Genomic DNA, 40560 nt, shown 5'->3' on the forward strand with positions numbered 1-40560 from the left:
AGGTGGCGCGCGAGTTCCCCCACGCGGTGTTCTTCGCCGGCAAGCTTATCTTCGAGGCCGAGCTGGAGGGATTCATCAGCCGTTTCCTGCACAACCATACCGCGATGGAATTGCAGAACTGGCTCCAGCTCCACGGCCTGAACCTGATGATTCTGCCGGTGCGCGTGCTGCCGCCACCGCCGCAGCCGCCACGCGAGGCAGCTAGGCCCGGCGAGCAGGCTCCTCCCGCCCGCTCGGCGGGATAACCTCGCCGCACCGTATCCGCCGGTCGGGATTCATACAGTCAGGGTTTCGCGAGCGTCTTCGCGCGCGCGTAGTCGGCCGGCGTGTTGATGTTGAAGCAGCTCAGCGCGTCGGGGTCGTGGCGGCGGTATTCGGATTCCTCAACGATTCTCGTGTTGACCGCGCCAGCGAGCGCGCTCAGGCGACTTTCGCCGCCGGCGAGCATCGCGTCCAGCGCTCCGGCGCAACGCGGGCGGTAGGCGGCGTGCAGCGGCTGAAGCCGCCCGCCGACCCGCGGAATCGCCGCGTCGAGGCCATCAGGCTCGTTCAGCAGCGAAACCAGCCACGCCGCGACCTCCGCACGCAGCATCGGCAGGTCGCACGAGCAGCCGAACGCCGCATCGTGGTGCACGGCGCGCAGCCCGCGCGCGAGCGCGCCGGCCGGACCGGCGTATGGCGCCTCATCGCGCACGATCCGGGCGCGCTCGAGCGCCGGCAGCGCGACAGCCTCCGCTTCGGGCGCGGCGACGACGACGATGTCGTCGAAGACGCGGCTGAGCACGGCGACGATGCGCTCGATAAGCGTCCGCCCGCCCAGAGGCAGCAGCGCTTTCGGCTGCCCCATGCGGGAACTTCTTCCCCCCGCAAGAATGACCGCGCTTGCGCCGGTGTGGGCCATGGCCAAAGCCTACCAGTGCGGGGCACAGGCGGCACTATCGCCGCGGTGCGGATGATTTTGCCGCGCGGGCGCGGGCTCGATATTCTTTTGCGCGCGTGCCGCTGAAGAACACACCACTCATCACGCAGTACCTGAGCGTCAAGCAGAAGGTACCCGACGCGATCCTGTTTTTCCGCCTAGGCGACTTCTACGAGATGATGTTTGAGGACGCCGAGGTCGGCGCGCGCGTGCTCGATATCCAGCTCACCTCGCGCTCCAAGGACGGCGTGCCGCTGTGTGGCGTACCCTTCCATTCGGCCGAGCCCTATATCGCCCGGCTGCTCAAGGCGGGCTTAAAGGTCGCGATCTGCGAGCAGACCCAGCCCGAGCCGCGCCCGCGCGGCCGCGCCGCTTCGGTCGCGGCGGCCGCGAGCGAGCCGTTCCAATTGACCGCGCCGCGCGGTCTGATGCCGCGCCAGATCGTGCGCATCATCACCCCGGGCACGGTCGGCGAAGAAACCGTGCTCGCGGCAGACGAAAAGAGCTTCCTGCTGGCGCTCGGCGCGGATGCCGGCGGCTTCGCGCTCGCGGCGGTGGACGTCTCGACCGGCGAGTTCGTGGCGACCCGAATCGCCGGCGTCGCGGGCGTGCGCGAGGAGATCGCCCGAATTGCGCCGCGCGAAATAATCGCGCCCGAGGGAAATCCGGCTCTCCAGACCCTGCTGGAGCGCGCCGAAGCGCCGGTGACGTGGCTTGACGCCGCCGCGCTTGACTCTGCGGCGCCGCGTGAGGCACTCGCACGGCGCTTCGGCGCCGAGGCCGTTGCGGCGCTCGGCGAGGGGCCGGGTGCAGTCGCCGGCGCCGCACTCCAATACCTTGAGGGAACCTTCGGGCGCGAGCTCGCTCATCTGCGCGCACCCCGCCCCTACCGCGCCTCAGAGTACATGCTGGTCGATGAGGTCAGCCGCCGCCATCTCGAGCTGGTGGTGTCCTCCGACGGCACGCGCCGAGGCTCGCTGCTCTCGGTCCTCGACGAGACGCTGACGCCGGTCGGCGCACGCACCCTGCAGAACTGGATCGTTTATCCGCTGCTCGATCTGGAAGCGATCTGCGCGCGTCATGACGCGGTCGAGGAACTGTTCGAAGCCGACCTCGGCGGCGAGGTTTCCGAAGCGTTGCGCCGTATCGGCGACCTCGAGCGGCTGGCCGGGCGGATTGGCAGCCTGCGCGCCTCGCCGCGCGACTGCCTCAGGCTTGCGCAGGCGCTCGAAGCGTGCGCCGCGCTCAAAGACGCGCTCCAACGATGCCGAAGCCCGCTCGTGCGCGGGATTGCCGAACGGATAACCGCGATGCCCGAGCTGGCGAAGCGGATCGATGCGACGCTCGCCGACGAGCCGCCGGTCAACCCGCGCGACGGCAACGTCATCCGCGCCGGCTTCAGCCCCGAGGTCGACGAATTGCGCGCGCTCGCGTCCGACGCGCGCGGCGTGATCGCCCGGATGGAGTCGGCCGAGCGCGCGCGCAGTGGAATCCCCTCGCTCAAGGTCCGCTACAACCAGGTCTTCGGCTACTACATCGAGGTGACCAAACCCAACCTCGACCGCGTGCCCGCCGACTACGAGCGCAAGCAGACCCTGGTTGGCGCCGAGCGGTTCACGACGTCTGCGCTCAAGGAGCTGGAGCGCAAGATCCTCGGCGCCGAGTCGGGGCTCAAAGAGCTGGAGGCGCGGCTGTTCACCACGCTGGTGCGCGACCTCGCGATGGATGCCGGCGCGATCCTCACCAGCGCGGCCGCCGTGGGCGAGTTCGACGCGCTCGCGGCGCTGGCCGCGGCCGCGCGCCGGCACGGTTACGTGCGGCCGCGGATGAACTCGGGACTGGCGCTGGTCGTCCGCGACGGACGCCATCCGGTGCTCGAGTCCACGATGCGCCCGGGCGAGTTCGTGCCCAACGATCTCGCCGCCGATCCCGACGAGCGCCAGCTGCTGTTGATCACTGGCCCCAACATGGCCGGCAAATCGACCTACCTGCGCCAGGTCGCGCTTATCGTGATCATGGCGCAGGTTGGGAGCTTCGTGCCGGCGACCGAAGCGTCGCTGGGCCTGGTCGATCGCGTGCTGACACGGATCGGCGCGCGCGACGATCTGCGCCGCGGCGAGTCCACCTTCATGGTCGAGATGCGCGAGACGGCGCGCCTGCTTGAAGGCCTGGGCGAACGCAGCCTGCTCCTGCTCGACGAGGTCGGCCGCGGCACCAGCACCTTCGACGGGCTCGCGATTGCATGGGCGCTGGCCGAGCACCTGCACGACACAACCCGCGCCAAGGTGCTCTTCGCCACCCATTTCCACGAGCTGACTGACCTTGCGCGCGAACGCCCGCGCGTCAAGAATCTCAGCATGGCGGTGCGGGAGTGGGGCGGCGAGGTGCTTTTTCTGCGGCGCGTGGTAGAGGAGCCGGCGAGCCGCAGTTACGGAATCGAGGTGGCGCGCCTGGCCGGCCTGCCGCAGAGCGTGATTGCCCGCGCGCGCCAGATCCTGGCCAATCTCGAGATAGGTGAGCTCGACGAAAGCGGCCAGCCCCGTCTGGCCCATCGCGCCGACGGCGCCACAGCCGCGGGGCAGTTAGGCCTGTTCACCCCGACCGAACGCCGCGTGCTCGACGACCTCAAAGCAATCGCTGTCGAGCAGCTGACGCCGATCGAGGCGCTCAACACGCTGGCGAGGATGCTTGAGCGGCTCAGGGAGGGCGGCGGTTAGCCGGGGTCCAACGGCCCGCCGAGGCGCGCGGTGGCGGAGGCGATGAGGGCGGAGCGCTCGGCAGTGCGGCGGATTATCGCGGGGGTAGCGACCCTCGTGGTTATCGCTTCCCTGTGTGTGCCCTCCGGCGCCGCCGCCGCGGTAATCGACAAGGCGTGGGCGTCGCAGCGCGGCGCGGTAGTCGAACTTCACTTTGGGTTGCACGGCCGCGGCGTCAAATGGGAACTCAGCACCCACGGCCAGCAGCTCTGGATCGAACTTGCGCATACGCGGCTCGAGCTGCCGGCCCGGCCGGTGTACGGCCACGAAACCGCGCCGGTCGAACTGGTGCGTGCGGTCGACCAGGGTGGGGCGCGCTCGCGGCTCGTGATCCAGGTTTCCGGGCGTACCGACTACGCGGTGGGACTGCTGCACGACCAGCTGCTGGTGCGACTGGCGCCGGCCGGCCAGGTCGCCGACCTGGCCGCGCCAGTGCTGATCCGGCCTGGCCTGCGGCAGCCGCCGCCAGCCGCTGCCGCAGGCCGCGCGCAGCAGGCGGCGACCGCAACCGCCGCCGCGTCGCCGGCCGCCGTAACCGCGGCCCGCGCCGTGGCGACGGGCGGCCGGCCGACGATAGTGCGGCCTGCGCACCCGATGCTCTCCGCGCTCCATCGGCCCGCCCCGCCAGCGGGGCGGGCCGATGCAACCAGCGCTGACGACGCGGCTGTAGCCGGGACGACGGCGCCCAATCGTCATGGGCAGTTCCTCGTCGTGATCGACCCCGGTCACGGAGGTTACGACGCCGGCACCGAAGTCGCCGCACCGCTCCTCGAGAAGGAGCTCGTCCTGCAAATCGCGCGGCGGCTGCAAGGCGAGCTTCAACGGCGCGGCGTGCGCACGATGCTTACTCGGACCGGCGACTACTTCGTGCCGCTTCCCGAACGGACCGCCTTCGCCAACCGCGCGAACGCCGACTTGTTCATCTCGATTCACCTCAATTCGAGCCCGGACCCGGCGACCAGCGGAATCGAAACTTACTACTTGAACAACACCACCGACCGCGCGACGATTCGGCTGGCGCGGATCGAGAACGCGGCCGGCGCAGACGGCTCTGGCGCCCCGGCGGAGGCGGACCTAAACTACATTCTGAGCGATATGCGCCAACAGTATAAGGCCAACGAATCGGTCGCGCTCGCGTCGATGGTCGAGGCGCAGAGCGCGGCCGACCTCGCAGCCGCCCTGGGCCTGCGCGTCAACGCGCTGGGCGCCAAGCGCGGCCCGTTCTACGTGCTGGTGGGCGCGCGGATGCCCGCAGTGCTGGTGGAGTGCGGGTTTCTGTCCAATCGCGCCGAGGCCGCGCGGCTCGCCTCGGCGCAATATCAGCAAATCCTCGCCGCAGCCATCGCTCAGGCGGCCGTCCACTATTTCAACGCCGACGCCGCCGTGGGCAACCTGTGAGCGACCTACCCTCGTCGGCATCGCTGCGGCAGGCGGCGACCGCGGCTCCCTCCGAAGGCGCACCCGCGGCTTTGCCTTCCGCTCCCGCCACCGCTTCGGCGGCCGCGCGCAGCGAGGATTCACTGTACGCGGAATTCGAGGCGGCGCAGCGTCCGGGCACCGGCGCCAGGGCATGGCTCGAGGCGGTACGCGAGGAGCTGGCGGCGCGCCATTTCGCGGGCGCCGGCGGAATCGAAACCGTCCGCGAATACACCGGATGCGTGGACCGGATGATGCGCGCGCTTTACCGATGGGCGGAGCGCGGGTATGCACGGCGCTTCTCCCGCCTCAACCAGCGTCTGGCGGTGGTCGCGCGCGGCGGCTACGGACGAGGTGAGCTCAATCCGCAATCGGACATCGACCTGCTCTTTTTGCATGACTACAAGCCAGGCCCCTTCGTCGAGGTCGTTACCGAGAGCATCCTGCACGCGCTGTGGGACGTCGGACTCACGGTCGGCCACGTGGTACGCAACATCCGCGAAACCGTGCGCGCCGCCAACGAAGATCTCAAGGAGAAGACCGCGATCCTCGACGCGCGCCCGCTCGCGGGCGACGACAAGCTATACGCCGCCCTCGACAAGGCGATGGTCGAGGAGGTGCTCAACCGCAACCAGCACAAATTCTTCGCAGCCAAACTCAAGGAGAGCCGCGAGCGCCACCATCACTACGGCGATTCGATCTATCTGCTCGAGCCGCACGTCAAAGAGGGCGAAGGCGGCCTGCGCGACCTGCATACGGCGCTCTGGCTGGCCAAGGTCAAGTACAAGGTCCACTCGCTGTCCGAGCTGGTGCAGAAGGCGGTGATCAGCGAGTCCGAACTCAACGACGTTCTGCGCGCGCAGGATTTCCTGATGCGCGTGCGCAATTCGCTCCACTTCCTCAGCCGCCGCCATCACGACCAGCTCACCTTCGAGTACCAGGAGCAAATAGCGCCGCTGCTCGGCTTCGGCGCCGACGGGCCAGGCGCGGCGGCGGCCCTGATGCGCACCTACTATGCGCAGGCCGCCGCAATCCATCGCTTCTCCGAGGGGTTGATTGCGCGGGTCACCGAGGACCCTGCCTCCGGTCGGTTCACCCGCCGCCCCGGCGGCCGCCAGATCCGGCCCGGCGTGCTGATCCAGGGCCGCGTGCTCGCAATCGGCGAGAAGGACTTCTTCGTCCGCGCCCCGCTCAATCTGATTACGATCTTCGCCGACTGCCAGGCCCACGGGGTCGAGCTTTCAGGCAGCGCCTACCAGCAGGTGCGCGACAATCTCTACCTGATTGACGACGCCTTCCGCCGCGATCCGCGCACCGGGATGGCGCTGATGGGGATACTGTCGGGACGCCATCGCGTGGCCGAGACGCTCGAAGCAATGCATCGCGCGGGCGTGCTGGGCGCCGTGGTTCCCGAGTTCGGCAATCTCTACGCCCGCGTGCTCCACGACCTCTACCACATCTACACGGTTGACCGGCATTCGCTCGCCGCGGTGCGCGAGCTCGAAAGCCTGCGCGCGGGCGAGTTCAAGGACTCCAACGCGCTGCTCACCGAGGTCGCGCGCGAGGTCACGGCGCTGCCGCTGATCTTTCTTGCGCTGCTCCTGCACGATATCGGCAAGGGCCACGGCCACGACCATCACGAGCGCGGTGCGCTCCTCACCGCCGAAGTTTCGCGCCGCCTCGGACTCGACGGCGAAGAGGTGGACCTGGTGGTGTTCCTCGTGCGCAACCATCTGATGATGTCGCAGGTGGCGCAGAAGGGCGACGTCGAGGACGAGCGCACGGTGGACGAGTTCGCGCGCACGGTCGGCTCGATCGACCGGCTCAAGGCGCTCTACCTGCTGACCTTCGCCGACATGCGGGCGGTGGCGCCCAACGTTTACAACAACTGGCGCGACATGCTGCTGAGCGATCTCTACATGCGCGCGCTGAAGCTGCTCGAACAGGGCAACCGCGAGGCAGTCGATCCGGCGCGCCGGCTCGCACTGGTCAAGAGCGCGGTGCGCGAGCGGCTCGGCGCCGCGGGAGCGCCGCCCGCGGAGCTGGCGGCGTTTTTGGAGCTGATGCCGGAGCGCTATTTCCTGACTGCGCCCGAGAGCGACATCCCGGCGCACTTCGAGCTGATGTGCGCGTTTCGCGAGCGGCCGCTGGTGTGCCGCCATCGCCATTTCCCCGACCTCGAATTCAGCGAATTCATCGTGGTCACTCGCGACCAGCCGGGGCTGTTCTCGAAGATCGCCGGCGTGCTGACCGCCAACAACCTTAATATCCTCTCGGCGCGGATTACCACTCGCACCGACGGCGTCGCACTGGATGTCTTCCGGGTCTCGCACGGCGGCGGCGGGCTTGCGATGGAGGAGGAGCGATGGCTGCGCGTCGAGCGCGACCTCGAAGCGGTGCTGGAGGGCCGGCGCGAGATCGAAACGCTCGTCGCCGAGGCGCAACGCACCCGCGTGGGCGGGCGCAAATTCGTGCGCCGCGTGCCGACCGAGGTCACCATCGACAATCGCAGCTCCGAGCAGTTCACCGTGGTCGACGTCTTCACCCAGGACCGGGTCGGCCTGCTGTTCGCGATCACGCACACGCTGTTCAAGCTCGGGATGGTCATCCATCTGGCGCGCATCTCGACCAACGCCGACCAGGCGCTCGACGTCTTCTACATCAGCGACCGCGAGGGTCGGAAAGTCATTCAGCTGGAGATGCTGCGCCGGCTGCGCGCGGCGCTGATCGAGCATCTCGACGAAGTGCCCGCCGCCTAGGCGCCCGCGCCCGCCTGGGTTGCGACGCCGCTGAGCGAGCGCATCAGCGCGGCGAGCCCGGCGCCGTCGAGGTCCTCGAAACGCGCGATCGCGGCGATGCAGCGCTCGGCCACGGATGCATCGAGCCGCGCGCCAAGGCAGTCGCGCACCTTGGCCAGATGCTCCTCGGTGCCGACCGGCCGCCGCCACGAGCCGCGCGGCGCGTCGCAGCGCGCCTGTAGGCGCTCGCCGCCCGAGCGCTCGACGACAACCTCGACGTGCATCCGGTCGAGGGTCGCGGGAATCTCGGGCGTCTGCACCAGGCGGACCCGGGGCAGCAGCGCCTCGACGTCGGCGTTGAAGCGGCGCGCGTCGGAGAAGCTTGAGATTGAAACCGTGCCATCGAGCAGCGCGACCGCCGTCGTGTACTGGAAGCTGAATTTGCCGTCGAGGCCGGTTTGCGGATACGGCCGGTCAACGTACGGCATCACCGGCGTCCGCACCTCGACCGCGCGCACGGCGGCGACGTCCGCGATGCGCCGATGGAGCGCGGCCGCCGCCTCGATCGCAAAGTGCGTCGCGTACTGACTCGGGAACATTTTGATCGCGTAACCGGGCTCGACGATCCGGAACGGCGGCCCGAAGCGCGCAAGCGCCGCGGGGTCGAACTTGCGGCCGAAAAACGCCTGCGCGTAACCGTCGCGCGCCTCGATCACGTCGGGATTGGCGGTGAAGCCGCGCGCCGCCATCAGCGCCGCATCCAGCCCCATCGCCGCCGCCATCCCGCAATGCGTCGATTTCGCCATCGTGCCCACGTTGGCGAGCAACGTGCCCGCGCGCGACGCCGCCAGCCCCAACGCGTGACGCAGCCGCTCTGCGTCGAGGCGCAGCAAATGCGCCGCAGCGGCCGCGGCCGACATCACGCCGACCACGCCCGGCGGATGGAATACCAGCTCGCGCGGCTCGAACTGCCCGGAGGCGACGCGCAGCCGCCCCTGCACCTCACATCCCTTAACCAGCGCGACTAGCGAGTCGCGGCCGCCCGCGCCGAGCGTCTCGGCCAGCGCTAACACCGCCGGCAGCGTGGTCGAGGTCGCGTGATTGGGCGGACTCCACATCGCCTCGTAGTCGAGCACATGCATCGACGCGCCGTTGAGATACGCGGCGTGAACCGGCGAGCTGCGCAGCGGAAATCCGATCGCACTCGCGCCTCCGGCGCATCCGAGCTCGCGGATGTGCTCGGCCAGAATTGTCGGCGCCCGCTCGCGGCTGCCGGCGACGGCGACCGCGATTCCGTCGAGGACGAGCCGCTTGGCCGCGGCGATCGTCGCGGCGTCGAGCGCGCCGCCGGTGCAGGCGGCGATATTGCGGCAGAAGGTCTCGGTGACGCCCATCGATCCCGCGCACTACGCGGCGGCCAGCGCGCGTCGCACCGGCTCGGGCAGCGCCGCCGCCCGCACGTACACGAACCCCTCCATCAGGCGGCGCGCCGTGCGGTACACCGTCGCGCGCTCGGCGACCCATCGATCGCCCTCGCGCCGCACCGCGGCGCCGACCACGGTGAGTCCTGAGGGCTGCGCGATTCGCACGGGAGCGTCGGGCGAGGCAGCGGCCCGCGCGAGGCGATTCGGCACGGTACCGGCGATACGGGCGGCGACCGCCAGGCACATCGCGCCGGTCAGGGGGACCGCGCGGTGGGGCTGGCCGATCGAGATCATGCGCACCGTGAGATCCGCGTCATCCGCGCCGAGCGCCTCGCCCGAAAGCGTGCGCGCCGCGCGCGCCGGCGCAACCATCGCGACCTTGGGAATGCTTGGGATCCGCGCGGCCTCCTCGGCCGTCCTCGCGATTCCCATCCTAAGGCTCGCGGCGATACGGATCGCTTCCAGCCGGCGCAGCAATTCACGCTCGGCGTCCAGTTCGTCGGGTAGCTCGCGGCCCGACGCGCCGAGCGCCGCCGCCTCTACAAACACGCACGGATTCGCCGCATCGACCATCGAGACTTCGACGCCCCGCGCGCCGTCGATCGCGACGTCAAGCACGTCGGCGGGATTCCCCGTGGGCAGCAGCTTGCCGGTGCCGGCGCCGCCGGGCTCCATGAAGTCCAGGCGCACCGGCGCGCCGCTGCCGGCGACACCAGGCAGGCGGAACTCGCCGTCCACCGCGGCGCGCCCGTCGTCGAGCGGAAAGCGCGCGACGATGAACTTGCGCGTGTTGGTATTGTGAATTCGCACGACGGCCTCGGCACCGCTCGCGGCCACGATTCCCTCGTCCACCGCAAACGGTCCCACCGCCGACGACATGTTGCCGCAGTTGCCGCTGAAATCGACCGCCGCTTCCTTCACCGATACCTGGGCGAAGGTGTAATCGACGTCGGCGCCGGCGCCTGTCGGCGGCCCGATCACACATACTTTGGAAAGCGAGGAGATTCCGCCGCCCATCCCGTCGAGCTGGCGGCCGCTGGGGTCGGGGCTGCCGATCGCGCCGAGAAAGATCGGCGGCCACAGCTCGCGCTCGGCGGGCAGGTCGGCGGCGCGGAACATCAGCGCCTTGCTCGTCCCGCCCCGCATGAAGACCGCACGCAACCTGAGCTGTCTCATCGCGATCCCGTTCCGCGCGCCCTGCGCGCCGCTCAATCCGCCGCCGTGCGCGCTTCGGCGCTCGCGCTGCGGCCCGCGATCCGCCCGAAGACAGCGCCCGACATCAGCCCTGAGCCGCCGGGATAATTGTTATGGAATAAACCGCCGACCATCTCGCCGCACGCGAACAGTCCCGGAATCGGATCCCAGTCGGTGCCAAGGACCTGCGCGCGTTCGTTGACCTTCACGCCGCCGAACGAAAACGTGATCCCGCCGGTCACCGGCCATGCGCGGTACGGCGGGGTGTCGAGCTTCTGCGCCCAGTTCGATTTGGACAGCGCGAGGCCCACCGTATGCATCCCGTCACGCACGCCGGGATTGAAGCTCCCGTGGCCAGCGGCGGCGTTGTACTCTTCGAGCGTGCGCAGCGCGGCCCTGCGGTCGAGGTCGAGCCGCTCGACGAGCCCGGCCAGTGTGTCGGCGACCACCGGCGGACTGGTCGAGTAGCGCGGTTCGAGCAACCCGACGACCTTGTGGTCGAAAATCTGCCACGCGATCGCGCCCGGCTGGTTGAGGATGATCCCGCCGAACTTGGCGTAGGTGTACAGGTTCTGGTCCTCGCCCTCGTCGACGAAGCGCAGGCCAAGCCGGTTGAGCATCACGCCGTACACGTAGGAAAGCCGGTTGGTCTTGTCGGTCAGTTCGCGATCGCCGAAGGGCGGTGCGTCGGCGCTGATCGGCGTCGCGTGGCATCCGCTCCACTGCCCCCACGGCATCGCGCCGATCTCCATCGCCATCCGCAGGCCATCGCCCTGGTTGTGCCGCGTGCCGCGCACGCGCGCGTGATCCCACGGGCGGCCGAGATACTGCGCGCGCCACGCCATGTTGGCCTCGAAGCCGCCGCATCCGAGCACGACCGCGCCGGCGCTGAGCTCGCGGATGCCCTCGGCGCCGCGCATCGCGACGCCGCACACGCGCCCCTTGCGGTCCTGGAGCAGGCGGATGGCGGGCGAGTCGTAGCTCACCTCGACTCCGGCGCGGCGCGCCGCGTTGAACCACATCCGCGACAGCCCCACCCCCTCGTGCGCCGCGCGCACGATCGCGCCCTTGGGCCATTTGATTACGCTGCCGACGCGCACGCCGCTGAGCGACAACGCAAGCTCGAAGCCGATCCCCAGCTCGGCCATCCAGCACACGGTCTCGTAGGAGTTGCGGACAAGGATCCGCGAAAGCTCGGGATCGGTATGGCCCTCGGTGACGCGCTGGAGATCCTCGCCGAATGCCTCGGCCGGATAGGGTTCGACGCCGTCCATGAAACCCGGCACCTCGCGCGCCTTGGGTATCAGGTGCAGGAGGTCGTCGGCGCGGTTGAAGGCGAAGCGGAACAGGCCGCCGCTGAAATGGGTGTTGCCGCCGCGGTCGTGCTCGGGGGCCTTCTCCAGCACCAGCACGCGCGGCGCGCCGGCGCTTTTGGCCGAGACGCTCGCCGCCAGCGCCGCATTGCCCGCCCCGATAACGATCACGTCATAGTCTGGCATGGTATTTCTGCTTGATTCAGCGCCTTCAGAAATTCGATCGGCCGCTCGCCCGGCTTCTTCGCCGATGATTGCACAAAACCCTGACAGCGCGAAAAGCGCGGCGCGCGATATAATGCGCCCCGGCGCGCCTGTGGCGCGCGAAGGGGGATCCCCGATGACGTGGCTGACACGACCCGACCAGCGCCCCGCCGGCGAGCGGCTGGCGGAGTTATGGCAGCGGCCTGGAATCCTGCCAATCCCGGGCGCCCATCACGGGCTCGCCGCGCTCCTCGCGCGGCGGGCCGGCTTCGAGGCGCTCTATCTCTCGGGAGCGGCGCTCAGCGCGAGCATGGGACTCGCCGATCTCGGAATCATCACACTCGAGGAGCTGTGCCTTTACGCACGCACGATTTGCCGCGCGGGCGGCCTTCCGCTGATCGTCGATGCCGACACGGGCTACGGCGGCGCGCTCAACGTGATGCGCGTGGTGCGCGAGCTGGAGGCCGCCGGCGCCGCGGCGGTCCAGATCGAGGACCAGGTCCTGCCCAAGAAATGCGGCCATCTCAACGACAAGCTGCTCGCGTCGCCCGAGGAGGCGGCGGCGCGAATCGCGGCCGCGCGCCGCGCCCGCCGCCATCTGCGTATAATCGCGCGCACTGACGCCGCGGCGTCGGAGGGAATCGACGGCGCGCTCGGCCGCGCGCGGCTCTATCTCGAGGCGGGCGCCGACGCGATCTTTCCCGAGGCGCTCGGCGACGCCGAGTCGTTTCGCCGTTTCGCGCGCGAGATCAAAGCGCCGCTGCTCGCCAATATGACCGAGTTCGGCCGCACGCCGTATTTCACCGCGCGCCAGTTCGAGGAGTTCGGCTTCAAGATGGTTATCTGGCCGGCGTCGTCGCTGCGCGTGGCGGCCAAGGCGATTGCCGAGCTATATGCTGAGCTTAAAGTGAGAGGCACGGCCGAGGCGCTGCTGGATCGGATGCAGACCCGCGCCGAGCTCTACGACGTGATTGGCTATAGCGAGTACGAGAGCCTCGACGCCTCGGTCGCGGCAAGCGTGCTCCCACGGGACCAGCGGGGTCGAAACGATTGACCACGGCACCCGCGCGCGAGCGCGCTATACTCGGCGTATCCTGAGAACGGAGCCGGACGCAGCGGATGTCTTCCTTCTATGACGTGGTCGTGGTCGGCGCGGGCAATGCCGCGCTGTGTGCGGCGCTCGCCGCGCGCGAGGCGGGCGTCAGCGTGCTGATGCTCGAATGCGCACCCGAGGCCGAGCGCGGCGGCAACAGCCGCTTCACCGCAGGCGCGATGCGGGTCGCCTACAACGGCGTCGACGACCTCAGCCGCCTGATGCCCGACCTTAGCGAGGAGGACAAGGCGCGCACCGATTTCGGCGCCTACACGCAGGACCAGTTCTTCGACGATCTCGCGCGCGTCACCCAGTACCGCACCAGCCCCGAGCTGGCCGAACTGCTCGTGCGGCGCAGCTTCGACACGATGATGTGGATGCGCGCCAAGGGCGTACGCTTCCAGCCGATCTACGGGCGTCAGGCCTTCAACGTCGGCGGGCGCTTCAAGTTCTGGGGCGGGCTGACGGTCGAGGCGTGGGGCGGCGGGCCGGGGCTGATCGACGCGCTCCACGCCGCCGCCGCGCGCAACGGGATCGAAGTCTGGTACCGGGCGCGCGCGCTGGAGCTCAAATGCGAGGACAACGTCGTGCGCGGCGTGACGATGCGACGCGAGGGACGGACGATAACCGTCGGCGCACGGGCGGTCGTGCTCGCCTCCGGCGGCTTCGAGGCCAACGCCGAATGGCGCACGCGCTACCTCGGTCCCGGATGGGACCTCGCCAAGGTGCGCGGCACCCGCTTCAACACCGGCGACGGAATCCGCATGGCTCTGGAAGCGGGCGCGATGCCGTGCGGCAACTGGTCGGGATGCCACGCGGTGGGATGGGATCGCAACGCGCCGGAGTTCGGCGACCTGAGCGTCGGCGACGGCTTCCAGAAGCACAGCTATCCGTTCGGAATCATGGTCAACGCACGCGGCCGCCGGTTTGTCGATGAAGGCGCGGACTTCCGCAACTATACCTACGCCAAATACGGGCGGGTGATCCTCGAGCAGCCCAACCAGTTCGCATGGCAGATCTTCGACAGTAAGGTCGCCCATCTGCTGCGTGACGAGTACCGGATAAAGCGCGTCACCAAAGTCAGCGCCGACACGCTGGAGGCGCTGGCGGGCAAGCTGGAGGACGTCGATCCGGCGGGCGTGCTCGAAGAGGTGCGGGCGTACAACGCGGCGGTCGATACTTCGGTCCCGTTCAATCCCAACGTCAAGGACGGCCGGCGCACGCGCGGCCTTGCGATCGACAAGACCAACTGGGCCAACACCCTCGATACGCCGCCCTTCGAGGCCTACGCGGTAACCTGCGGGGTGACGTTCACCTTCGGCGGCCTGCGCGTGGACGCCGACGCGCGCGTCATCAACACGGACGGCGAGCCCATCGGCGGGCTGGCGGCGGCGGGTGAGCTGGTCGGCGGGCTTTTCTATTTCAATTACCCGGGCGGCACCGGCCTGATGTCGGGCGCGGTATTCGGGCGTATCGCGGGAACCACCGCCGCCCGCGCCGCGCTCGCGCGGAGGTAGGTTAACTACCCCGGGGCAGCATTCGGCCTGGTTCCGACCGGGCACATTACTAGGTCACATCGTGGCGCGGACCGCGCGCCCTGGGTCAGCAGTCAGTCGGCGATCGGGTTGGAAGGTCTCGCCGACCCGCTGCAGGGAACGCGCGGGCCCGCACAAACTCTGTGTCGCGCTCTCACCCATCAAGTGGACGAGGAAATCAAGTTGCGCTCTCGCCGCTTCCTTCCTGGGTCGTCTTTGAAGCCGGGGCTTTTCCTGGCGCAGCTCCCCGGGTGCGATTCCGCGCTTTTGCTGCTGCGCCCTTGCCGGCCTTGGATTTCGAAACCGGTTTTGGACTGCGCTTCATGGGAGCTCCCTCTCGGATCAGTAATCCATCGGCGGCGCCGCGGCTGGCGCCTGCTTCTTTTCCGGCTTTTCCGCGACGAGGCACTCGGTAGTGAGCAAGAGACCGGCGACTGACGCGGCGTTTTGAAGGGCACTACGCACGACCTTGGTCGGGTCGATGATTCCGGCCTTCATCAGGTCTTCGAATTCCTCCTTGGCCGCGTTGAATCCATACGCACCCTTGCCGTTTCTGATCTTGTCGATCACCACCGATCCCTCATGGCCCGCATTTGCCGCGATCCAGCGCGCGGGTTCGTCGAGAGCTCGGCGCACGATGTTGATACCGAACTTTTCCTCGTCGCTCGCCCGCAGATTTTCGAGGGCTGACGAGGCGCGAATGAGCGCGACACCGCCGCCTGGCACGACGCCTTCCTCGACCGCGGCGCGGGTCGCATGCAAAGCGTCTTCGACGCGGGCTTTCTTCTCCTTCATCTCGACCTCGGTCGCCGCGCCAACCCGAATCACAGCAACACCGCCGACCATCTTCGCCAGCCGTTCCTGAAGCTTCTCGCGGTCGTAGTCGGAGGTGGTCTCCTCGATCTGCGCGCGGATCTGCTTTATGCGGCCCTCGATGTCGGCCTTCCTGCCCGCGCCGTCAACGATGGTCGTGTTGTCCTTGTCGACCACGATCCGCTTTGCCCGGCCAAGATCCTGCAGAGTCACGTTCTCGAGCTTGACTCCCAACTCCTCCGCGATGCATTTGCCGCCGGTTAGAATGGCGATGTCCTCAAGCATCGCCTTGCGCCGGTCGCCAAAGCCCGGCGCTTTGACCGCAACACATTGCAGCGTTCCGCGGATCTTGTTGACGACAAGCGTCGCCAAGGCCTCGCCTTCGACTTCCTCTGCAACCAGCAGGAGCGGCTTACCGGTCTTCGCGATCGATTCGAGAACCGGCACGAGATCCTTCATCACCGAGATTTTCTTCTCGTGAATCAGGATGTAAGCGTCTTCGAGCCTGGCTTCCATCCGCTCGGGATCGGTCACAAAGTAGGGGGAAAGATAGCCGCGATCGAACTGCATCCCTTCGACAATTTCGAGCTGGGTTTCGAGCCCCTTGGCCTCCTCGACCGTGATCACGCCCTCCTTGCCGACCTTCTCCATCGCCTCGGCGATAATCTCGCCGATGGTCGAGTCGTTGTTGGCCGAGATCGTACCGACCTGCGCAATCTCCTTGCGGTCCTTGGTTTGCTTGGAGAGATTCTTGAGTTCGCCGACCACCGCTTCGACCGCTCGGTCAATGCCGCGCTTGAGCGTCATCGGGTCGTGACCGGCGGCGACCATCTTCATACCCTCGGTATAGATTGCTCGGCTGAGCACCGTGGCTGTCGTAGTCCCGTCGCCGGCGACGTCCGAAGTCTTGGAGGCGACCTCTTTGACCATCTGGGCGCCCATGTTTTCGAACTTATCTTCCAGTTCGATCTCCTTGGCGACTGTGACGCCGTCCTTGGTCACGACCGGCGCGCCGAAACTCTTTTCCAAAACAACGTTCCGTCCCTTAGGGCCAAGCGTCACGGTCACCGCGTCGGCCAGGACGTTGACTCCATGCAAAACCTTCTCACGAGCCTCTTCCGAAAACTTTATGATTTTTGCGGGCATTTTCTTTTGCCTCCCCTATCGAACCATCAGCCTTCGATGACGCCTAGGATGTCGTCTTCGCGCAGGATGAGATGGTCTTCGCCTTCGAGTTTGATCTCGCTGCCGGAATACTTTCCAAACAAGATTTTGTCGCCGGCTTTGACCTCTGGAGCTATAGTTTTTCCGTCTTCCTGCCTTCCCGGACCGACCGCTATCACTTTGCCCTCTTGCGGCTTTTCCTTGGCCGTGTCCGGAATGATAATTCCACCCTTGGTCTTTTCCTCTTCGGCGATTCGCCTGACCAAGACCCGATCGCCGAGCGGCCTGATCCTCATCGTCCCTGTCCTCCTTGGCGCTAGAAAAACAAAAAAGCTGCGACCGGGCTGCCGCAGCTTCCTCCTGGCTTCGCCATGGCCGCTGCCACAGCTAACCCGATCCTTCTGGTCGCATGTAATGTGCACGGCACCATGGCTTGTCAAGGGGTATGTGCGCAAGCGACGCTCGGGCACCGCAGGAATCGAATCTCGCGGTCCGCGATGGCGGACGGGGTGATCTGAGCGCCCGCGCGGTCGCCCGGGTTGGCTTGCCCTTGGCAAGCCGGCCTGATGCAGCCCCGCCCCTTGCGCGAGGTCTGTCGATGATTACCGATAAGGTTTGAGAGCGGCAGAAAGGAGGTTTGCGGAAGGATGAGCGGCCTTTGTGGTTGGTCGCCGACACGAGGCTTGGAGCGGCTGCGCCCCGGAGTACGACGGGTGGGAGCGCACTCTGGGGCGGTTTCCTGCACCCTGCGGAAGGGCGCCGTCCCGATGGGCGTAGCGGGCCTGCTCCACAGTCACAGTCGGTCGGAGCCGGCTCTGCAGGAGCCTGGCGTTCACTCGGACTCCTGCAGCGATAGGCCAAGGCTGAGCGGCTACAGTCCCTGTGCGTGCGGTCGCATGGCCGGCGGCGTATCCGGCTCAACCTCGGTAGCACAAATATGGAACGGCTACTCCGTTCGGAAACTGCAGCTGTAAGCTTTCAGGACAATGTTGAACCAAACTCATCGCCACCTTCGCATCGCACAGGTGGCTCCCCTCTATGAAAGCGTTCCGCCCAAGCTCTATGGTGGAACCGAACGTGTTGTAGCCTATCTTACCGAGGAGCTGATCCGGCGCGGCCACGATGTAACTCTTTTCGCATCAGGTGATTCCACTGCCCCCGCGCCGCTCGAAGCCGTTCATCCCATGGCGCTCAGAACCGGCGGGCTAGTTTCCTGGGGACCAAGCCTGCATCTGCCGATGCTGAGCGAGGTGTTCGATAATGCGCAGCGCTTCGATGTGATCCATTGCCACCTTGACTATTGGACTTTCCCGTTTGGCCGCCTGGTCAGCACGCCGGTTGTAACGACGCTGCATGGCCGCCTCGACATCGCCGAGCTATTCGGTGTCTATCGTTACTATTCGGAAGCGCCCGTCGTTTCGATCAGTGACGCTCAGCGCGAACCGCTTCCGGACCTGAATTGGGTGGGCACGGTATACCACGGCCTACCCGCCGATCAGCTTAGATTCAATCCCCGAGCAGGCAGCTACCTCGCCTTCCTGGGACGGATCGCGCCCGAGAAGGGCCCTGACGTCGCCATCGAAGTCGCGCGGCGCGCGGGAATTCCGCTCAAGATCGCCGCCAAAGTCGATCCTGTGGACCGGGAGTACTTCGAGAGCAGAATCCGGCCACTGCTTCACAGCGAGGGCGTCGAGTTCATTGGCGAAATAGGCGAGCGTGAGAAGAGCGAATTTCTCGGCAACGCGATGGCGCTTTTGTTTCCTGTCGATTGGCCCGAGCCGTTTGGCCTGGTAATGATCGAGGCGTTGGCCTGCGGGACACCGGTGATCGCACGGCCCTTCGGATCGGTTCCGGAGGTGCTGCGCGACGGCGTAACCGGCTTCCTCGCCCTCAGCAAGGAAGACCTGGTACAGGCAGTGCGCCGAATTTCTTGCATCTCGCGACAAAGATGCCGGGCAGAATTCGAAGCTCGCTTCACCGCCGGCGCGATGGCGGCTCACTACGAGCGGATCTATCATGCGCTGATAGCCGAGCATCGGACGCCGGCCCGGGGCGACGGTCGCTCCCGCGCGGGCAAAATCGCCCAGCAGATGGTTGCGCGTGAACGGCTGCCACGTTGGCGACCAGACCTTGAGACAGCCTGACTCCAGGCAGCGGCCGGAGACAATGATCAAGATCGCTTCCGGCTTTTACATCCGGCCACCCTCGAGCATGAAGCGGGAAAGCCTTGCTAGACGGGCCGCACCAAGGTTGTCGGGCGCGTGTCCGGCCGCTGCCTTTGCGCCGCAGTGGACGTGGAGATCGACTTTCCTGCCTTCTGGGCGTGGCACGATCACTCGCCGACAAGCCGTCGCGCGCACGGCGCCGCATATGCAACCTATGTCGGATGCTGGCGCAAGCACGTCCGCATCCTGAGGGGCCAAAGAAGCATCGCGCGCTTCGAGGATGCGAATAAAGAATCCACCCGAAGCTTCTGCTCTCGATGCGGGACGCCGCTATTATACGAGCGCGGGCGCTCTCCGCGCATGGTCAATGTTCCGCGGGCGCTCTTTGAGGGTCGCACCGGCCGCGAACCGCGCTACCACGTGGCGATCGGGGAGCTTCAGGATTGGACCTACACGGGTAAGCGGCTGGTTCCGCTCAAGGGCTACCCTGGTATCGTCTGGGAACGGCCGAAATTGCGCCGCCGCCAGCGCCCGCGGGACCTGGACGACTCCCAGGTTCCGGCGGCGCATCCTGCCCGCGCATAAACCAGCACCATGCCTGATAGCGGCACCGGCCTCATGCGATTAGCGCCTGCGCACCCTCCCATATCCGGCGCACCAGGTCGCCTGCCGGAATCGCCTGTGCCAGTGCCGCCGACTGACCGGCCCATGCCTGCATGCGCTGTAGGTCGCCGCTTTGCTGCGCGGCCGAGCGCATCGCGGCCGTGAGCCCGCGCTGCACAGGATACGGTGCGGGTGCAGGCGCGCTGGCAGCCGTCGCCGCACGGACGTAGTCCGTGACGATGCTGCGCCCGACGCGGCCGCTGAACACCCTGCTCACCACCGTATCCTCGGGCGCCGTGCGGGCGAGCGCGGCGGCCCACGCGGGGTTGATTCTCGCCTCGGGACATCGCAGAAATCCGGTCCCGATTTGCACCGCGCTTGCGCCGAGCACGAAGGCCGCCGCCGCTGCGCGCGCGTCCGCAATTCCACCGGTGGCGACCACGGGGAGCCGGACCGCGTCCACCACCGCGGGCAGCAAAGCAAACAACCCGACCATCTGGCGCTCCGCGTTTGCGCCGTCGAAGCATCCGCGATGTCCGCCCGCCTCCATCCCTTGGGCCACAACAACGTCGGCGCCTGCGCGCTCCGCCGCCCTGGCCTCCGCCACCGTGGAAATGTTGGCGAACCACGCGCCGCCGCGCTTCTTGAGCTCGGTGACGAACTCCGGCGGGAAGAGACCCATCACCGACGATACGATGGGCGCTCGGGCGTCCAGCAGCGCGCGGCACTGTGCGGCGAAGTCCGGCGGCCTCGCGTCGCCGGCCTCGGGCGGCACCGTCGGTCCCCATTGCGCGAGGAACGCGCGCACGCGCGCCTCATGCGCGGCGTCGCGCATCGGCGGCGGATCCGGAATCCACAGGTTGAGCTGAAAGGTGCCTGTCGTGTGAGCGCGCACCTCCTCGGCCCAAGCAAGTATCTCGCTCGGCGGCATCAGGAGCGCGCCGCACGCGCCGAGCCCGCCCGCCTCGGCGACCGCGATCGATAGTGGCGGCGCGCTCGCGCCCGCCATCGGCGCGAGCAGGATCGGCACGCGCAATCCGAAACGACGGCAAAACATCTCCGCTCGGGCAAATAGAGAGCTCATTCGTCAGTCCTCCCCTGATGCGGGCTCGCAGCCCGCGTCGCGCATCCGTGGCTCATTCAGCAGTTTGAACGAAACCGACGCTATCGGCGATGCTCGAACGGCAGGAGTTCCGCGCCGACCTCTACTAACGGCTCGAGGTCTTCTCGATCCGCGTGCGCGAGCGCGGCGACGACATTGCGGCGCTGGTTAGCTATTTCGCACTCCATTTTGCGCGCCGGATGGGCAAGCGGATCGAGGCGATTCCGGCCGAAGCGCTCGACGCGATGCGCCCTCATCGATGGCCGGGCAACGTTCGCGAGCTCGCCGCCTCGGGGGTGAAACGCACGACGTTGCAGTCGCGGATGCAACGCCTCGGAATCCGCAAGCCCGATTGAGGCCGGTTGCGCTAGTTGCCGCCGAAGGCCCAGGTCTTGATCAGATGGTGCGCGATCGCGATCGGCGGCGGCACGCGCACGCCGTCGATTACCTTCCCTTCGATAAGCGCGCGCGCCGCCGCGCGTTCGAGCCAGCGCACCTCGGCAAGCTCGCTGTCGTCCGCTTTCGCCTCGCGGCTTTCCACCCTCGCGAAGCATCCGATCATCAGCGAGGACGGGAACGGCCATGGCTGCGTGGCGTAATAGGTTACCTCGCGCGCCCTGACGGAGGCTTCTTCGAACAGCTCGCGCCGCACGGCCTCCTCGACCGTCTCGCCGGGTTCCATAAAGCCCGCCAGCGCCGAGAACATCCCGGGCGGAAAATGCCTGCTCCTGCCGACCAGACATGCGCCGTCGTGCGTGGCGAGCATGATCACCACCGGATCGACGCGCGGAAAATGTTCGGCGTTGCACTTGCCGCACAATCGCCGGTAGCCCGCATCCATGAGTCGGGTCGGCGTGCCGCAGTTGGGGCAAAAGCCGTGGCGCTGATGCCAATCGATCAGTGCCTTGGCCTGCGCGATGATCGCCGCCTCCCTGCTTGAGACCATCTGCGCCGCGGCCCGCGCCTCGCGGAAATATCCACTTCCGGCAGCCTGCTCCGTCTTAGCGGCGTCCGCCGTTTCCGACACGTCCAGCGCGAACACCGCCCTGTCGCCGTCGAGGCCAAGGAAGATGCACGTGGCGTCCGAGGGCGCGAGCGAATCGACAGCCGCGGGAGGGAGCAGGCCGAGCCGGGGCGTGGCGTCGGCGCCGCCCGATTCGACCAGGAGCGGCTCCAGCCGCCGGAGCGGAAGGATGAGTGAAGCGGGATCACGCCGCCTTGATTCGATCCACTTCTGGTCGGTGCGCTTCTCGCTCGCACGATTCAGCGGGTTGCCTGTAAATGGAATCATCAGCCCTCTCAAAGCCATCAAACCATCGTCGGCTGGTCCGCAATATAGCATCCCAGCCGCCCTGTCGGCGCCCGCCAGCGCGGCTTGCCACTGGCGCGGCGCGGCCCTACGATCGGCCAACCCCCGGAGGGTCCCAACGATGGAAGTGAAGATCCGCGAGGCCGCCGAAGACGACGCCTCGGCGTGCGGGCGCATCTGCTACGAAGCCTTCAGGGCCATCGCCGAGGAGCATAATTTCCCACCCGACTTTCCCGACCCGGAGACCGCAGTCACCGTGCTCACGATGGTGTTGCGCGACGGGGGCTTCTACGCGGTCGCTGCCGAGATGGAAGGCCGGATCGTCGGCAGCAACTTTCTCGACGAGCGCAATCCGATCTCGGGCGTCGGCCCGATCACGGTCGATCCCGGAGCGCAAAACCACGGCGTCGGACGGCACCTGATGCTCGCGGTGATGGAGCGCTCAAAGCGTCGCGGCTTCGCCGGCATTCGCCTGGTCCAGGCCGGCTACCATTGCCGCTCGCTCACACTGTACAGCAAGCTTGGCTTCGAGGTCCGCGAGCACCTGTCGTGCATGCAGGGCCCTGCGATCAGCGAGACCTTCGCCGGTTATGCAGTGCGCCGTGCCGCCGAGGCCGACCTCGAAGCGTGCAACCGGCTGTGCCTGCGCGTTCACGGCCATCATCGCGGCGGCGAGCTGCGCGACGCTGTGCGTCGCGACCGCGCGACCGTGGTCGAGCGCGCGGGGCGAATCACCGGCTATGCCACCCAGATCGCGTTCTTTGCGCACGCCGTGGCCGAGACCAACGACGACCTCAAGGCCCTCATCGCCGCCGCCCCGTCATTCGACGGCCCGGGCTTCCTGGTGCCGTCGCGCAACGGCGAGCTGCTGCGCTGGTGTCTGCGCAAGGGTCTGCGTGTCATCCAGCCGATGACGCTGATGACAGGCGGGCTCTACAACGAACCTGCGGGGGCGTATCTGCCCTCGGTCCTGTATTGACTGCAGGCCAGGGGAGCGCGCGCTGCCTTCACTTTCCCGCCGCCGGTGGGGCGCATGCGGCCCGCCTTCCGTAGCCGGCGCAGGCCTCGATGCTTACCCGGCTTTGCGACCCGGCAGGGCCCGCCGACCTGAACCGCCGCTCAATGTAGTGGTAATGAACCGCGGCGACCGTCCACGTCAACGCCACAACCGCAGTGGCTGCGAGCGCGAAGCGGGCGAACGGATCATGCGGCCAGCCGACCGCCCTCAGCGCCCGCTGCAGAAGCCACGCGACCCCGACGTGGAACAGGTACACGCCGTAGGAGACGCGTCCGAGCGACACCAGCGGCCGCCACGAAAGGGCGCGCGTGACCACGCCTCGCGGCTGCATGAAGACTGCACCGATCAGGGCGGCGCTCGCGCACGCGTCGAGCGTGTAGCCTACGGTCGCGCTGCGCCATGACGCGCTCGACGGATAACCGCCGGTAACAAATATGATGCAGGCGACGGCAGTCACCGCCGTTATCGGCGCAAACCATCGCGACTCCCTGATCCATCGCCACGGCCGCCGCGCGCGCGGATGCCTCAGCGACAGCGCCGTTGCGCAACCGACGAGGATCACTCCGATTCGGGTATCGGTCGCGAAGTATATCCAGATCGCCGAGGCCGGGCTTGGGCGGTCCAGATGGCCCCAATTGAGCGACAGGTAGAGCCCTGTCCGATAAGCGCTCAGCGCCGCTATCAGGCCAAGGCACAACTTCAAGCCGCGCCGCGCGCCGATGCTCTTAAGCACCCACGGCCACACCAGATAAAACTGCTCTTCCACGCACAGCGACCACACCACGACCAACGGGGCCAGATGCGCGCCGCCGGCGGCCAACCGATAGTTGTAGGTGTAGCTCGCCAGCGCAGGCAGAACCGCCGGCACTCTTGACAAAGCGTCGGGTTGCAGAATTGCGGCGCCGACCAGCAACGAAGCCAGCATCGAGACATACGCCGGCCCAAGCCGCAGGCAACGCCTCCAGTAGAAGCGCCGGATGTCGATCGTTCCAGTTTCTTCGATCTCGGAGACCAGTATCCAGGTGATGAGAAATCCGCTGAGGACGAAGAACAGGTCTACGCCGTACCATCCACGCGTCAGCTCGAAAAGCAGCCGGCTGTCCGGCAGGGTTCCGACGCCGACGTGCAACAGGACCACGGGGAGGATTGCGATGCCGCGGAGTCCGTCGAATGCAGCGATGTAGGTACGACGCTCGGTAGACATCGGCGGCGCTCACGCAAAGAGATGCCAGCGGTAAGCGGCAATCGTGGAGGCAACGCTGCGGATAATGGAGACTTATCATTGAGTAGCTACATCTGTCATCCCGGGATAAGTTGATCGCTCAAATAAGCACGAATGAAGTCGCCGCCGCGTCGAAAGATTGATCAGATCGAGCGAGCTTTAGCCGAATCGCATCGTACTAGCTATTGAGCCAACGGAGGTCGGTGGACATGTCGGGTCGGGTGTTCTGTACACGGTCCGTAAGGAATTCATCGCCGGCTGAAAATCTTTCTCTTTCTTGCGGTGCGGCACTGCGCATTCTCATCGCGTTCGGCGCCTTTCTCGCGCAATCTGCGGATGGCACAGCTCGTGCTCCGCCTGTGATCACCGCTCACTTTGATCAGGAGGTCATTATGAAGCCGAAGGCTGGCTTATTGGGCATCTGCGTCATCGCCGCGGCGTTTGCGGCTACGCCGCTGAGCTTTGCCCAGGAAGGTCCGGCAAGTCCGGAGCCCTCTGCGAGTCCCTCCACCTCCGACCACTACACCGGTGCTGGTTCGGTAAAGCATTCGGCCAGGGACGCGGCGTCTGAGGCGACAACCGGAGCCAGAAACGCGTACCACGCCGTCAAGCGGAGCACGAAGAATACCGCGATCACAACCGAGGCCAAGGCGGCGTTGCTCAAGGATCCCGCAACTCGCCATTCGTCGATTCATGTAACGACACGTAGCGGAGTGGTGACGCTGACCGGCAAGGTCGACTCGAGTGGAACTGCTCAACACGCGCAGCAAGTGATCGCACGCCTGGAAGGTGTAAGGGCGGTGCGTAACAGGCTGAAATATCCCATGGACGAGAATAATCCCCCCGCCGACGAGCACGGACCCGCGGCAGCCGAGCCCGGCAACGCGGGATCAACCATGCCGCAACCCGGTATGCATGCACCCGAACGCTGACGCCGCTTTGCGCGGCGCGGGGGCGTACCTGCGAGGTCTCCTGCAGCGCCCCCGCGCCGGAGGCTGTTCGCCGGCGCAGAACGAATGGCCTTTAGCGCCGAGGCCGTCTCCCGCGATTCTCACCAGGTTCAGCTCTGAGAGCCAGACAGCTCGGTCTTGACGATCAGATTGTTCACGACCTGTTGAACACCCGGCACCTTGCTCGCATCAAGCGCTGCGCGCTGGGCGGCTTCCGGCGAATTCACGAAGCCGCTCAGCTGAACGACTCCCTTGTAGGTCTCAACCCGGATTTGGAGCGGGGTCTGGATGGGATTTCTGAGCTGCGGGTCGCCCGCGATAGCGGCCTTGACCTTGGCAGTTACCACCGCATCGTCGATATAGCCGCCGGTGCTTTCGCGGGTCTTGCTGGCTGCACATGCCGAAGCGATGGTGCCTAACAGGATAAGACCCAGGCCGTACGATACAACACGTCGGATTCTTCCGCGCTTGTTATGCATCCTTTAACCTCGCTGCATAGCCGGCCTCGCAGGAAGAGGAGGCGACGCGCGGTGACAGGGGGAGCACATCCGCTGCGGGGAGGTCGAGCCTGGGGGGAGAAGCCCGTCCTCACCCCGCAGGGATGTTCGAACCGCGCGATGCGGTTCGTCGAGAAGGGGGTCGCAACGCTCGTGCCAGCGTCGCTTTTGGAATTCGCTCCCTGAATCCTGCGCTATTTTTCGTGGCACTGGCTGCGCGGAGGGCAAAGATTACCCACCGGTGGCGGAGAGCGTGAAATGCTTACTCAGCGCCCGAGCAGCGCCAGCACCAGCGGCGCCAGGTCCATTTGCGACGGCGGCCCCGCGTCCGCGTCCTGGATGTCGAGCACGATGTGACGCAGGACTTCGCCCGGCAGCTCCTCGGAGGCAAGGATCAGCGGGACATGGCTATCGTCAGCGTTTGCGCTGCCGTGCCACGAGTAGTGAGTGGCCGCCGCAAAATAGTATCTGCCGCCCACCGCAATGGCAGTGCTGGCTTTTGCAAGCAGCACGATATCGCCGGCCAGGTAGCCGTACGGTCCCTCGCCCAGCCACTCCATCCGTTGTTTGAGATCCACGAGGTCGGGCCGCGGATGTCGTTTTAGATAATAGTCAACCGATACGAGCCTGCGGCCGTCGAAGATCCGAAACGGCGCGGTGCCTGAATTGCGGGCGAAGATCAGATCGATCGTGCCTTTCGCCTGCGGCGCGAGGTCGCCATCCTGGTTCGCCCGGTACAGGGCACGCACCGCGTGCATCACGTCAGCCTTGAAGCGCGGCCGCCGCTCCCAGTCACAGATTTCGCCCTTGGCGACGCAGGTCGAGCGATCGGCGAGATAGACGTAGGCCATGAAGCCCTGCGACGCGACCACCGCCTGATAATCCTGTTCTTCCGCGCTCAGCGTCAACGCGGCCTTGCGCAAGCGAAAGCCGGCGGCGCGCAGGACCGCGAACGGCGACCCCGGATCGTCCGGACCCCGCCGATGGCTGTCGTCGTCCTCCACAGGCGTATGGCCGTGGTCCGCGATGAAAATGACATAGGTGAGCGGCAGGATTCCGAGTTTCCGGTACGCGCCGAGCACCTCGCCCACGGCCTTGTCGGTGTAGTCCTCGATGTAGCCGACCTGGGCCTTGAGCGGGTCGGCCGCGGCGTGCGTGTAGAGATCGATCCCGGGAAAATAGACGACCTGCAAGCGCGGCACGCCATGCTCATTGATTGCATCGAGCAGCTTGCTCGTGGAGTCGAGGTCGAGCGTTTTGCTGACGCTCTTGAGCGCGCCCTCGCCACCGAGCGTTCCCGTGACCAGGCTGCCGACCAGGTCCGTGAAAGCGGTGGGGCTCACCGTCGTAAAGAGGTTGGCGCCGCGGTAAACCATCAGCATCGAGACGTAGGCGCGCCGGCGCAACTGCTCGTATACGGTCGGGACTTTGAGCAGCTTCCCGATGAGGTCGTCGTCGAGCATCGCGCTGAAGTCGCCGGTGTCGGTCACGGTGACAGGGACCGGCGCGTAAAAGCGCTTGGTCTGGCGGTCGAACCACTCGTCGCCCGGGACGCCGTCGAGCGCGGGCGGCTTGCCGGTGAAGCTCGCGCTCCAGTCGGCGACCGTGCTCGACGGCAGGACGTTGATCACGTGCGGGGCGGCGAAGCCGTGCTCGAAGACGCCGTTGCTCTTTTCCTTGCCGAGCAGGCCCGCGATGTGCGGAGCTTTACCGGAGCGGATCGCCTCCATCAGCTGGTCGTAGCCCGCGCCGTCGAGACAGAACACGATGACCCGCGGGGTCTGCTTCGGCACAGGATGCGCAATGAGCTTGGGGCGAAGCGGACGCTCTCCCTGGCTGACCACGGTGTGGGCGATAAAGCTGCATGAGGCGCAGAGGATAATGGCGCCGAGTACAAATGGGATGCGAGTCAGGCGGCGTGCGGGTGGACGCGAGGGTGCAATGGATGGCTGGCGCACAGTTTTCCGGTTATAGGCGATCGATCAAATCGCACTCAAGCGAAGGATAAATCGTGCTCAGGCGACCGTGCGGCTGGACGGCCGCGAGCCGGGCCGCTACGGTCAAAGCGGAGACACTATATGAAGACCGACGACGCGCGGTTTGGCGACCAGCGCCAACATCTGATGCGTACGCTATTCCCGCACGGAATTCCTACGCTGTGGTGCCCTGCGCTTACCCACTTCGATGACGACGGCGCCATCGACCGGCCGCGGATGCGCGCGCATCTTGGCTTCATGCGTCGATGGGTGCGCGGCTTTCTGATTCCCGGGAGCACCGGCGAAGGTTGGGAAATGTCCGACGCCGAAGCGGATCGCCTGCTCGATTTCATGATTGAGGAGGTTCGCGCCGTCGGCGCGCACCTGCTCATCGGCATCCTTAAGGCCGATGCCAGCCACGCGGTCGCGAGAATCAGGAACCTCGTGGCGCGGCTGATGAGGCGCACTGGATGCGCCGACGCTCTGGAGAGCCTCAGGCGCGCCGCGGTGTGCGGGTTCACGATTTGTCCGCCGACGGGAAAGGATCTGAGCCAGCGCGAAACCCAGAGCGCGCTCGAATCGGTGCTCGCGCTGGGGTTCCCGGTCTCGCTCTATCAGCTCCCGCAGATCACGCGAAACGAGATGTCGTCGGAGACAGTCGCCGCCCTCGCCAATCGCTTTCCCAACTTTTACCTGTTCAAGGACACCAGCGGCGCGGACCGCGTGGCGGTCTCGGGCTTTCGCAGCGTGTTTCTCGTTCGCGGCGCGGAGGGCGACTACGCACGCCACCTCACCGAGGGTGGCGGCCGCTACGACGGCTTTCTGCTGAGTACCGCCAACTGTTTCGGCCGCGAGCTCAGCGCGATCATCGACGCCCTTCGCGCCGGAAATCGAAGCGAAGCGCAGGCGTTATCGCAAAGACTGACCGCGGTCTGCAGCGAGGTATTCGAAGTTGCGGCGACGGTCGGCGCAGGCAATCCGTTCACCAACGCGAATAAGGCGATCGACCACTTCTTCGCCCACGGCCCGTCCGCGGCCGCCGTCGCTCCTTCGCGCCTTCATTCGGGCAAGCGCCTGCCGCGCGAATTGATCGAAGCGGCGGGCGCGGCGCTCGACCGCCACGGCCTGATGCCCGCGCGCGGCTACCTTGGCGACCATGTGGGCTGAAGCGGCGCCGATCAAAATGCGGTCCAGCCGCCGTCCACTGTCACTACGCTGCCCGTCATGAAGCTCGACTCGTCGCTGGCGAGGAAGACCGCCAGCGCCACGATCTCCTCCGGCTGTCCCAGCCGGCGCATCATGTGACGCTCGGCGAGCGCGCTCAAGATGCGCTCGCGGTCAGGCAGGTCGCGCACGAAGTTGCGCGGCATCGGCGTGTCGATGACGCCTGGACAGATCGCATTAACCCGGATTCTGCGCGGACTCAGGTCCAGTGCCATCCCACGCGTCAACATCGCGAGTCCGCCCTTGGCCGCACCGTAGGCGGTCATGTTTTCAAGTGCAACCAGGCCGCCGATCGACGAGATGTTGATTATCGAGGCGCCCTGCCCCATCGCGGGCACCACACGCTGGCTGAGGAAATATACCGACTTGAGATCGACGTTGTGGATGCGATCCCACTCCTCGGGTGTGGTTTCCATAAACGGCTTGCCCAGGATCACGCCGTGATTGTTATAGAGGACATCCACCTTTCCGCCGAACGCGGCGAGCGCCGCATCGACGATCGTGCGGATACCGGCCATTGAGGCTACGTCGGCCGCAACGTAAGTGATCGCGCCCGAGGACGCGAGCGCCTCGACCTCGGCCTTCGCGCCAGCGTCCAGATCGGTCGCCAGTACGCGCGCGCCCTCGGCCGCGAACATCCGGCAGGCGACGCGCCCCTGTCCGCCGGCGGCGCCTGTGATGATCGCACGCTTGCCCTTTAGACGCTCCATCGCGTAGCTCCTCGCCCGCTCCTGCGGCGGGTGTTAGCGCCTGAGCCCGGCCTGCTTCAGCAGCGGCATCACGGCCCGCTCGAAATACGCCAGCTCCTCATGGTAGTCGAGGAATCCAAGGATCACGCCCTCGACTCCGATCGCGCTGATTTTGCACAACTCATCCACGACCTGCTCCGGAGTGCCGACCAGCGGATAGCCGCCCCATCCGAGGATGAAGCGCTCGCCGAAGTGCTTGATATGCTCCTGGAAGGAGCCGCTTTCGATGCCGAGCACCTTCATGATATTGGTCGCGGCGCCCCAGTCGCCTTTCTCGAGGATTTCGCGGCGCACCTCCTGCGCCTCGCGCTCGGTATCGCGGCAGATCATCATCGCGTACATCATGATGCCGATTTCGCGACCGTAGCCGTGGGCGCGGCGATGGAGATCGGCAACCAGTTCCTTGCCGCGCTCTATCGTATCGAGGGTCAGGAAGTTGAAATCGACCTCGCGCACCGAAAATTCGATCCCCGCGGGCGAGAAGCCAGCGTTGACCAGCACCGGCCACGGCTTCTGGAGCGGCTTGGGATGCGCCTGGCCCTGGCGGATATGAAAATATCTGCCGTCGAAGTCGAACGGCGATTCCTCCGTCCACAGCCGCTTGACCGCGCCCAACCACTCGGCGCCGTAGGCGTAGCGCTCGTCGTGCTCGCGCTGGGGCGCGCCGAACATTTCCATCTCCGGCGTGAACCACCCCATCACGATGTTCAGGCCGAAGCGGCCGTTGGAGATGTGGTCGACGGTGACGCACTGCTTGGCGGCGACGATCGGATGGACGGTTGGCACGTGCGAGGTTGAAAACACCATGATGCGCTCGGTGGCGGCGGCGAGCGCGGCGGCCCAGGTGTAGGTTTCGAAGCAGATGCCGTTGAAATCGGTGGTGCCGCCGAAGCCGCGCCAACGCGCGATCGGCACCAGCATCTCGAAGCCGATCGCCTCGGCGCGCCGCGCGATCGCGAGCGTATGCTCCCAGGTTGCGCGATAGGTGGTCGGCGCGTGCGACACCGTCAGCCCGTTGCTGCAATTGGTGCCGAAGAGCCCCAGCTTGAGCTTCTGGTCGTTGTACAGCGGGCAGTTCGGGCGTTCGATTTGGGCCATCGTATAGTCCCGCGCGCTTGCGCGCTCATGCGCGCCGCTCCCCGCGCAGCGCGGCGCGCCAGCGGGCGGTTGCTTCGCGATCCACCGCCAGCGATTCGTCGTCAATCCGTCCGGTGAAGACGACGCCGTAGGTCTGCCGCGCCTTCTCCATCGAGACCCATCCTTCGAGCACGTCGGCGCGTACCAGCTCCGGGTCGCGCTCGAGCGGGCTACCGTAGCCGCCGCCTCCGGTATCCACTCCGACGATGTATTCGCCGGGCTGGATCTGCTCGGCCGAAACCGCGGGCAGCGGATGCTCGCTGCCTTCGCGGTCGAGCTTGGCGGCATACGAAGCCTGCCCGGGATGGCCGCCGAGCACGCCTTTGGGCGGATAGTGATGGCCGTCGAGCGGATAGGCAACCATCATCGTATCGCGCCGCGGCCCGTAAACCACGCGCGCGCCGGGCGCCCCACGAAAGCGCCCTGCGCCGCCGCTGTCGGTGAGCAGGCGAACACTCTTGTAAACGATCGGATATTTCTGTTCGTCGATCTCGACGCTGTCGCGGTACATCAGGCCGGCTACCACGGGCAGACCGTAATTGATCCAGCCGTCGTTATGTGGGGTGCCGGGGCCGCCGTTGGCGCCCATGAAAAGCTGATTGACGTAGGGCGCGCCTGTACGCCGAAAGTCGCCCCCCGAGATAACGCCGTAGCCCGGGCCCATCCCGAGACCGCCCTCGGCAAGTCCGTAGCCGGGGCCGAGCTGCGCGAAGGCGGCCTGCGTGATGTTGACCAGGCGGTCGCCGATGTTGGTCGTCGCAACCGAACACGAGGTCGGAAAGCGCGGGATGCCGACTACGCAGTTCTCGCGCAGGTGGACGGTGATGCGGCGGAAGCTGCCCGCGTTGTGCGGCACCCCGGGATCGATCGAATTGAATATCCCGGTGACCACGTTGTTGATCGCGCAGGTCTTCGACTCGTTGAGCCCGCACGGCACGCAGTCGATATTGTCGCGCAGATCGATCTCGACCCGCCCCTCGGCTGCGTCGATTGTGACTTTGACCTTCAGCGGCACGCCGTCGGGCACGGCCGGGAACGGATCGTGGGCGCCGACGCCGACGAAGCTCGCCGAGGGAAGCGCGCTCAGCGCATGCGCCATCCGCCGTTCGGAGTAGTCAAACCATTCGCGCACGAAGCGCGCGATGAGCGGCTTGCCGAAACGCGCCACCAGCTCCTTGAGCCGGCGCTCGCCGATCCGCGCCGCCCCGAGCATCGCCAGGTAGTCGCCGTACCATTGCTCAGCGACGCGGATACGCCGGCGGCACATCCGAATGATGTCCTCGATGTCGTGAAAGTTGCGCTGAATCCGCACGCAGGGAAAGTTCAGCGCGCCCTCCTCGTAAACGTCGCCGGCAAACGGCATGTAGGTGGTTGGCAGGCTGTTGCCGCAGTCCGCCTGATGGGCCTTGGCGCAACAGGTGAAGAGATGCTCGCCGTCGACGAAGACCGGGACCAGGATCGTATGGTCGGCGCTGTGGGTATTGCCGAGATAGACGTCGTTGTGCAGAAACGCGTCGCCCTCGGCGAGGTCCGGATGCAAATTGCACATCGCCTCGGTCAGGAACTGCGAGCCGAAGACGTGGACCGGCAAGCCCTCGGCCGAGGCGAGCAGCTGGTTGTCGCCGGTGACCAGTGAGCAGGAGAAATCGCGCGCCATGTTGAGCACGGCGGAGCGCCCCGAGCGCAGCAGCGTATTGGTCATCTCGCGGCAGACGCTGTCCAGGCGGTTGGCGATCACCGCCAGCAGCGCCGGGTCGAGCGCCGCGACGGAATCGCCGTCGATCGGCGCGTCCAGGGCTTTCGTAGATTCAGGCATCGCCAACCTCGAGCAGATAGTTATGCAATTCGGTAACTCGCGCGCGGCTGCCCGGATAGACGACGATCGTAGTCGTTGGCTCATCGACAATCGCCGGCCCGTCGATCGTCATCCCGGGCGCAAGCCGGTCGCCGTGATAGCGCGGGGTCTCCATCTCGCCGCGTCCGGCAAAGAACGCGGGGCGGCGCATCCTGGGCACCGGCAGAGCGGCTGCGCGCGCCGGCGCCTTGGTAAGCGGCGGGCCCTCGAGCTCGGCGCTCAGTCTGCCGCGCCAGTAAATGCATTCGAGCTGCTGGCCAGGCTCTTTGACCGCGAAGACGCGGTCGTGCTCGCGATGGAACGCCTCGATCAGCGCGTCGAGGTCGGCCGGGCCGTCGAATCCCCCCTTGGCCAGTGCGACGTCGAGCTCCCATACCTGGTAAGGGTAGCGCGCCTCGACGAAATATTCGCGCCGGAAACGGCGCAGCCCGCGCTCGCGCAATTCGGATTCGAAACGATCCATCTCGGCCGTAATTCCAGCCAGCACGCGGTTCACCTCGGCGTAGGGAAAGTCACCGGTATAGGCGAATTTGCTCTGGGTGAATTCGGCCACGATGTCGGAGTACTGGCCGCCACACGCGCTGAGCGCGCCGGCGGTGCGCGGCACCAGCACTTGGCGGCATCCAAGCTCGCGCGCGATCGGCAGGATGTTCAGCCCGGCCGCACCGCCGCCCGCGACCAGCAGGCTCTCGCGCGGGTCGATGCCCTGGTTGATCGTGATATCCTTTATCGCGCTGACCATGTGGTCGCCCGCGATCTGCATGATCGCGCGCGCGGCGTCCTTGACGCTGCCGCCGATCCGCGACGCGATCGTGCCCACGGCGGTCTCGGCCGCGCGCGCGTCGAGCCGCATCCGGCCGTCCAGGAAGTATTCCGGATCGAGGTAACCGAGCACGAGCGCCGCGTCGGTGACCGTGGGATGGACGCCGCCCGCGCCGTAGCATGCGGGGCCGGGCTCGGCGCGTGCGCTCTGAGGGCCGACGCGCAGCATCCCGCCCGGATCGATCCACGCGATTGAGCCGCCGCCAGCGCCGATGCTCCTGACGTCGACCGACGCCATCCCGGTGATATGCCCGATGAACGGCGGCCCAAGCCATGTCTCGCGGGTGAACTTGATCATCCCGCCGTGCACCAGGCTGACGTCGAAACTGGTGCCGCCGGTGTCGCACACGATGAGGTCGCGGCGGCCGGCTTCAGCCTCGGCATACGTGCGCCCGGCCACCGGCGCCATCGCCGGCCCTGACTTGACGAGATAGATCGGACGTTGAACCACGTCGCCCACGTGCATCACGCCACCGAACGAGGTCGCAACCAAGAGCTGGCCCTTGAAGCCGGCCGCGCGCAAGTCCTTTTCCATGCCGCGCAGATGGTTCTGCATCAGCGGCTTGAGCGAGGCGTCAATCGCCGTCGCCGACGCGCGCCGGTATTCGCGGATTATCGGATTGAGCTGATGCGAGAGCGTGTAGGGGACGCCGGGCAGCTCGCTCTCAATAAGCCGGCCGAGCGCGAGCTCGTGGGCCGGATTGGCGGGCGACCACAGCAGGCATACCGCAACCGCCTCGACCCGGCGCGCATCGACCCGGCGCAGAACCTCGCGCGCCTGCGCCTCATCGAGCGGGATCACCACGCCGCCTTCGGAGTCGACGCGCTCGCGGATCTCAAAGGTCAGCCGGCGCGCTATATAGGGCTCCGCCGGGGGATAGGCGAGGTTAAACGGGTCGAGCTTACCGCCCTCGCGCAGCACGAGGACGTCGGGAAAGCCCTCAGTGACCAGAAACGCGGTGCGCGCGGTGGCGCGCTCGATGATCGCGTTGGTGGCGTGCGTGGTGCCGTAGATGAGCAGGTCAGTCGCGGCGAGCAGGTCGCCCATGCCGCGTCCGAGCTGCTCGGCCGTCATCTTGAGCGCGCCCTCGATACCCCCGAAGATGCGGCCGTAAGTGGTAGGCGACTTGCCGAGCACGAGGTTGCCCTGCTCGTCGGCCAGCACGAGGTCGGTGAACGTGCCCCCGGTGTCAATCGCGATGCGATAGCCCACGCGGTCCTCCCCGTCGCGCATCACGATTTAGCAGAAGCGCAGGCCGGCGCAAACGGGAAAATGCCGGCGCCTTGGGACGGTGCGCTGAGCGGCTTTCCTTGACAGTTCGAGAGCCGCCGATCTAGGGTTTGCCGGCTATTTCCGCATCAAACACCCAACCGAGGGGAGAAGAAATTATGGCCGAAGGCAAAGCGAAGAAAATGTGGGCGCTCCCCGGCGCTCAGCTCACCGCGCCCGCGTCGCTCCTGATGCACGGCGGCGACAACACCTTGCTCGACCTCCCGTGCCCCTCCTTCCTGATCGAGCATCCCAAAGGCCTGGTGCTCTTCGACACCGGGTGTAACGCCAAGATCATCGACGACGCGGTCGGCTACTGGGGCGAGGTCGCCAAGGCACTGCCGATCAAGTGGAGTAAGTCCGACACGCTCGACAAGCAGGTCGAAGGGGTGGGCTACAAGCCGTCCGACGTGAAGTACGTCATCCTTTCGCACTCGCACCTCGACCATTCCGGCGGCCTGACCTACTTTCCCAAGGCCAAGTTCCTGGTCGGAGCGCGCGAGCTGCAATACGCCTACTGGCCCGACCCAGACCGCCGCTGGGCCTTCATCCTCAACGACTTCATCCCAACCCGCGCCTACGACTGGCTGGAGCTCGACCACGACCTCGACCTGTTCGGCGACGGCGCGCTGCAATTTCTCTACACGCCGGGCCATACGCCGGGCGAATGCTCGCTGCTGGTGAACCTGCCCAACCGCAAGTTCATCCTGACCGGCGACACCGTGCATCTGCGCGCCGCGCTCAATCAGGAGGCGACGATGCCGATCGACACCGACCCGATCCAGGCGACGCTTTCGCTCAAGCGGGTCAAGGCGATCCGCGACATGCAGGGCGCAACCGTGTGGATCACGCACGACCCCGACGACTGGAAGGAACATCCGCACCGGGTCGAGTAGCGCGGAACTTCGGCGGTGCCGCTTTACGAGTGCAGATGCGAGCGGTGCGAGCTGACCTTTGAGGTGCTCGCACCGCTCAGCGCTTCGCGGATGCGCTCGCGGCCGTGTCCGGAGTGCGGGCGTCCCGCGCGGCGCATCATCTCGGCCGTCAGCTTTGCGTTGGGCGGCGCGCGCGCGTCCGAATCGGATGGCGCGCCGTCGCGTGATCGCTCACGTCCCGACGTAACCAAGCTGAAGGTGCCGCCGAGCGCACGGCTGTGCTGGATGGACGACCGGTCGGCGGCGCGGCTGGCCGCCTACAAGCACGGGCGCGGCGCGGAGTACGACGACGTGGTGGCGGCGCGCGAGGAGAAGCGCAAGCAGCGCGGCGAGCCGCAGCCGGCGGCCCACGCGCACAGTCATTCGCACTCGCCGCTCAGCGACCCGGTGGTGTTCAAGCATCGGGCCGAGGCCGCCGCACGCAGGGCCAAGGTCGCCGAGTCGAAGGACGTCGCACGCCGTCCGCTTAAGCCCGCCTGAGTTTTCCGCGGCGCGGGCGAAGGCTCGCACCGTCCGCCTCTGCCACCCGACACCCCGACCGGAGCTGACTAATTGGCGCCGGCCGCCGCGCTCTGGGGATTCTGGCCGCCGGTGTAGATGATCGCGATCCCGCTTAGGTAGTGGCCGGCGTGCCCCTGCTCGCCCACCTGCGGCAGATGATAGCGCTCGGATACGTTGGCTCCGGCCCGTTCTTCGCCGAGCGTCGTGTGCGGTCCAGGTGCATAGCCCGGTACCATCGGGCCCAGCTCCTGATCGCGATCGGCGGTAAGCACGATAGCGTCGGCGCCCGTCTGACATGCCTTGCGCTTGAGTATTGCAAGCACGTCGGAATCCTTGACGCCCTCGTCACCCCAGGCATCAACGATCGCGATCTGCTGATGGGCGGCGTCGGGCATTGCATGCAGCACGGGCATAGGGCAATCGGGCGCCTTGGCCGGGCGCAAGTAGCCGCTCATCGGGCTGACGATTGCCTCTGGCGGCGGAGGCGCGGTCGCGCCGCATCCCAAGCCCGACGCGGTGGTCGCCAGCATCAGCGCGCCGAGGGCCACACCGGACAGCCCTGTACGTGCGCCTAACAAACGTCCGAAAGACACAACGGCTCCCCAAATTTCACGATCGCTTTTCCGGAGAGGCACCTGTTGGCGGCGAAGCCGGCGAACCCTTCAGCTCGAACGTCCCTTGGTCCACCACGCTTCCCCCCATGTAGCAGGTATATTCGCCGTCGGCTACCGGAGGGTAAAACTCATCCATGAGAAAGGTACACCAACTTGTGTCCTCCATCGAGACAGTGAAGCCGCGGGCAGTGGTCTGGCCTTTGACCCATCCGCGCTGGACGTTGTTGCGGCAGGTCGCGTTGAAGGGCGCGCATCGGTAAGTGCCCTTGAGCTTCTCGCCGTCGCGCTGCATGTCAAAGCTGATACGCACCTTGGCGGCATCGAAACTGCTGGTTGAAGTTCCCTTCCAGATGCCGGTGAACTCTGCCAAAGGATTGGGCGCGTCGGGCGCCGCGGGCGGAGTCGAACGCACCCCGCCCGCAGTAGAACACGCCCCGGCCGCGAGCATCGCCATCAGTGTCGACGCGGTCGCGACCGCAAGCCTCGAAGTCATCGCATGCCGCATATCCCCCCCTTCTCGCCCGCGCCAAAACCACGAACCGTTCGGGCCTACGACTTGCGGAAGCTCGGCAGGACCTCCTCGCCGAGGCGCTGGATGCATTCCTGGACCGCTTTGGGCGACGGGCCGAGCGGCACCCGGATACGCAGGATGAGCCAGTCGACACCGCCCATCACGTTGTTCCAGCGGTCGAGCGCCTCCAGCCAGTCGTCGCGCGTGCCGAGAACAACATGGCCGGTGCCGCGGATTTTCTCGATCGTGAAGTCGCTCTCCGAGTTGAAATCCTCAGTCGGCGCGAGCATCCCCCACTTAAAGTAGAACTTGCATTCTTCCAGCCACAGCCGGCCGAACGTCCGCTCCGCCTCTTCCATGCTCGATGCAAGCCAGCCGTCGCGCAACAGCACGATACTGGGACGTTTTCCGGCCTTCTCGGCCGCCTCGCGATAGATTGAGACCTGCGCCTTGACGTTCTCGACTCGGTCGAAAAACGGCGCGGCCGACCAGGCGTCGCCCATCCGTCCGGCACGCGCGATCGACTTGGGACCGAAGGCGCCGATCCATAGCGGTGGACGCGGCCGCTGGTAGGGCTTGGGCGTGACGTGGATGGCGTCAAAGTGAAAATACTTGCCGTGGTGGGCGAAGGGGCCAATAGTCGTCCACGCCTTGTTCAGGATGTCGAGCGTCTCCTCAAACCGCCCCTCGCGCTGCTTTATCGGCACGCCGAAATGGCTGAAGTAATCCGGATGGTAGCCGACGCCGACGCCGAGGATGAGCCTGCCGCGTGAAAGCACGTCGATAAGCGCCGTCGACTGAGCCAAGTGAACCGGGTTGTACAGCGGCGGCATCAGGATGTCCGTGCCGATACGGACGCGATTGGTGCGCGCCGCGATCGCCGCCAAGAGCGGGAGCGGGCTCGGAAACATGCATTCTGTGCGGGCGTGGCGCTCGGGAACGAAGACACCGTCGAAGCGGCTGCGCTCGGCCGTCGCCGCCTCGTCGAGCAGTTGTGCGGCAAAGTCCGCCGAACGCTCGGGGCTCGGCTCCGGCTGCCCGTAGGGCCCTCCATGCGTGTCCGGCATGTACCCGAATGAAATCATGGTCGCCTCCATGGGGCGCGCCGTGGATCATGTGGCGGCGCGCGCACAGGGCGTTGTAACCGAACCGCCGCCCAATTGAAACCCCGCGACGCATGCCGATGTTCCGGGCGGCCGCGACGCGAAGCCGGCCAGATCTTTTCCGCGCGCTCTGCTGACGCGAGGATGGCTCCGAGGCTTCCGCCAGCCGCGTATTCGCGCTAGTGATCTGTGGCTAATCCAAACCGAACACGGAGGCTGTGTCATGTTGTTCATGTTGAAAGCGTACATCTCGAAACCGGCGAACGTGTCCAACAAGGAGTTCTACGGCGTGTGGGTCCAGGAGGCCGAGGCCGCACTGGGAGCGGTCAAGGCAGGCGCGATCAAGGGCATCTGGAAGGTGGCCGGCCGGCCCGAGGTAATCGCCGTGCTCGACGTGCCGAGCGCCGACGACCTCGATCGTGCGATGCTTCAGCTGCCGATTTGGCGGCTTGGCTACTCGCACATCGCGACCAACCTCGAGATAACGCCGCTGAGGCCGTACGAGAACTGGGCCGAGGATTTGAAGGAGCTCGCCAAGGGCTAAGCGGGCAACCTACTCCGCGAACGCCGCGTCCGGTACGGCGCGGAGCGTATCAGGGCTGCGCGCCGCCGATTCGTGCCGGACGGGCCGGACGCGGCCGCGGAGTCCCGATAACTTCGACAAGGAATACACCATCATGGACTTCGGATTCACCCTGTTCTTCCGCAACCCGCCGCCGGCGAAAATGTCGTTTGCCGAGCTCTACCGCAAGGAGATCGACCTTGCCGTCGCCGCCGAGGATCTCGGCTACGACACCATCTGGCTGACCGAGCATCACTTCGTCGACGACGGCTATTCACCTTCGCTGCTACCGATCGCCGCCGCGATTGCCACCCGCACCCGCCGCGTTCGTATCGGCACCTTCGTCCTGCTGCTGCCGCTGCACAATGCGCTGCGCGTCGCTGAAGACGCCGCCACCGTGGACATCATCTCCAACGGCCGGCTCGACCTCGGGCTCGGGCAGGGTTACCGCGTGCCGGAGTTCGTCGGCTTCAACATTCCGCGCAAGGAGCGCGGTCCGCGCCTGGAGGAAGGTGCCGAGGTCATCCGACGCGCGTGGACCGAGAAAAACCTCAGCTTCGAGGGCAGGTTCAACAAGCTGACCAATGTGACCGTGGTGCCCGGCCCGGTGCAGAAGCCGCATCCCCCCATGTGGATGGCGGCGCGCGGACCGAAGTCCATCGCGCGCGCCGCGCGCAACGGATATCATTTCATGGGCACAGGCGGCGTCGACCAGCAGCAGATGTACGACGCCGCGCTGGTCGAATGCGGCCGCAAGCCGGAGGATTTCAACATCGCCCAGCTACGGACGATCTTCGTGGCGTCGCGCCGCGACAAGGCGTGGGACGACGCGGAGGCCGGCGCGCACTACATGATGAGCTGCTACGGCAAGTGGTTCGTCGAGGCCAACGACCTGCCCGGCGACCAGGCCTACGGCGTGAACATCCCGCCCGTGGGCAAGTTGCGCAGCTCGGAAACCGCCGCGCTTTTCGGCGAGCCGCTGATCATCGGCACGCCCGACGAAGCGATTCGGATGATCGAAGACTATCAGCGGCGCACCCGCTTCACCCATCTGGTGACTGCGACGGCGTTGCCTGGAGTTGACCATCGCAAGGTGCGCCGCAGCATGGAATTGTTTGCCAAGGAGGTCATGCCGCATTTCCGGCGCAGAGCGCGCAAGGCGGCGAAGAAGTAGAGCGTGATGCGACATTCGGTGCGTTCGGGGGCGGCGCTGCTCATCGCCGCCCTGCTTTTCAGCGCCTGCCAGAGCGTGGTCCAGGCCGAACAGAAGCGGGAGCAGATCCAGAGACACCTCAACATCGTGGTCGATCGCCAGCGCATCTTCGTGACGACCGGCGACTTGAAAGAGGAGTACAGCAAGCTCGGTGACCTCAGCTACACCGAGCCGCTCACCGCCGACAGCATCGACAGCACCCACATCAATGAGAAGCTGCGAAGGATGGCGATCGCAAAGTGGGGCGACCAGGTCGATGCGATTATCCGCGTCAGCAGCAAGCCCGACGCAGACGCCACCACCCTGACCGCCTCAGGCGAGGCGGTCAGCGTAAAGGGCGACTGCGCATTCTGCCGCCACGGCTATCAGAAATCGTTTGTGCCGCCGAGCGAACAACAGGGGCCCGACTGATAGCCCGGCGCGAAGAGAAGACGGCATCAGCGCGCCCCCGCAACAGATAGTTTCCGCCCCGCCGGATCGATCGATGGTCCGGCGGGGCGGATTCGTTACGGCTAGCGATGGACCTGTTCGAGGTTGCTGGCGTCGAAAATCTTCGTCGCCTCAGGTCCTTTCACGTTGGGGAAGCCACCCGGCACGATCCAGATGGTCCCGCGGTTGTTCTGCACGTCGATGACCTGGATCGACTGGAACTC

At 66.5% G+C, this 40560-nt stretch carries 35 protein-coding genes; 17 read left to right on the top strand and 18 right to left on the bottom strand.

The window, feature by feature from the left end:
- A partial coding sequence (locus VFB33_17685) for a hypothetical protein (protein HZO83527.1) occupies nucleotides 1-245 on the top strand: 245 nt, incomplete at its 5' end.
- A 38-nt stretch (nucleotides 246-283) separates the two neighbouring features.
- Here the strand turns inward: VFB33_17685 and VFB33_17690 are convergent.
- The gene (locus VFB33_17690; GenBank protein ID HZO83528.1) at nucleotides 284-901 is read right to left on the bottom strand and encodes a molybdenum cofactor guanylyltransferase; all 618 of its coding nucleotides are present in this window, start codon (nucleotides 899-901) and stop codon (nucleotides 284-286) included.
- Between the two features lie 95 nt (nucleotides 902-996).
- On the opposite strand from VFB33_17690, the gene mutS reads away from it, so the two are divergent.
- The 3 genes from mutS (at nucleotide 997) to glnD (ending at nucleotide 7850) form a co-directional block, all read left to right on the top strand.
- A complete protein-coding gene (gene mutS / locus VFB33_17695) occupies nucleotides 997-3636 on the top strand; it encodes a DNA mismatch repair protein MutS (protein HZO83529.1) in 2640 nt (879 codons plus the stop codon).
- A gap of 42 nt (nucleotides 3637-3678) precedes the next feature.
- Nucleotides 3679-5073 (top strand): N-acetylmuramoyl-L-alanine amidase, encoded by a 1395-nt coding sequence (locus VFB33_17700; protein ID HZO83530.1) that lies wholly within the window; start codon nucleotides 3679-3681, stop codon nucleotides 5071-5073.
- 71 nt (nucleotides 5074-5144) lie between these two features.
- Nucleotides 5145-7850, top strand: a complete 2706-nt coding sequence (gene glnD / locus VFB33_17705) for a [protein-PII] uridylyltransferase (protein ID HZO83531.1) — start codon at nucleotides 5145-5147, stop codon at nucleotides 7848-7850.
- Here the strand turns inward: glnD and VFB33_17710 are convergent.
- The 3 genes from VFB33_17710 to tcuA (VFB33_17720) are packed head-to-tail and all read right to left on the bottom strand — an operon-like array spanning nucleotide 7847 to nucleotide 11946.
- Entirely contained in the window at nucleotides 7847-9223 is a 1377-nt protein-coding gene (locus tag VFB33_17710) for an MmgE/PrpD family protein (GenBank protein HZO83532.1), read from the bottom strand. The genes glnD and VFB33_17710 overlap by 4 nt on opposite strands.
- Nucleotides 9224-9235: 12 nt before the next feature.
- Entirely contained in the window at nucleotides 9236-10429 is a 1194-nt protein-coding gene (locus tag VFB33_17715; protein ID HZO83533.1) for a PrpF domain-containing protein, read from the bottom strand.
- A 32-nt stretch (nucleotides 10430-10461) separates the two neighbouring features.
- Nucleotides 10462-11946 carry an FAD-dependent tricarballylate dehydrogenase TcuA gene (gene tcuA, locus VFB33_17720; protein HZO83534.1) on the bottom strand — a complete coding sequence of 495 codons (1485 nt, stop codon included), beginning with the start codon at nucleotides 11944-11946 and terminating at the stop codon, nucleotides 10462-10464.
- 154 nt (nucleotides 11947-12100) lie between these two features.
- Here tcuA (VFB33_17720) and prpB point away from each other — a divergent pair, with 154 nt between their 5' ends.
- The gene (gene prpB, locus VFB33_17725; GenBank protein ID HZO83535.1) at nucleotides 12101-13018 is read left to right on the top strand and encodes a methylisocitrate lyase; all 918 of its coding nucleotides are present in this window, start codon (nucleotides 12101-12103) and stop codon (nucleotides 13016-13018) included.
- 65 nt (nucleotides 13019-13083) lie between these two features.
- Complete coding sequence (gene tcuA, locus VFB33_17730; protein HZO83536.1) at nucleotides 13084-14574, top strand: FAD-dependent tricarballylate dehydrogenase TcuA; 1491 nt, start codon at nucleotides 13084-13086, stop codon at nucleotides 14572-14574.
- Nucleotides 14575-14934: 360 nt separating this feature from the next.
- Here the strand turns inward: tcuA (VFB33_17730) and groL are convergent, their stop codons facing one another.
- Nucleotides 14935-16551, bottom strand: a complete 1617-nt coding sequence (gene groL, locus VFB33_17735; protein ID HZO83537.1) for a chaperonin GroEL — start codon at nucleotides 16549-16551, stop codon at nucleotides 14935-14937.
- 26 nt (nucleotides 16552-16577) lie between these two features.
- Entirely contained in the window at nucleotides 16578-16865 is a 288-nt protein-coding gene (gene groES, locus VFB33_17740) for a co-chaperone GroES (protein HZO83538.1), read from the bottom strand.
- 690 nt (nucleotides 16866-17555) lie between these two features.
- Between groES and VFB33_17745 the strand changes: the two genes are divergently transcribed.
- A complete protein-coding gene (locus tag VFB33_17745; GenBank protein HZO83539.1) occupies nucleotides 17556-18713 on the top strand; it encodes a glycosyltransferase family 4 protein in 1158 nt (385 codons plus the stop codon).
- Nucleotides 18714-18863: 150 nt separating this feature from the next.
- The gene (locus VFB33_17750) at nucleotides 18864-19319 is read left to right on the top strand and encodes a GFA family protein (GenBank protein HZO83540.1); all 456 of its coding nucleotides are present in this window, start codon (nucleotides 18864-18866) and stop codon (nucleotides 19317-19319) included.
- A 31-nt stretch (nucleotides 19320-19350) separates the two neighbouring features.
- Here VFB33_17750 and VFB33_17755 read toward each other — a convergent pair whose 3' ends face one another.
- On the bottom strand, nucleotides 19351-20421 hold the full coding sequence (locus VFB33_17755; protein HZO83541.1) for a nitronate monooxygenase family protein: 1071 nt from the start codon (nucleotides 20419-20421) through the stop codon (nucleotides 19351-19353).
- Nucleotides 20422-20573: 152 nt separating this feature from the next.
- Here VFB33_17755 and VFB33_17760 point away from each other — a divergent pair, with 152 nt between their 5' ends.
- Nucleotides 20574-20795 carry a hypothetical protein gene (locus VFB33_17760; protein HZO83542.1) on the top strand — a complete coding sequence of 74 codons (222 nt, stop codon included), beginning with the start codon at nucleotides 20574-20576 and terminating at the stop codon, nucleotides 20793-20795.
- Nucleotides 20796-20806: 11 nt separating this feature from the next.
- Here VFB33_17760 and nudC read toward each other — a convergent pair whose 3' ends face one another.
- The gene (nudC, locus tag VFB33_17765) at nucleotides 20807-21748 is read right to left on the bottom strand and encodes an NAD(+) diphosphatase (GenBank protein HZO83543.1); all 942 of its coding nucleotides are present in this window, start codon (nucleotides 21746-21748) and stop codon (nucleotides 20807-20809) included.
- 121 nt (nucleotides 21749-21869) lie between these two features.
- On the opposite strand from nudC, the gene VFB33_17770 reads away from it, so the two are divergent.
- Nucleotides 21870-22727 (top strand): GNAT family N-acetyltransferase, encoded by an 858-nt coding sequence (locus VFB33_17770; protein HZO83544.1) that lies wholly within the window; start codon nucleotides 21870-21872, stop codon nucleotides 22725-22727.
- Nucleotides 22728-22755: 28 nt separating this feature from the next.
- Here VFB33_17770 and VFB33_17775 read toward each other — a convergent pair whose 3' ends face one another.
- Nucleotides 22756-23970, bottom strand: a complete 1215-nt coding sequence (locus tag VFB33_17775) for an acyltransferase (GenBank protein ID HZO83545.1) — start codon at nucleotides 23968-23970, stop codon at nucleotides 22756-22758.
- A gap of 227 nt (nucleotides 23971-24197) precedes the next feature.
- Between VFB33_17775 and VFB33_17780 the strand changes: the two genes are divergently transcribed.
- Nucleotides 24198-24920, top strand: coding sequence for a BON domain-containing protein (locus VFB33_17780; protein ID HZO83546.1), 723 nt, complete (start codon nucleotides 24198-24200; stop codon nucleotides 24918-24920).
- A gap of 128 nt (nucleotides 24921-25048) precedes the next feature.
- Here the strand turns inward: VFB33_17780 and VFB33_17785 are convergent, their stop codons facing one another.
- Both VFB33_17785 and VFB33_17790 read right to left on the bottom strand, forming a co-directional pair.
- Nucleotides 25049-25417 carry a BON domain-containing protein gene (locus VFB33_17785; GenBank protein HZO83547.1) on the bottom strand — a complete coding sequence of 123 codons (369 nt, stop codon included), beginning with the start codon at nucleotides 25415-25417 and terminating at the stop codon, nucleotides 25049-25051.
- Between the two features lie 284 nt (nucleotides 25418-25701).
- Complete coding sequence (locus VFB33_17790; GenBank protein ID HZO83548.1) at nucleotides 25702-27228, bottom strand: alkaline phosphatase family protein; 1527 nt, start codon at nucleotides 27226-27228, stop codon at nucleotides 25702-25704.
- A gap of 285 nt (nucleotides 27229-27513) precedes the next feature.
- Here VFB33_17790 and VFB33_17795 point away from each other — a divergent pair, with 285 nt between their 5' ends.
- On the top strand, nucleotides 27514-28578 hold the full coding sequence (locus VFB33_17795; protein ID HZO83549.1) for a dihydrodipicolinate synthase family protein: 1065 nt from the start codon (nucleotides 27514-27516) through the stop codon (nucleotides 28576-28578).
- Between the two features lie 11 nt (nucleotides 28579-28589).
- Here VFB33_17795 and VFB33_17800 read toward each other — a convergent pair whose 3' ends face one another.
- From VFB33_17800 to VFB33_17815, 4 genes are read right to left on the bottom strand one after another with little or no spacing between them, the layout of a single operon-like run.
- The gene (locus tag VFB33_17800; protein HZO83550.1) at nucleotides 28590-29345 is read right to left on the bottom strand and encodes an SDR family oxidoreductase; all 756 of its coding nucleotides are present in this window, start codon (nucleotides 29343-29345) and stop codon (nucleotides 28590-28592) included.
- A 33-nt stretch (nucleotides 29346-29378) separates the two neighbouring features.
- The gene (locus tag VFB33_17805; protein HZO83551.1) at nucleotides 29379-30482 is read right to left on the bottom strand and encodes an LLM class flavin-dependent oxidoreductase; all 1104 of its coding nucleotides are present in this window, start codon (nucleotides 30480-30482) and stop codon (nucleotides 29379-29381) included.
- Nucleotides 30483-30507: 25 nt separating this feature from the next.
- Entirely contained in the window at nucleotides 30508-32337 is a 1830-nt protein-coding gene (locus tag VFB33_17810; protein ID HZO83552.1) for a hydantoinase B/oxoprolinase family protein, read from the bottom strand.
- Nucleotides 32330-34432 carry a hydantoinase/oxoprolinase family protein gene (locus VFB33_17815; protein ID HZO83553.1) on the bottom strand — a complete coding sequence of 701 codons (2103 nt, stop codon included), beginning with the start codon at nucleotides 34430-34432 and terminating at the stop codon, nucleotides 32330-32332. Before VFB33_17815 ends, VFB33_17810 begins: the two co-directional genes overlap by 8 nt.
- A gap of 155 nt (nucleotides 34433-34587) precedes the next feature.
- Here VFB33_17815 and VFB33_17820 point away from each other — a divergent pair, with 155 nt between their 5' ends.
- Nucleotides 34588-35364, top strand: coding sequence for an N-acyl homoserine lactonase family protein (locus VFB33_17820; protein HZO83554.1), 777 nt, complete (start codon nucleotides 34588-34590; stop codon nucleotides 35362-35364).
- A 15-nt stretch (nucleotides 35365-35379) separates the two neighbouring features.
- Nucleotides 35380-35883 (top strand): zinc ribbon domain-containing protein, encoded by a 504-nt coding sequence (locus VFB33_17825; GenBank protein ID HZO83555.1) that lies wholly within the window; start codon nucleotides 35380-35382, stop codon nucleotides 35881-35883.
- A 68-nt stretch (nucleotides 35884-35951) separates the two neighbouring features.
- Here the strand turns inward: VFB33_17825 and VFB33_17830 are convergent, their stop codons facing one another.
- From VFB33_17830 to VFB33_17840, 3 genes are all read right to left on the bottom strand, one after another.
- Nucleotides 35952-36452, bottom strand: coding sequence for a hypothetical protein (locus VFB33_17830; protein HZO83556.1), 501 nt, complete (start codon nucleotides 36450-36452; stop codon nucleotides 35952-35954).
- 61 nt (nucleotides 36453-36513) lie between these two features.
- Complete coding sequence (locus tag VFB33_17835) at nucleotides 36514-37011, bottom strand: hypothetical protein (GenBank protein HZO83557.1); 498 nt, start codon at nucleotides 37009-37011, stop codon at nucleotides 36514-36516.
- 56 nt (nucleotides 37012-37067) lie between these two features.
- Complete coding sequence (locus VFB33_17840; protein HZO83558.1) at nucleotides 37068-38114, bottom strand: LLM class flavin-dependent oxidoreductase; 1047 nt, start codon at nucleotides 38112-38114, stop codon at nucleotides 37068-37070.
- A gap of 241 nt (nucleotides 38115-38355) precedes the next feature.
- Here VFB33_17840 and VFB33_17845 point away from each other — a divergent pair, with 241 nt between their 5' ends.
- The 3 genes from VFB33_17845 (at nucleotide 38356) to VFB33_17855 (ending at nucleotide 40318) form a co-directional block, all read left to right on the top strand.
- Entirely contained in the window at nucleotides 38356-38676 is a 321-nt protein-coding gene (locus VFB33_17845; protein HZO83559.1) for a muconolactone Delta-isomerase family protein, read from the top strand.
- 133 nt (nucleotides 38677-38809) lie between these two features.
- Nucleotides 38810-39868 (top strand): LLM class flavin-dependent oxidoreductase, encoded by a 1059-nt coding sequence (locus VFB33_17850; GenBank protein ID HZO83560.1) that lies wholly within the window; start codon nucleotides 38810-38812, stop codon nucleotides 39866-39868.
- A 6-nt stretch (nucleotides 39869-39874) separates the two neighbouring features.
- Nucleotides 39875-40318, top strand: a complete 444-nt coding sequence (locus tag VFB33_17855; GenBank protein ID HZO83561.1) for a hypothetical protein — start codon at nucleotides 39875-39877, stop codon at nucleotides 40316-40318.
- Nucleotides 40319-40560 lie beyond the last annotated feature (242 nt).

The organism is Candidatus Binataceae bacterium (assembly GCA_035650475.1).
GTDB lineage: Bacteria > Desulfobacterota > Binatia > Binatales > Binataceae > JAKAVN01.

What these genes read in the sequence shown, in the direction of transcription:
- tcuA (HZO83536.1), top strand. Translation starts at nt 13,084, where the DNA reads ATGTCTTCCTTCTATGACGTGGTCGTGGTCGGCGCGGGCAATGCCGCG.
- VFB33_17795 (HZO83549.1), top strand. Translation starts at nt 27,514, where the DNA reads ATGAAGACCGACGACGCGCGGTTTGGCGACCAGCGCCAACATCTGATG.
- VFB33_17710 (HZO83532.1), bottom strand. Translation starts at nt 9,223, where the DNA reads ATGGGCGTCACCGAGACCTTCTGCCGCAATATCGCCGCCTGCACCGGC.
- VFB33_17850 (HZO83560.1), top strand. Translation starts at nt 38,810, where the DNA reads ATGGACTTCGGATTCACCCTGTTCTTCCGCAACCCGCCGCCGGCGAAA.
- VFB33_17845 (HZO83559.1), top strand. Translation starts at nt 38,356, where the DNA reads ATGTTGTTCATGTTGAAAGCGTACATCTCGAAACCGGCGAACGTGTCC.
- VFB33_17780 (HZO83546.1), top strand. Translation starts at nt 24,198, where the DNA reads ATGTCGGGTCGGGTGTTCTGTACACGGTCCGTAAGGAATTCATCGCCG.
- VFB33_17820 (HZO83554.1), top strand. Translation starts at nt 34,588, where the DNA reads ATGGCCGAAGGCAAAGCGAAGAAAATGTGGGCGCTCCCCGGCGCTCAG.
- VFB33_17785 (HZO83547.1), bottom strand. Translation starts at nt 25,417, where the DNA reads ATGCATAACAAGCGCGGAAGAATCCGACGTGTTGTATCGTACGGCCTG.
- VFB33_17835 (HZO83557.1), bottom strand. Translation starts at nt 37,011, where the DNA reads ATGACTTCGAGGCTTGCGGTCGCGACCGCGTCGACACTGATGGCGATG.
- VFB33_17745 (HZO83539.1), top strand. Translation starts at nt 17,556, where the DNA reads ATGTTGAACCAAACTCATCGCCACCTTCGCATCGCACAGGTGGCTCCC.
- groES (HZO83538.1), bottom strand. Translation starts at nt 16,865, where the DNA reads ATGAGGATCAGGCCGCTCGGCGATCGGGTCTTGGTCAGGCGAATCGCC.
- VFB33_17775 (HZO83545.1), bottom strand. Translation starts at nt 23,970, where the DNA reads ATGTCTACCGAGCGTCGTACCTACATCGCTGCATTCGACGGACTCCGC.
- VFB33_17815 (HZO83553.1), bottom strand. Translation starts at nt 34,432, where the DNA reads ATGCGCGACGGGGAGGACCGCGTGGGCTATCGCATCGCGATTGACACC.
- tcuA (HZO83534.1), bottom strand. Translation starts at nt 11,946, where the DNA reads ATGCCAGACTATGACGTGATCGTTATCGGGGCGGGCAATGCGGCGCTG.
- VFB33_17690 (HZO83528.1), bottom strand. Translation starts at nt 901, where the DNA reads ATGGCCCACACCGGCGCAAGCGCGGTCATTCTTGCGGGGGGAAGAAGT.
- VFB33_17715 (HZO83533.1), bottom strand. Translation starts at nt 10,429, where the DNA reads ATGAGACAGCTCAGGTTGCGTGCGGTCTTCATGCGGGGCGGGACGAGC.
- VFB33_17755 (HZO83541.1), bottom strand. Translation starts at nt 20,421, where the DNA reads ATGAGCTCTCTATTTGCCCGAGCGGAGATGTTTTGCCGTCGTTTCGGA.
- groL (HZO83537.1), bottom strand. Translation starts at nt 16,551, where the DNA reads ATGCCCGCAAAAATCATAAAGTTTTCGGAAGAGGCTCGTGAGAAGGTT.
- VFB33_17805 (HZO83551.1), bottom strand. Translation starts at nt 30,482, where the DNA reads ATGGCCCAAATCGAACGCCCGAACTGCCCGCTGTACAACGACCAGAAG.
- VFB33_17840 (HZO83558.1), bottom strand. Translation starts at nt 38,114, where the DNA reads ATGATTTCATTCGGGTACATGCCGGACACGCATGGAGGGCCCTACGGG.
- nudC (HZO83543.1), bottom strand. Translation starts at nt 21,748, where the DNA reads ATGGCTTTGAGAGGGCTGATGATTCCATTTACAGGCAACCCGCTGAAT.
- prpB (HZO83535.1), top strand. Translation starts at nt 12,101, where the DNA reads ATGACGTGGCTGACACGACCCGACCAGCGCCCCGCCGGCGAGCGGCTG.
- VFB33_17800 (HZO83550.1), bottom strand. Translation starts at nt 29,345, where the DNA reads ATGGAGCGTCTAAAGGGCAAGCGTGCGATCATCACAGGCGCCGCCGGC.
- VFB33_17855 (HZO83561.1), top strand. Translation starts at nt 39,875, where the DNA reads ATGCGACATTCGGTGCGTTCGGGGGCGGCGCTGCTCATCGCCGCCCTG.
- VFB33_17810 (HZO83552.1), bottom strand. Translation starts at nt 32,337, where the DNA reads ATGCCTGAATCTACGAAAGCCCTGGACGCGCCGATCGACGGCGATTCC.
- VFB33_17770 (HZO83544.1), top strand. Translation starts at nt 21,870, where the DNA reads ATGGAAGTGAAGATCCGCGAGGCCGCCGAAGACGACGCCTCGGCGTGC.
- VFB33_17700 (HZO83530.1), top strand. Translation starts at nt 3,679, where the DNA reads ATGAGGGCGGAGCGCTCGGCAGTGCGGCGGATTATCGCGGGGGTAGCG.